This window comes from Nostoc sp. (genome assembly GCF_036917275.1).
Lineage (GTDB): Bacteria > Cyanobacteriota > Cyanobacteriia > Cyanobacteriales > Nostocaceae > Nostoc.
Map to the genome: position 1 here is coordinate 1 of NZ_JBALDF010000030.1, position 57,671 is coordinate 57,671.

Here is a 57,671-nt window from a genome sequence, read left to right on the forward strand (position 1 = left end):
TGAGGTACTCCAAAGTCGTTTTGAGGTACTCCAAAGTCGTTTTGAGGTACTTCAAAGTCGTTTTGAGGTACTCCAAAGTCGTTTTGAGGTACTCCTACCAAGAGGCTTTTGGTCAGTTTGATTTTGGTTATGCAGCAGCAGCCGCGACGGTGTTATTAGCAATGACGCTGGTACTAGTTTATTTGCAACTGCAAACTTGGGGAGAGGAGTAGAGGTTATCAACCTAATTCATAATTAAAAAAGATTTCTAATCAGTGCTACTGCAAGTATTTAGAGTTACAGTTGGGTTTTTGGCGTAAGCGCTCAGTCGAACGGTTTAAATCCCCTCACATAAGATAATTATGAATTTTTACTTCTTATATAGGCTGCGATATTCCCAAGGATTAACAAATTTAGTATCACTCCAAACGCCAAGCCGTTGCTGCTTCGCTTCAACTTCGGCTTGTTGAACTAAGTTTTTACTAGGACACTTGTTTAAATAGGGACGATACACTTTTGCTAACCCTTCTTGCAACAATACCTGTTGTACAAAAGTGCCATTTTTTAACCGGACTTCGGCAATTTTGCGTCCATAGCGATCACTATCTGTGATATTCAATGTCACGCGATCGCCTCCTTGTTGCACCAGTTGTTGCACTCGTTCTCGTGCTTTCACACCCCAAGTAAATTGATTGCGATCGCTAATGCGTTTACTCTGCTTTTCTTTGTTAGTATGAGCTATTTCTGGCGCATCTACACAAGCAAAACGCACGGTAATATTTTTGCCATCAGCATCTTTCACTACTATAGTATCGCCATCACTCACCCGCTCAACCGCATCTCCAGAAGTACTGACAAAGCGATCGCAGCCGATCAAACCCAAAAAGATGATAGTTGCACAAAGCCAAAATCGCACTGGTTTAATTAATTTATCCATTTAAACTTACCTGCATTACCTCTGTGGGATGATATTAGCAAAATCAAAAGATATATTTGTTAACTATAGGCAATTCAAAATCCCAAATGGTAAGACCCTCTGGCAGCAACCGAACAGAAAATGCGGATTAGTATAAGAATTGTAACCTTCCAATTGTCTGCGGGAATTCCTGATGAACTTCTTGACTCATATTCTGCATCTAGCTGGTTCAGGTGTCTTTGCTTATTACTCTGCTGCTCAAATTCGTGATTTGAAAACCCGCCCCAACATTCTTGCGGGGTTTCAGTTGGCGGAATCTGGCTCTGTGCCGTTTTTAACTGCACTTAGCGATCGCGCAGCTGCTGAGGGCGATACATGGCTAGCCCAAAAACTAACAAAACATGCATTAGATGAAACTAGGCATGGTAAAATTTTTGCCCACGCTTTACAACAGTTGGATAAACAAGTTATAGATTTCAAGCGTCAACCCCAAACTCCATCCACAAAGAAATCACAACAGCGTAGTCCTTTTTTCGCAGCATTCTTTGAGGGCTACTCTCAAGAACAGCTCAAACCTGCTGTGATTGATTGGGATGTGTTTATGGCTAGCACATACATTCTGGAGTTAGATGCTAGTAAAGACTTTGCGCGAATGGCGAAAGTATTACCTGATAACGAGTCAACCGCTCGGAACTTGAAGTTAGGAATGCTAAATATTGCCGAAGATGAAACTGGACATGCTGCTTATCTCTACGAAGCGATGATGCGACGGATGTCTGCAACTGAAGTACAAAAACTCGTAGATATGTGGCGAACCCGCAAGGTAAACGCCGTGTTGGCAATGGTTGGCGGTATCCTCCAGGGCAATGGTGAAACGCGATCGCTAGTCCAAGATAGTGCGCCATCGGAAATCGATTCTGAGTTGGTAGCTACGTAATTATAGATATCCTTGAGTATCTAATGTTAAAAAATTGAGAACATTTAACATTTAGCTTTCAAGGCAGGAGGTCTACCTCTTGCCTTCTTCAAATTAATTTCCCACTTTTTTCCTTGCCGATACAATTTCGTCATCAACGAGCCATCTGCCGATTCGTATCTAAACTTTGGGTATTTGAACATACTTTAGGTTGGTTAGGACGCTATTGACACCTGAATAAAGATTACGAACTATCTTAGGACTTACGCACACTTTACGAATTCTCGGCGCTCTTGGCACGGCAGTTGCTTCAAGTCGGCAGAGCCGCCCAACGCACTGCCTCGTCTTGGCGGTTCGATAAATTAAGCGAAGTTGGCAATTTTTGCGTAAGTCCTATATCTAATGCTTATGCAGAAGGTTACAACTTAACAATAGAATAGGGATTTATGGTTCGGTTGATTTCTACAAGCTAATAGCGATGTCTACGCCTAATTTATTATCAATAAGCGGTACTTAATGCTATTATTTGGATCTCTATTGAGATTATGCCTTTCTTACTGACAAGATGTGTCTGCCCTGAATCCCCACCTAAAAAATAAAGAATAAGTAAACCTGAGTCAGGTTCTTCCTACAAAAAAACTATGAAAGCTGAAGCAGAAAACCATCGCAGGCTGACTTGTGAAGTAGAAACTACCCTAAAGGTGATTGGCGGACGCTGGAAAGTTTTAATTATTAGAGAATTAATGACTGGCGTCAAACGGTTTGGTGAGTTGCAACGGGCTTTACCTGGAGTTACGCAAAAGGTGCTGACCCAGCAACTTAGAGAAATGGAGGAAGACGGCATTATTCATCGAGAAGTTTATCCTCAAATCCCACCCAAGGTAGAATATTCACTGACGCCTTTAGGAGAAACTTTACAACCAATTCTCTATGCTATGCATGAATGGGCTGTTCAACATTTAGCTAGAACAGATCACCATCAATATTGAGTATAGGTAATAAATAATAATTGCTAACTTATAATTTGAGCTAGCAGATTTATCAGTAGGGTTTTAAATTTTGACTTATTTATTAATTGCTTTTTAAATATTCAATCGCTGCCTCTAATTTTGAGGAATAACTTTCAGCAAATCTTTCAAACCACAGTCCTTCAGACGAAAGTGGATCTAGTTTGGCTAACCATTCTTTTGCCTGCACTTTCAAAACCTCTAGTTGTTTGGCTTTGAGTTGTTCTTGTCGAACCCTTTCCTGTTCTAATTCTTGCTGTCTTTTCAATTCACTAGCAGCATCCTGTTGGGCAAAATCAGCCTGAACTTCTGCCAAAAGGTTATCTATGAAAGATGCGGACTTTGGCGATGGTGGGATAAAGGATTTGGCTGTGGCTGATTTTGACTGCTGCTGTTGAGGTTGTACTTCTTTATATTCATTTTGCAGTTCAGCTAACAGCTTATCAATGGAATCCATTTTTGTAATTCCTAATAATATAGTATAGCTAGTCATTAATGGCATTGAGCAGCACTTCTGATAGACTCAAATCTTCCATATCTTCCATAGTAATTGTGTCACAGATATCAAACTTAGCACCAGCACTTTGGAGTTCATCGTCTAAGACTTTGAGAAAACGAGTAGCTTGTGGATCTGTGCCGACTTGAATGAAGGAAATTGCTAATTCTTCATCTCGATCGATACGGCGAGAAGCTTCAATAATTACTCTCATGACTGCTTTGCGATCGTCCGGTTCACCATCAGTAACCACTAAAATTGTTTCACCATTTGGCTTTGTTTGACCGGCTGCTTTCCGTTGTAAGTAATCATCAGTTGCGTGTTTTAACACACCTGCTAAATCAGTTGTACCAGAGGGATCATTTTCTCGAAAAATTTGCGCTACTATGTTGGATGTCACATTTTCGTATCGCTTAAATCTACCAGAAAATACATAGATAGTGATGCCGTCTGGGTCAAATTGCTCACACTTACTAGCTAAAGCTAAAGTAGATTCCTGTGCTGCAACCCATCTGCTTCTACCACCCTTTTGATCTTGGGTTGCCATGCTGCCGCTTTTGTCGATAATTAAGGTGTAGTCACGATTTTCTAGCATTATTCAATTCTCCAATTAAGAATCAATCAATTTTGTATTTTAGATTTTAGATTAACTGTTAACCTAAAAGTAGGGTCTTGGTAAAGAAATTTGGGATTTAGGATTTTTCCCTAGTTGAAACTAGTTGCTCTGAAACCAGGTTTTAATTTTGAATCCTTCAATCCAAAATTTAAAATTGCTTATTGCACTATGGATGAGCAACACATTAGTCAGTGATTGCGTTCGTCAACACATCTACAAGGCTCATTTCTTCTAAATCGTCTAAAGTGACGGTATCGCAAATATCAAATTTAGCGCCAACACTTTGTAACTGGTCATCCAAAGCTTTGAGGAACTTAGTTGCTTGGGCATCTGAACCTACTTGAATGATCGAAATTCCTAATTCTTCATCACGTTCCATCTGGCGAGTAGCATGAATGATGACTTCAAACACAGCTTTGCGATCGTCTGGTTCACCATCGGTAATGACTAAAATTGTCTCTCCGTTTGGCTTGCTTTTACCAGCAGCTTTGCGTTGAAAGTAGTTATTTAGGGCATCCTGAAGTACACCTGCTAAATTTGTTGTCCCAGAAGGGTCATTTTCGAGAAATATCTGTGCGACTTTGGCTGAGGTGACATCATCGTAGCGTTTAAATCTACCGGAAAACAAGTAAACAGTGATACCATCGGGGTCAAACTGTTCGGCCTTTCTTGCTAAAGCCAGAGTAGACTCTTGGGCTATCTCCCATCTACTTCTACCACCCACTTGGTCGGGTGTGGACATACTACCGCTTTTGTCAATGATTAATGTATAGTCGCGATCGCTCATCATAATATTCCGATGATTGTTACCCTGTGGTTCTAGTCTAACTCCGTTTTTTTACTAGTAAGCAAGGCTTTTAAGCTTTTGTATTAATTCTGCTACTTAAAAAAACCACGCCACAGATGATGAATGCGTTGGCGTAGCCCGCCGCAGGCATCGCTAATGTGTCTTTGTTCCTGGAGAGAATAAAATCTTCCTAGTCCTCAGCCCCCAATCCCCTGAAAACACCAAAAGTTAGACATTGCTTTGCTTGTTGCATCCATATTTAGTGTGGGAATAATAAATACTACTCATCTTGACACACGGAGCTAAATAAACGTGAGTTCGACAAACCTCTCCCTGCCTTGGATTTTCGTTCAAGTCTTTCCCTTTCCGACGGGCGAGAGGGGCGATTTTACGTAGTAAAACTAGAGAGAGGTTTCTTTATTGCTTAATTTTAGAGATAAATTCTGGTATGAACCATCCTAGATTTTTAGATAACCCCGCACAAAAACAAAACACGCAGCAGCAAAACTTTTCGCCGACATTTCTGCATCAGATGATCAATGGTATATCTGACCCAATTTTTGTCAAAGACCGTCAACATCGCTGGGTATTACTTAACGATACCTATTGTCATTTCGTAGGTCATAGCCGAGAAGAATTAATTGGTAAGTCAGACTATGATTTTTTTCCTCAAGCAGAAGCTGATGTGTTCCGGCAACAAGATGAACTGGTTTTCACGACAAATATTACTAATGAGAACCAGGATCTTTTTACCGATGCTCAGGGTATAACCCATCTCATCTCTACAAAAAAGTCTTGCTTTGAAGATGAGACTGGTAATAAATTTCTGGTGGGTTGTATTCGAGACATCATTTTACAGAATGAAGCCGGAAAAGTTCTGGGTGTAACTGGTACACTGCGCGATCGCCACCAAGCATCAGACCTACATCGCATTAATGCTGTGCTGCAAGCTCAACAAGAAGCTTCTATCGACGGAATTCTGATTATTGATGAAAATCGTAAAGTTGCATCATTCAATCAGAAATTCTCCAAGTTATGGCAAATTCCTGCGGCACTCCTCCAGACAGGCGACGATCGCCAACTCTTGGGATGGGTAGTAGACCAACTACTCAATCCAGACGAATTTCTGGCTAAGGTGGAGTATCTTTACCAGCATCCAGAGGAAAGCAGCCGTGATGAAATTTTCCTGAAGTTTGGAAAGATTTTTGACCGTTATTCTGCACCCGTGCGTAAACACCAAGGAGCTTGTGGTGAGACATCACCTTTAGAAGACTATTACGGTAGAATTTGGTATTTTCGCGACATTACCGAATATAAGCAAGCAGAGGCAGAACTCAAGGCTTCACAGCAAAGACTGGCGTTGCTGATTGAACAAACACCTTTAGCCATCATTGAATGGAATACCAACTTTGAGATTCAGACATGGAATCGGGCAGCAGAAAGAATCTTTGGGTACACCACAGAGGAAATGCTGGGGAAACATTTTGATATCGTAATACCTGAAAACGTCAAAAAACAAGTAAATGAAATTCTCACTGCCTTGTTAACACAACGAGGAGGAAGTTTTAGTGTCAACGATAACGTCACTAAAGATGGCAGGACGATAGTCTGTGAGTGGTATAACAACCCGTTAGTGACTACTGATGACCAGGTGATTGGCGTTGCCTCAATGGTGTTAGACATCACAGAACGCAAACGAGCAGAAGAGGAACAGCAAAAATTTGTAGCGTTGATTGAAAACAGCAGTGACTTTATTGGCATTGCTTCAATGGAAGGGCAAATTCTCTATGTGAACCCTGCCGGACTGAAGATGGTGGGACTTAGTAGCCTGGAAGCAGCCAAAACCAAATCCTTGGTTGATTGTTATTCACCAGAAGCTTTTGCAGAGTTTCAGCAAAAAATTACTCCTTTGATATTTCAACATGGTTTCTGGCAAGGGGAGTTTCGCTATAGGCATTTTCAAACGGGCATAGAAATTCCCACTGATTGCAGCCTGTTTCTGGTTAAACATCCTGAAACAGGAGAGCCTTTCTGTCGGGTAGCTGTTATTAGGGACATTACAGAACGTAAATAAGCCAAAGAAGCCCTGCTCAAGTCGGAAGCGCAACTACGACAACAAGCCGAAGAACTTAAAGTTGCACTCCGGGAACTTCAACATACTCAGACTCAGTTAATTCAAACTGAAAAGATGTCCAGTTTGGGTCAACTAGTCGCAGGAGTGGCACACGAAATCAATAACCCGGTCAATTTTATCTATGGCAACCTCAGCCCTGCCAAGGAATATACCCAAGATTTACTTTCACTTTTGCAACTCTACCAAAGTCATTATCCTCTACCTGTGCCAGAAATTGAGGATTTTGCAGAACTAATCGAACTGGACTTTTTGAAGTCAGATTTGCCACAAATAATCAACTCAATGAACATTGGGGCAGACCGCATTCGGGAGATTGTGCTTTCCTTACGAACTTTTTCACGCTTAGATGAAGCCGAAATGAAAGCCGTTGATATCCATGAGGGAATCGACAGTACTCTGATGATTTTGCAAAGCCGCTTCAAGACTAATGACCAACGTTCGACAATTGAAATAATCAAAGAATACGGCAAACTACCGCAGGTTCAATGTTACGCTGGGCAGCTAAACCAAGTATTCATGAATATTTTGACAAATGCGATCGATGCTTTAGAAGAGAGAGTGGGGAGTGGGGATGAGGGGGACAAGGGGACAAGGAGAATAGCCACGCCCAATTCCCAATGTCCAATTTCGATAATTCGCATTTGCACCCAACTACAAGAGCCAAATCAGGTAACAATTAGAATTATCGACAATGGATTGGGAATATCAGAAGATGTTAAAAAACAACTATTTGACCCCTTCTTTACTACCAAGCCCATCGGCAAAGGTACGGGGATGGGACTTGCCATTAGCTACCAGATCATTACAGAAAGACATGGCGGTTCTTTAGAATGTATTTCGCAGCCAGGACAAGGCGCTGAGTTTTTGATTAAGATTCCCATGATTCAGAATACGTCAACATAACTCGTAATTTTAAGAGCTTTTCTACAATACCGTGAGTAAAAAACAAAGTATTTCCGCTGCCAACACCACTTCCCTTCTGGAAGTAGTGATTACGAATTACGAATTAGTAATTATCTAAATACCTCCACTTCTTCAGGAACCTTGATTTGGTCGAGAATTCCCCAGATTTCCTGTAACATCGGCTCTAACCCAGTGCGAGTAACTGCTGAAATCACAAAAACTGGGGCGTAGGAGAGATGATTAAGTTGGGTAGCTAATGCCTCCAAATCGATAGTTTCCCGATCAACTGCATCAATTTTGTTCAGCGCCAAAATTTGTGGGCGTTCTGCTAAACCCCGTCCATAGGCTTGTAATTCTTGCTTAATTGTGTTAAAGTCTCGAACCACATCATCACTAGTAGCATCAATTAAGTGAAGTAACACCCGTGTGCGCTCAATATGGCGCAAGAAATCATGTCCCAGCCCTGCTCCTTGAGCTGCTCCCTCAATTAGTCCGGGAATGTCGGCGAAAACAGTACCATCGCCAGTAGGTTTTTGCACTACACCCAAATTTGGGATGAGGGTAGTGAAGGGGTAGTCTGCGATTTTTGGACGTGCAGCTGATAAAGATGAAATTAAAGTGGATTTACCAGCATTTGGTAAGCCAATAATCCCCACTTCAGCCAAAAGTTTTAACTCCAGACGCAGCTGCTTTATTTCCCCTGGTAATCCTGGGAGGGCGTATTCTGGGGCGCGGTTACGGTTACTCAAGAAATGCTGATTTCCCAAGCCGCCTTTACCACCTTGGGCAATCCGCAAAGTCTGCTTAGGCTCAGTTAAATCCCCCAGCAATTCGCTAGTTTCAGCATCATAAATGGTTGTACCACAGGGAACTTCGATGATCAAATCCTTTCCTGCTGCTCCAGTACAGTTATTTGGGCCACCACGAGTTCCTTTTTCTGCCTGAAAGCGATGGTTGTATCTGAAGTCTAGCAAGGTTTGTAGGTTTTCATCGGCAACGAAAAATACTGAGCCGCCTCGTCCCCCATTACCACCAGAGGGGCCACCAGTCGGCACGTACTTCTCACGCCGGAAGGCGACTATACCATCGCCGCCCTTACCAGCTTCAACTTCAATTTTTGCTTGGTCGATAAATTGCATACTTAAATAATAATGAGAAGTGAGGAGTTAGGAATTAGGAGTTAAAATTATAACTCCTCACTTCTCACTCTAACTAAATATATGGTGAAACATCTTCACCACATTTATCTGCCAGATAGGAGAGGGCGCGGAAACGTAAGCCCACCAGTTGCTCATATAACGGGTTAATTTTACACATTGGTGGGATGTGGACAATCTTACGTCTAAATAGGGTGACATCCCGCTCAAAGGGACACTGAGAGGGAATCATTTTACACAAAAAGCGGGCTACTCTTGGGTCTTGGATATCTAGCCGATCGAGCCAGTCGCGCAGGGGGTGTAGTGCATTAACTTGACGCTTTGTAAGTTTAGGGCTGGGGATTGTTAAGTTAATTTGCAGTGGCTGTTCTAGGGTGTGGCGAAGGGCTTCGAGTAAATTCTCTGGCTGTTCTAAGGATTGGCAGAACTGTTTCAAAACCTGATCTTCGCTGGGAGAATAAGTACCATCTGCGATCGCTACCATTATCGCTGTCCTTAAGAAATTTTCCGCTGCTGGTGTACCTTTACCCAACACTGGGGCTAATTCCTCTGGTGTAATTATCTCTAATGAATCCCATTTAATCCCAAGAGCTAATTCATCTTTGGTGATGCTGGCAATTAATTCCTGTTCTTGAGGATCAAAATTACCATCTGCCCAAGCAATGGTGAGCAGTCCACGCAACCAAGCGGCAATCTGTTCGCTGCTGTAGGGGGATTGAACGGTACTTGTCATAAACTTCACGTCTGGTAGCTTTCCTCAATCACTACTAAGCTAGCTTACCCAGTGACGATGAAGATGGTGAGGACAGCAGAGAAAAATCAAGAAAGTGCGATCGCACCACCAATACCAAGGGCAAACTCCTTGTGTATAAAGGTGTGTATAAAGACGTAAACCAGAGAAATTTCAAAATCGCAACAATCGATCTTAAGGTAAAATCCGTCTAAGAGTAATCTTGAGAATTTTTATAATTAAATTTATGAATCAAATTAAAGTGATTATCGGTATTATACAAGAATTGTGACTAATTCTCCTCTGAATAACAATGAGACAGACCCCATCGCATATATAATCCCTAATTTGAAGCAGCATTTGATGCTAGTAGGAGTAAAATCACTATTGCTAAATATTCGTATGTATTCTCTTGTTTATATCAATTGGCACTAGTTAGATTAGGTTGAGCAAATTTGAGATTTTGGATTTAAAATCCTGTTGGGTAAAAACGTTTTAGCAGCCCTTGCAGTTTTAACTATGGAAAAATCCCAAATTGAGTGAGTCCAAATCATTGTAATTAAGGTAAATTTATAATGTTTTTATTTGGCATTGAGCATGAAGTCGCTTTCCTAAACAAAGAAGGAAAGTTTGCTGATTTTTTCCACACAAAATTTGCTGATTTCAATCAAATTATTGAAAGGCTACCTACATACCCCAGCGACTATCCTCAACTACGCATTGGTGATGCTGGTATTAAGATAAAGAGATGGTACATTGAGGGATTTGAAAGATTTGCAGATTCAGACAAGGTGATAGACTGTCATGCTAAAGGTATCGAAATTAGAACAACTATACATTCTGATATTCAAGGCGCTATTACTGAATTATCAGAAAGTTTTGACTTGCTACGTGAAGTTGCTGCTAACTTCGGTTTCTCACCTGTTTTGGTCAGTTTTAATCCTTACAATCTGGTTTTTAAGCCTCAACCCCCATTAAACGATTATGAAATAAAACAGTTAGAGGCTTATCCTGACGAACAAACTGCTAATATTCACATGGTGACATACGGTCCAGATTTAAATATTTCAGTAGCAGATTTGTCTACTGAAGGTGTGATTGATATTGGCAAAAAGTTAACTTATTACAGTCCTTATATCGTCCCTTTTAGTTATAGTTCCCCTTTTTATAACGGAGGTTTATGGGATGGCTTATCGGTACGAACGTTTATCAGAACCGGAAAAAGACCAGCAACTCTGGTTTTTATTGAAAAACAGGAACAACTGATTAATAGCATACCTTCATTGACAAAAATCGCCCGTATTCCAGCTGAAGTGGGACGCATCGAATTTAAGGCTTGTGATAGTTGTGATGATTTTTTAATCTATGCAGCTTTGCTGACATTATTGAAAGGTTTGGTGTTAGATAAAACTTTGCTGGGTAGAGCAACTGTACCCGATGCAGCGTTACATCAACTTTCTGCAAAAGAAGCGTTTGACAACGAGGATATTTTTCAAAATGCGACAAAAGTTTTACAAGCAGCCGAAGTCGCTTTGGGAGATGATCCAGATGTTCATTATTTAATGCCGTTAAAAGTGCTACTGGCGAAGCGAAAAACAAGATCCCATGAATTAATAGAAATGTTCCATCACGTAAGTTCGATAGAAGAGGTAATAAAGCAGACTTATCAAATTTAGAGGAAATTAGGAATGGGGACTTTTAGAGCAATACAGTTCAGTTAAGGAGAATCGTAGGTTGGGTTGAGGAACGAAACCCAACATTTTCAGTGGTTTGTTGGGTTTTACTTCATTCAACCCAACCTACGCGGTTTATGGTTTTTAACGCTAACCCAAGCGTATTGACTCTTAAAAGATGTTTGAAAAGTTATTCAGGTTGTCGGTAATTGGTAAAAGTTGCGTCAAGCGCAGTGGCAATTTGTACAAAAACCTCGCAGGCGAAGTCCGATGGCTGATTGCAATAACCTGTTTAAGGAGTTGGACTACCTCTTGCTGATGGGGATTAGTATCTGGTTTTACTTGACTTCCAAATGTTGGAAGGGTGATTGGTGCTAAGACATGGTTAGAAGAAGCTTAATTATTAGAAATTTGCCAATTGCAGCATAATCGAAGCGATCGCTATCTTCTAAATTCTCTGCAAAATTTCTCTCACCCTCGCAACCTAGTGCAGTGAAGCAATCGCCAGATACTACGAAACGTTACGCGAACACTACGCACTCGTTCGCAATCACAAACATTTTCTGGCGAAATTGAGATGTTCTTTTCTAGGGGAGCATCCCAATTTTGCTTAACTCTTTTGCCTCACCCCCAGCCCCTCTCTGATGTTTGGGATTCGGGGTTAAGAGATGAGGGCTATCAAGGTTTTTGCACATTTGGGATGCCCCCTTTTCTACTGATTGCATAAAGTCAAGCTGACTGAACATAAATAGTAGAGCCATTCACCTGCCAAAACTAGATTAAGTCGATATACCTAGAGACTGATTCTATTGTAACTAAAGATATAGGAAATTTCATTCTAGAGATTGATGCAGGCGTTAGCGTTTTCAAAGTAAAAGTAAAAACAGAGAGCCTTCCGAGAAGAATGTCAATATAAAATGTAATGATTTTGCTAAAGAATTAAGGTGGTATTTGTTTATTATCCCTTACTAATTCCATGCATAAATACAAAGACAGTTTCTTCGTCAGGTTCGTTTTTAAAGAACTTCGGGATTGAAGCGTAGCTTGCTAGTTTTATTATTGCTCAAATTTGCCAAATAAGGTAATGAGCTTCCGCTCTTTCAGTAAAAGTTCTGCGTTTTTAAAGCTGTTATCGAGGATTTCAAATGAAGATTATTGCTCCTGTTTTATCTCTCTTAAGTCCAGTACGTTTTCTCGTTGTGGCTTTTACTTGCGCCTTACTATTGTTGTCTAGTGCTTTTCCTGCTTTTGCGATCGATAGCTACCAAAGTGACCCGACCGAAGCTACTACACAACTGCTTGACATTCAGCGCAAAACTGACGAAGCCGCTCAAGCACCACCAGCTGGATTAGAAAAGGTTCAAAAGGAGTCGAACAAAGGGCTAAATGAGGTTCAGGGAGATGCTGATATTGACAAACAAAAGCGTCCGGAAAATTCCCAGAGTTCAACCACAGCTGAAACAAATGTAAAGAATTTCTTGGATAAGATTACAGGTAAGTAACAGATTTAATACTTTCTTTTTTTGGTAATTTTTTGGTAGTAATGGGTGATTGCATAAAAGCAGTGACCCATTACTAAATAGTTATATAAAGCTGATAAGTTCAATTAAGTATAAAACTTCTGTTCAGCCTGAGTATTTTTGGGTAAAGGAGGTTTAGATAGTTTGGATTATAGATGTCTTGATTTATAATTATATTTAATTAATATTTTTCTGATTGTAGCTGCAAAAATCAATAAAGTTCACTAACTACTAAATATCGGCTTCATACTACCTATTTAGATATAAGTATAATTATCGATGTGATAACTAATTTGAATTCCTAATATTTCCTTTGGTTGATGTGGATCATCTCGAAAATTTGGTAAATTAATAGATAAGTTTGCTTAGGGATAGAAAATAATGCGTGCGATAAACATTGGTTTGACAGAAGAACAGCGTCAAGGTGTAATTAATCTGTTGAATCAAGATTTGGCAGATGCCTATCTACTATTGGTGAAAACCAAAAAGTACCACTGGGATGTCGTCGGTCCTCAGTTCCGCTCTTTGCACCAACTTTGGGAAGAACACTACCAAAAGCTAACTCTAAATATTGATGCCTTGGCAGAGCGGGTTCGTGCTTTGGGCGGTTTCCCAGTTGGCTCATTGGAGGGATTTCTCAAGATTGCTACCCTCAAGGAACATGCTGGTAGTGTTCCCACAGCAACAGGGATGGTAGCTAATCTGGTGGATGATCACGAGCAGGTTATTCGGAATTTAAGGGATCATTTGGATCAGTCTGGTGAAAAGTTCCACGATCAGGGAACTGCTGATTTTTTAACTGGACTGTTAGAACAGCATGAGGAAATAGCTTGGATGCTGCGTTCATTTATTGAAGGCGAAGCACTAGACGCAGATGGTAGACAGCCAGCAGCAGGGGCTAAGACTCCTGTTGGTGTGTAGCTCATAACGTCACCACTTGAAAATGGTTGTCTGTGAAACCCGTTAAGGGAGGAATGATTCCTCCCTTAATTGGTGTTAAAGGATTAATCTGGCTGCATTTACCAAACCCGTTTACAAGCTGGTGACTTCTTAGTGATGGCAGAAGTTGGGAGCGATCGCGCCAGCGAATTTCAACGGCGTAAATACAGCAACCATTTAAAATCCATAAAAAGCCCATTTCATAATACTTTTGACTTTTGACTTTTGATTTTTGACTTCCGCCTTGCGGTACTAGGGCAATTTATAGCTACCAACACGTAGGTTTAACTGACCTTGGCGCGGGTTCTGGCTGAACACAAATGCACCCTCTTCCCTTTCACCATTAGATAAAAAGTCGATCTGTTGCTCTCCTGTTTCTGTAACTTTGCCGTTAATCAGTAACTCAGCCATAATCTGAACTGACTCAGCTGTATCTCCTCCGGTGTTCACAACTTCAAAGGGAACATAAAATTGACCACCAATTTCCCGAATTGTTTCTTTTTTGGTAACAGAAAGGATGGGAGGTTGATTCTTTTCGTTCAGCCAAGTGTAGCCAACCAGGCTCACAATGATTACTAGGATAAGTGAAGCAACGCTGAATGTTACCCACTCTGCAATAGAGCGTGGTTCCTGTTCTGTTTTAGTCATATTGCTAACCTTCCGGCTGCACCGCCAATAGTTGCAGGTAATCCCAGCATCAATGTGTGATCTAACCACATTGTCCAAGGGTCGTTTAAAGTTAACTTTTGAAAGAACCACAGCATAAAAGCGCCTGCTAGCAGTGACACTAGGTAAGACATGATAGTTTCGCTTGATGGTCGTTGAAAAATTCCCTTTTGCTGTTTACGCTTTTGCTGGTTAGAAAAGCCTGCCTGAAATACAATGCCATAAGAAATCAGCAAAGATGTGGCGATCATTGCCAACTGCCAAGGTGGCGAGGCTGCGGCTGCTAGCATCGGAATTTCATCTGTTGGAGCAATGTTAAATGCAATTATAGTTGCACCAATCAGGGTTCCACCCACATCAGCGAAGGTGGCCTGTAATTCATCTTCTTTGTTCTTAGTTTTGCTGTTTCCCTGATCGGTTGCTTGTCCTTCTGGATTGCCATTTCTGGTATCCCCTAAAAGCTGGTTGGCTAATGCTACACCGAGAGCGAAGGGTACACTTTCAAAGATGATTTTCCCTAAAGATTCCTTTAAGGAAGTTTCTAGTGTTAATTCTCGCAATAGTAGCAGCACAAAGGCAGAGCAAGCTAGTCCGATCGCGATCGCTTCTACGGTATCCATTACGGCTTGATGATCTAGCCAGCTATATCTGCGTTTCCGAAAGCCTTCTGTCTGATTGAGCAAGTAAACCACAATAAACATCAATGCGATCGCCATCATCATCAGTTGTGGTTTTGCCAGTGATCCAATCCACCAAACCTCCATTGTGTACAGTAAAGGTATGCCAAATAAAAAACCTCCACAAGCACCCCGAATGATGTCGTTAATTGCACTCATCCAGATATTTTCCTGATGTTTTGTTGCCACTCCTTTACTTTCCTTTTATTAAAAATTTGTTTTTACTTAGGACTTACGCAAAAATTGCCAACTTCGCTTAATTTATCGAACCGCCAAGACGAGGCAGTGCGTTGGGCGGCTCTGCCGACTTGAAGCAACTGCCGTGCCAAGAGCGCCGAGAATTCGTAGAGTGTGCGTAAGTCCTATTACTTATACTAATTCTCTATGAACATGCATATAGCAGTCTTAAATCATTCGTAAAAATTTAAATCCCCGACAACTTTTACGAAGTCAGGGATCTGGACACCGCAAGTTTTCATCATATATATCTTATTTATGATATAGCAACACTCATGGTGGTTAGGACATTAACAGATGATAAAACTTAGACACAAAAAGGCTTTTCACTCAGTCCCCAGTCTCTTGCTATATATTCATTTTTTTTACGTTGCGTGCTTCTATGATCCTCCGTATCTGTCTTAAGATAATATAATCCCTCCAACTATTCTATCGGTTGATGGAAGTAAAAAATAATTCTCTATTGTTAGTTTATGTAATAGCTTAATCAACTACAAGCTGAAAATAAAAACCATGAGTACCGAAAAAAAAGTAGAAGCTACTGCAAAAAATATTGAAGGAAAAATCCAAGAGATTGTGGGTGAAGTAACCGGTAATCCACAAGATAAAGCTGAAGGACAAGCAAAGCAAGCTGAAGCCCAAGCTACTCACACTGTAGAAAACATTAAAGACGAACTTAAGAAAGCTATAGACTAATTTAGTTTGAACACTGCAAATAGCAATATTAGCGATGATTCATTGGTGATAGTCTAAGATTAATTACTCCACTAACTTTTAGGAAGTGGAGTTTTTTTGTTTGCGTAAAATCTGAAAAGGTGAATTAATGATTTTGCTGGTAATTCAACTATGGCGATCGCTCGTACCTTGCGGGTTCGCTCTTAGAGGATATTTGAAAAGTCCATAATGATGTTTGAAGAAGAATTCAGAAGTCAGAATTCAGAAGTAAGAATCAATCAGTGGGGGATTCAGACCCACCAATGTCTTGTTGACCACCAAATTTTCAATTTGGTGGGGGTTTTAAACCCGATTATTCATCCGCCAGTCGCACAAAATTCATTCTGAATTCTGGCTCCTGACTCCTGAATTCTTTTTTGATAAAATATTTTTTTACCCCTCCCTAACCCTCCCCTTATAAAGGGGAGGGAACCGGATTTTTCTTGTTTCCCCCCTTTATAAGGGGGGACTAAGGGGGGTAACAACGCAATTAAAATCACAGTTAACCAACCACTTTTCAAACAAGCTCTTAGCGTTCTCGCAGAGTAGCCGTTACGCATCTATGTATGCAATACACTTTTACCTCTCTCCTTTTAGGCAACGGTGTACACACAAGTATGACCTAGCATAGGTTTCAATTCTAGTAGTTTCTTTCGTAGGGTGCGTTAGGGACACGCCGAAATAACAAATGGGTACGCCGAAATAACAAATGAGTACGCCGAAATAACAAATGGGTACGCCGAAATAACAAATGAGTACGCCGAAATAACAAATGAGTACGCCGAAATAACAAATGAGTACGCCGAAATAACAAATGGGTTCGCCGAAATAACAAATGGGTTCGCCGAAATAACAAATGCGTACGCCGAAATAACAAATGCGTACGCCGAAATAACAAATGCGTACGCCGAAATAACAAATGCGTAGGCTAGCAAGAACCGCAGGCATCGCCATGATTGCAACAATTTAGCTTTGACGCGGGAGCGTAACGCACCCTTCTCCTATGCAAGATCCCAAAGGGTACGGGTGACGCTCCTGCGTCGCTCTAAGCGAACGCGAACAGCGTCTCTAAGAGTTGCCATGCCGCAGGCTTTACGCTGCGCTAGCGGCGTGGCTTCCTTTGAAGTACGTTTAAGATAGGAAAATATCAATAATTATTAGGAGGAATCAATCGTCATGACTGTTATTGTTGCTAAGTGGACGATTGACGAATATCACCGGATGATTGATGCTGGCATTTTGAGCGATCGCAAAGTTGAACTACTTAAGGGAGAAATTGTCGAAATGTCGCCGGAAGGAGAACCCCATGCTTATTGTAGTGATGAATCTGGTGAGTATCTAGCAAAGTTATTGGCTGAACGCGTCAAAATACGTCAAGCCAAGCCTATCACCTTACCCAACGACTCGGAACCAGAACCAGATATTGCCATTGTCCAACGTTTAGGACGCGAGTATCGAGAGCATCATCCCTATCCAGAAAATATTTTCTGGTTGATTGAGTATGCTAACTCCAGTTTAGAAAAAGATTTAGAGAGAAAAAGCAAAATCTACGCCGAAGCAGATATTTTAGAGTATTGGGTTGTTAATCTCAAAAAGCTACACTTAGTGGTGTTTCGAGAAATCTTAGACGGAGAGTATGCAACAAAACTAACATTAACTGCGGGAACAATCCAACCGCTAGCATTTCCAGATATTTCTGTTGCAGTGGAACAGATTATTAATAGTTAAAATAATTAAAATCACAAGTCAAAATATAATAAAAAATTGTAATCTAACGTGAGTTTGAGAAACATCTCCCTGCCTTTAACTTTCGTTCAAGTCTGTGCCTCTCCAAGGTATTCCATTTATCTGTGCAATTTTGTGCTTCTTCTAATCATTCATAGATTGCTTTCAATAAAGCTTATTTTTTCGTTGTGGTTTGCATTTTTATACTTATTGTAATATGTCACCGAAAATATTAAATTCCATGACTTTTCCCAATTACCCAATTACGCCGGAAAAACCGGGCTAAAGCTGATTCTTCTAAAGATAAATAAATTGGGCGTCCGTGGGGACAGGTGCGAGGATTGCGAGTGCGTTGCCAATTATCTAAAAGTGTCTGCATTTCTTGTTGATTCATAGGTGTACCGTTACGAATGGCACTGCGACAAGCGACAGCTACTTGGGCTGTTTGTAAGTCGCCTCCCCAACTAAGTTCTAAAATTGCTTCTGCACAGTCGTCTCGCTGCTGTAAAGGTGCAGGGATGTTACGGACAGCCCAAAGTTGTTCGCCAAAGGGTTCTATTTCTAAACCAATGCGTTGCAGTTGCGATACTTGCGCTGGCGACAATTGATAAAGAATGATTGCAGGTTCGACGGGCACAAGTTGCCAATTATCACACAACTGCTCATACAAAACTCGCTCATGGGCAATGTGCTGTTCTACTAACCACATACCACCTGGATGTTCCGCCACAATATAGGTGTTGCTAACTTGAGCGACAGCCTTCAAGGAGTTAGGGTTTTTGTAATCTTCCTTGGGATTTTGAGGATTGAAATTGTAGCCGCCTTTGGCTTCTGCGGCTTTGAGTAATTTACTAACTCGTGTTGTGTGAACAGCTTCTTTGAGATTGTTAGAAGAGATGCTGAGTGCTTGGTTAATTGCTTGGGTAATTTGTTCTTGCCAATAAATGATTTCGTTCAGGTAAATTTCTGTTTTTGCTGGATTGCGATTCCAGTTAATTTGATCGGGAGAAATGGCAAGATGTAAGAAACAAATTGGATAGCGATCGCGTGGTAATGTTCTGTGAAATGCTGATAAAATTGTTTGCTCTAGTTCTGGTGTCTTAACCATCCGTCCGTTAATGGCTACACGTACCCAATCTGGACGATGACGATGAGTGCGATCGGGTAATCCTACCACTAAGTTTAGTGAGGAGTTAGGAGAGACGCGATTAATCACGTCTGTATAGGAGTGAAGAGTTTGGAGTGAGGAGTTTGGCGGGTTGGGGAGTTCTAATTTCACTTCTTGCAAATCACCTTGGCGCACCTGCGGTAAAATCTGCGGTAGCAGTTGCCCAGTTGTAGCAGCCGGACAGATGGTGAACCATTGACGGTCATTTTGCGAAATCTGCCAGGTAACATGGGGATGACATAAGGCGATTTGGTGAATTGTAGCTTGCACGGCTTTCATTTGCTGTGCTGCTGTGGGCAATCCCTGACGACGAGATGAGCAATTACCGAAAAGATGAGAAACTGTAACCACTGTACCAGGTGCGATCGCAGTTACTTCAACTTGCACAACTTCCCCGCCATTGCCATAGCTAATCCGCCATCCTAATTTTCCACCCACAGTCCGACTCAAAATTTCTAAATTTGCCAGAGTTGTTAAACTGTGTAACGCCTCACCACGAAACCCTAAACTGTTAATTTTCCATAAATCGGCACTAGAGCGAATTTTACTGGTGCTGTGGGCTGTGGCTGCTTGTTGCAAATCATCTAGGTTCATTCCACAACCATTATCTGCCACACGAATTCGCCATTGCTGCGGCCAGAGAGAAACCACAATTCGGGTTGCACCTGCGTCTAGGGAATTTTCTACCAATTCCCGCACCACAGAAGCTAAAGAGTCGATTACCTCACCAGCTGTAATGAGATATACGACTTCTGTTGGTAGAGCTTGAATAGTAGATGCCATAAATTATAGTTTATAGCTTCTGGGTGCATGGGAAGTGGGGAGAAGATAAGGAAATTGAGAAAGATGAGATGAGGAGGCGAATCTACAAGAAATTTTGATTAATTGCTAAGAAAACTCAATTAAAAAAGGATTTTTGATAAATTGCTTCTGAGATTACAACCAAGAAAAGCTTACAAGTAATAATTTAGTTGCTGATGTCCATAATTTAAAGACCCGTTTGCAATGGGGTCAAATAGGTTTTACAAAAATTACTGGTTTTTTGTACTGTATATTATACTTCTGGCAAAAATCTGAATCAACAAAAAAGAAACCACAGATAAATACCGATAAATTATCTGTATCTACCTGTAGTTCAATCTTTCAAGCATTAACTTTTACAAGATATCTCTTATGCGTTACAGCTTTTTTTATGGCATCACGAAAAAACACTGTCTGCAACATTAATTAACATTAAATCACCTTACTTTATGCTTACTTCTAGGTGATTATTAATTAGTATCTCTCATAGCCAAAACTTTAGGTGGTTCAGGTTTGAGTAAACCGTTCAACAGGGATGCGGGACGTTGACTGTAAGGCCAAGCAAAGGCATGACGGAAAGCTGCATCTTGACAAGCTTGTAGTTGTTCAAAACTAATAATGTCGTAAGTCAAGAGATTTTCATATTCAAATGGCAAACGCATATTATGCAACCCAGCATTATCAGTACAGATAGCGATATCGACCCCAGCATCAAAACAACGGTCAAAAACTAATTTGAGTTGACGTATATCTTGCAAAGTACCAGTTTTCAGGTAAGTTGTGGGACAAACCTCTAAACATTGTCCACGTCTAGCTACATCATTAAGTAACTCTGGATACAGTAGGGGAATTTGGATGCCGTGACCGATTCGCATTAGATAGGGTAACAGTTCTGGGTAACAACCAGCAGTGGTTTCATATAGATGTCCCGTGGTGTTAACGCCCAGCGATCGCGCATAATCATATAAGCTAATCCATTCTTCTAAGTGATCGGCATAATAGCTATCACCCCCCGCTACATCTACTGCACAGACATACTGTTTATTTTGCGCCGCCAAATCAATAATCGCCTTGTTCACCTCATAGGGTAGGCGCGTGTGCATACAGAGAATTTGGCTAGTAACAATCGGATATTCTGGCTGGTGGCTAGCAAGTCCTACTACTTCCACGATTTCTGCCATCTTGTCAATTCTCTGTGATTGATTCAGATGCTCAGGTGTCCGCAAATAAGGAGTGTAGCGCAGTTCCAGATAAGCCAAATTTTCAAAAATGTAAGCACCCCGCACCAAACGATAGATAAAGTAAGGCAAAGTCTCCACAGTTTGCACACTTTCTACCAGGGTATGTAATTCTAGATACTCATCTAGGGTATTGCGTGGGCGAGTGTAAAAATCTTCAAATTCTGAATAGTCACTAAAGCGGGACATCAACTCCGAAGAATGTCGCTCGAAATATCCCCATAAAACTCGGGGTACAACCGAGCCGCCCAAGTGCCTATGTAATTCAGCATATAAAGCCATAGTGGTATTTTTAGGTATAAATTTCACTAATTGTAACAAAAACATAGAAACAAAAAATCTCTACTCGAAAAAATTTAGCTTTTTGAGCAATTTTTTGTCTTGTCGGTAATTGCCTGCAACTGCACTGTAGCTTCGGGAATTATTCAGCTGACTTAGATGGGGGTACAGGTTACTGCTGAAGAATGGTATCTAATGCCGCTACATAAACTCTGGACATCCTTGGACATCCAACATTATTTGACGTTTCATTGGGTGGAGTCGGTGTATCTGTTTTGTCAATTGAGAAAGTGCGACGCCAAACAGCCCGTCGTAGACATCGCCTGTAATATTGGTGATGATGGCACACCATCATCACCAACATTACAAATACTTCTGCAATAATAAGCCTAACTTTTCCTTCGTCGCTGCTGGTACTTTATCCAAGTGAGTAAAAATCGCATGTTGCAACGCCGAATGCGCCTCACTGGTTGGCGGATTTTCACTCAAGCGCCGCACAGTTTCTTGAATCACCCTTTGAGCATTCACAGAATTCCGCAGCAAATTGCCAATCACGATCTCCACCGTCACAGTGTCATGGTCTGGATACCAACAATCATAATCTGTCACCAGCGCTAAGGTTGCATAGGCAATTTCTGCTTCCCTGGCCAACTTCGCCTCTGGTAAATTCGTCATCCCAATGATTGTTGCACCCCAACTGCGGTAAAGATTCGATTCTGCCTTCGTGGAAAAAGCTGGCCCTTCCATGCACACATAAGTACCGCCGCGATGCAGAGTAACTTGTGGTAAATTCAGAGATGCGATCGCATCTGCCAACACAACAGCCAAGTTCTTACATATCGGGTCGCCAAAGGCAATGTGAGCAACAATTCCCTCACCGAAAAACGTTGAAATCCGATTTTTAGTTCTGTCAATAAACTGATCTGGCACCACCATATCCAGTGGTTTCGCCTCTTCCTTCAAGGAACCTACAGCACTAGCTGAGATTAAATACTCCACGCCCAATTGCTTCATTGCATAGATATTAGCACGAAACGGTAACTCAGACGGTAAAAGCGTGTGATTGCGACCATGACGCGCCAAAAAAGCTACTCGTGTACCATCCAAAGTCCCCAAAATCAAAGCATCAGATGGTGAACCAAAAGGAGTCTCGACTCGCACCTCTTCTAAATCTTTGAGCGCATCCATTTTATACAGACCGCTACCACCAATAATCCCAATACTAGCGTGAGGCATGATTCTGAACCTGTTCCTTGGTGAGTTGCTAAGTTATTTTATCGAAAACGGGAGTAGTAGAGAAACCAAGAAACTAAACGATTACATTTTGTGCCGCTAACACTATTGAATTATTACCTTCAGTTAATTATCACCATAGGGTCTAACCGATGCTTAATGTATACAAATATTAAATAGACGCACTCTTGAGCAGGGAGAGAAAGTAAGGGTTATACTTTTGGGAAAAGGCTTATTTTAACCCCTGTTTTTAACATTTTCATAAATCAATGGCTCTCAATTTTCGCTTTGCAGTAGTCAGCGACTTACACCTGGCACTTCCCCACACAATCTGGGATCATCCCAGCCGATTTCATCTGGTAGAAGTAAGTATCTCGGCGTTTGAAAGTGTATTAGAACATTTAACACAACTAGATTTAGATTTTCTCTTATTGCCAGGAGATTTAACCCAGCACGGCGAACCAGAAAACCACGCTTGGTTGCAACAACGGTTAGCCCAACTACCTTTTCCCGTCTATGTTGTTCCTGGTAATCATGACGTTCCTGTGCTGTTGGCTAATCAGCAATCAATCGCTTTTGCTGATTTTCCCTACTATTATACGAAGTTTGGCTATGACGATCCACAGCAGATTTACTACATTCGTCAGTTGTTGCCTGGAGTTAAGCTGATTGGACTCAATTCTAACTCCTTTAATGACCAGGGGGAGCAGGTGGGGTGTTTAGATACCAAACAGCTACGGTGGTTAGAAGAGGTGCTGGCGGCGTCTGGTGATGAATTAGTTCTGGTGATGGTGCATCATAATGTGGTCGAGCATTTGCCCAATCAATCGAGCCACCCACTGGCAAATCGCTATATGTTAGCGAATTCAGCAGAACTGTTGCAGTTGCTAAGGCGCTACGGAGTCAAGCTAGTATTTACCGGGCATTTGCACGTTCAGGATATTGCTTACTCAGATGGAGTATATGATATTACCACTGGCTCTTTAGTTAGCTATCCTCACCCTTACCGAGTGCTAGAGTTTCATCGGGATCACCAAGGTAAAGAATCGTTGCAAATTTTATCCCATCGCGTAGAGTCAGTGCCTGAGTTCCCCGACTTGCAACAGTCATCGCGGCAGTGGATGGGCGATCGCTCTTTCCCCTTCTTAATCAAGCTACTAACTCACTCTCCATTAAACTTACCATTATCACAGGCAAAAGAATTAGCTCCTAGTTTGCGAGACTTCTGGTCAACTATTGCTGATGGGGATGCAGTATTAGATTACCCTGATTTTCCGCTAGAAGTGCGGCGCTATATTCAGACCTATAATGCATCACAGCCCAATCCAGGTATGGCTACTAGTGGAATTCCCCTGATTGATAATAACAGCACACTTTTGCTGGGTTAGAGGTGATGAGTAGCCTCTTTCTATCAGCCCCCGTACCATCACGCTGACTGGACTTTGTTTGACAAATCGTTCAAAGATTGCACCCAGTATTTATCCTATTCTTGTGTGTTCCTTTTGAGATAGCGATCGCTCCTGCCATAATTCTCCGATCAAAAGTCACCTTGGCAGGGCTACTCCTAACTCCTGTACAGACAAAGATTTTTCGCGTCTCTAATTACCGATATCTTCATTCCAAAGTTCCGGGTTAGTTTGAATAAACTCACTCATCATTTGTTCGCATTCGTCAAGATTAAGATCAATTACTTCCACACCGTGAGATACCATAAATTCTTTTGCACCAGGAAAAGTACTGGATTCTCCAGCAATGACTTTTTTAATGCCAAATTGTACCACTGCCCCAGCGCACAGATAACACGGCATTAAAGTTGAATAGAGTGTAGTACCTCTGTAGCTGCCAACTCTCCCAGCATTGCGGAGACAATCGATTTCGGCGTGAGTGACAGGATCGGCGTCTTGCACGCGTTTATTGTGTCCTCTGCCGAGAATTTTGCCATCCTTAACCAGAACCGAACCAATGGGAATTCCACCTTCTAGTCTGCCTTGTTTTGCTTCTTGAATTGCTGCTTCCATAAACTCATTCATATTAATTATCCTTTTATGTCAAAACAACTAGTATTAATGGAGGCGATCGCAGCTTGTAGATGCTGGTTTATCATTGTTCGTTGTTAGACAAATATATCTCTCCGTATTATCTCGTAATCTTTTTCAAAAATAAAATCGAAATTCTTATATCCCTTGCTGACATTCAGAAAAATTAAATTATAGGTATTAAATGTATCATAATACTAACGGAAACTATCTGAAGATTATTCTATCGCTGTTTTATTACTTTCGTTAGAGAATATTATCAGCCTCGTTTTTCCATACTTGGTTACGAGCAAAGATTTTTTTTGGTTGATAAAACAAGCCTTTAAATAAGATTCAATGTCAGCATATTTTTTTTATTGCCAGAGACATAAAAGAGCGCTATGCAAAATGTCCGATAAATTTGCTCTAACAGCTTCAGGATGCAATTCACTTCAAGCATTTTTATTAAAAAACAGAAGAAAGCTACACTGATTATTAATTAAGTGAGAAAATTTAAACCTAAGAAAAGAGCCGCTACAGTTCCCGCTACAGAAATTTCTCCTTGAATAATTTTTTTTAAAACTGATTCGACAGGAATGAAGACGACTTCAATTTCTTCTGTAATATCTAAGTTTTGCTCTCCAACTTTACTCACATTCTCTGCTAGAAATAAATGTATTTGATTGGTATCTTTACTCGGCTTATCGTATAGAGTTCCTATTTTCCTAAATTCTTGGGGAATATAACCAGTTTCTTCTGTCAGTTCTCTAATTGCTGCTACTTCAGCACTCTCTTTTGTGGGGTCAAAATTCCCTGCTGGGAGTTCTAAGAAAAATTCACCTATTGCATGTCTGTATTGCCGCACAAAAATTATCTCTTTGCTACTAGTAATAGGTAAAACCATCGCAACGTCTGGTTTAATACTGACAAAATAATCATCGATAATTTTCCCATTGGGCAATTCTATTTCATCTTGCCTTACCTGACACCAGTAATTATCTAAAACTATTTTTGATTTTAAAGTCTTCCATTTTTTTAAGTTGGTCATAAATTAAAGAAAAAATAGTATGTATAAAAACTTTGTAGTGAATGTAAAAAAGTATAACAAATGCATCCCATAATCTAAACTTTGAACTTACACTGGCTTTCTTGATAACATAATATGCAGCACAAGTATGCAAATAAATGTAAATTTATTTACAGTAAACAAGAGATTTCCGTTGACCATTAGTCGGGGTACAACGGCACAGACAACTAATGTATGGGTGAGCATCTTACATGATGGGATCGAAGGCTGGGGGGAAGCATCGCCATTTGGTGTGGGTAATCATCGGCAATCAACTGATACAATCAAAGACGCCCTACAGCAAGTTGTGCCACTGTTGCAAGCATTCAGCCCCTTACAGCGGCAGCAAATTGAGCAAGTGTTTATACAAACTCAAGTTCCTTCTGCTGCAAGAGCTGCCTTGGATATGGCAATGCACGACTGGTTGGGTAAGCGCGTAGGATTACCTTTGTGGCAAATTTGGGGACTTGATCGCAACACCATAGTACCGACTTCAGTCACAATTGGGATTAATTCGCCTGAAGGTGCCAGGGCTAGAGCGCGAGACTGGTTACAATTTACTAATGTTTGCCTTTTCAAGGTGAAGCTAGGTAGTCCAGATGGCATAGATGCAGATAAAAAAATGCTACTAGCAGTGCGAGAAGAAGCATCTAAACCAGAATTATTTGTTGATGCCAACGGGGGTTGGAGTTTAGAAGATGCGATCGCTATGTGCAATTGGCTGGCTAATTTAGGTATAAAATATGTAGAACAGCCATTGCTACGCGGACAGGAAAAAAGTTTAGCAAAACTCAAACAACACTCTCCCATGCCCATCTTTGTCGATGAAAGTTGCTTCACAAGCTCCGATATTCCTAATTTGGCAAACTACGTGGATGGCATTAATATCAAACTGATGAAATCAGGGGGACTAACCGAGGCAATGCGAATGGTACATACAGCGCGAGCCTATGGGTTGCAAGTAATGTTTGGTTGCTACTCTGACAGTTCGTTAGCTAATACAGCAGCAGTACAGCTAGCGCCACTAGCTGATTATCTAGATTTAGACAGTCATCTCAACTTAATCGATGATCCCTTTACGGGTGCATTGCTAAAAGAAGGGAGAGTTTTGCCAAACGATTTACCAGGTTTGGGGGTACAACACAGTGCGATTACCACTTAATCAACGAGTAGCTATCTTGCTCCATGAGGGAATTAGCGGGTATCACGGCAAAACAGGGCTAGCAATTTTACGTTACAGTGAAGCTCCAATCGTAGCCGTAATCGATCGCGAATGTGCTGGCAAATCCCTACCAGAATTAACAGGTATCAAACGTGATGTACCAATTGTGGCATCTGTAGCCGCAGCCCTTGAATACAAGCCAGAAGTCTTGGTAATAGGCATTGCTCCAGGAGGTGGCGCTGTACCAGATGATTATTGGGTGGAAATCAAAGACGCTTTAGAAGCTGGAATGTCGCTGGTGAATGGTTTACATACATTAATGGCAAATATACCAGAGTTAAATGCACTACTCAAACCTGGGCAACTAATTTGGGATGTACGAAAAGAACCGCCTAATATAAGTGTTGCTAGTGGAATGGCCCGCACCCTTCCCTGTCGGCGGGTGTTGACAGTGGGAACCGACATGGCAATCGGTAAAATGTCAACTAGCCTAGAGTTACATTGGGCATCAAAACAACGGGGCTGGAGTTCTAAATTCCTCGCCACCGGTCAAACTGGGGTGATGTTAGAAGGGGACGGCGTGGCTTTAGATGCCGTACGGGTAGACTTTGCCGCTGGTGCTGTGGAACAGATAGTCATGCGCTATGGTAAAAACCACGACATCCTACACATTGAAGGACAAGGTTCACTGCTACACCCTGGTTCAACAGCAACTCTACCCCTGATTCGTGGTTCGCAACCAACTCAACTGGTATTAGTACATCGGGCGGGACAAGTTCATGTACGTAATCATCCCCATGTAGTAATTCCACCTTTACCAGAGGTAATTCAGCTTTATGAAACTGTCGCTAGTGCCGGTGGTGCTTTTGGAAGTGTTCCTGTAGTGGGTATAGCGCTTAATACAGCCCATCTAGATGAGTCTGCGGCACAGGAAAGCATCGCTCAAACAATAGCAGAAACTGGGCTACCTTGCACTGATGTAGTCCGTTTTGATGCCAATGTGCTTTTGGATGCAGTGATCAAAAATTAGATGTAAATTTTATTTCATCCAAAAATGATTGCAACAGATGGAGCGCTGCGATTACCACTAGAAACCCAAAATCGCCGCACTAACGTGTCTCTACTCTTTTATACCATTTTGAATTTAATAGCGATTCCAAAAATGCTTGCGATAGATTACCCTACCCTAACCCTCCCCTTAGAAAGGGGAGGGAACCGGATTTCTGATCTCCCCTCTTAACAAGGGGGCATTAAGGGGGGTGATATCTGGATAAGCGGAGGGTTTTGTGTATGTGTCGCATTCTTTTTTCAAATTGGAATTTAGATTTTGCAATTTAAAAAATTGCGTAAAGGCATAGCGGTGAGTCAAGAGACATCTCGCTTTCCCCGCCTGGGGCAGCTTCGCCTAAATCCCCCGTCCATGATAAGTCAATTTTATAGTAACTATCAGCCTTTTATTGTCAAGTCATATTGACACTTTGTAACAATATTGTTAAATTTAGTTACATAAGTAAACAAAGAAGAGAAAAAACTATGTACACCACCACTAACGAAGACGGCATTCTCAATAACTATGCAGCTGAACCCAAGATACACTACGCCGAATACCCGGCAATTTGGGAACAACGTAAATACGTTTTACAGGGTCTTTTTGCGACTTTAATTGTCACTACCTTAGTTTTGGTTGGTTTTAGCGTTAGTTAAGATTTTTCGATTTCGGTATCGCTGTATCTCATCGTCATTCGTACTTCTCTCTCAAACCTTGGCTAGTTTCGCCGGGGTTTTTTGTGTTTTAATGCTGTGCGATCGCAGTTTGGGATGCGATCGCCCATAAAATAAAGACAAATCAATAAAAAGGGGTGTTTATGGCAACCCAACTTGGTGAAGCTAAATCTTCAACAGAACTGATAATATCTTGGGAAGCGTTGCCGGCAGATTTTCAGTTAGAGGATGAACCGGTGGAAAATACAGGTCAGCCACTATTAGCTGGTGCTTTGCGCGAAAGCCTTGAGATAAGTGGTTTCATCCAACCCCAGATGTTAATCGCCTCAAATTTTGGACTTTGTGCGACGATAAACGGTCAGTTTGTGGCGAAAGCACCTGACTGGGTTTATGTTCCAGTGGTGAATGAAGTTTTAGGAGAACGCAAAAGCTACACACCTAATTTAGAGGGTGATATTCCGGCGGTCGTGATGGAATTCCTATCTGACACTGAGGGTGGAGAGTACTCTTTTAAGCGAATCTATCCACCAGGAAAATGGTTTTTTTACGAGCAGATTCTTCAAGTCCCAATTTACGTGATTTTTGACCCAAATGGCGGTTTATTAGAATTTTATCAACTCGAAAACAGGCGCTATGAGTTGCAGCAACCTGACGAAAATGGCCGTCATTGGATTGATTCAATGAGCTTATTTTTGGGAACTTGGCAAGGAACAAAAGAAGCCAGAACGGGTTATTGGTTGCGCTGGTGGGATGAGGTAGGTAATTTGTTACTTTGGGCAGTAGAACAAATTGAACAGGAACGTCAACGCGCCGAGCAGGAACGTCAGCAAAAAGAACGGCTAATTGCCTATTTACAATCTCAAGGTATCGATCCAAATAATTTGTCCTAGCATATATAGACAAAGTTTTCAAGTAGCTGGGTTACTCAGTTTAAGTAAATAAGTGCTAAGGTGCGATCGCTTTATCTGTATTTTGCTAATTTCTTTTACTGCCGACTGCGAAAACCCTGTCTTCCATTAACTTGGTCAAAGAGGACATCGTATTTATCAAAAAATGCAATGCCACTATTTACAAATGTAGCAAGTTCTGCCTGTGGCGAGATACTCAAATTCCAGCGATTAAATCCGTCGCGGGTTCCTGGTGTCAAGCTGTAATCAAAAATGCTATTAATTGCTAGCTTCAGAGAATTTGCTGAACGTAATACTCCTGGTTTGAGTTTACCTGCTGTGGAAGCTGACTTGAATTCAGTCCAACCATTAATAGTTCCGCTATCAGTAATCATTTTGCCATTACAAAGATTTTTAGCAGAACTCCCAGCAATAGTTAAACAAACTTTGCTCAATTGAGAGTCCCATCTGTTACCGGGTACACCATTAATTTCGCTTTGTTTACTCCAAGCAGCCATTTTGAAACCTGCTTGATTATTGGTATTCAAACCGATAATTAAACTGCCATTGTTGTTACTACCACCATTTCCAATCACAATAAATCCGTTACTCAGATTGCCTGGTAATTTTCTCAACGGATTATAGGGAAGTGACTTTTCAAAATAGTTGACACCGATAATACCAGAAAATGGCACACCATTCTTTGCTGAACAATTAGGCTTTTGGGCAGTACATTGGCGACTAGTAACAATCTGTACCGGAACGGGTTCTGCTGCGGGAAGCAACCCAAACCGGACACTAGTATAAACTAATTCTCCCTCAAGGATAGTACCATCACTTAATACCTCCTTGATATTTTGTCCGGTTCTACGGATTGGAGCATTACCTAAAAACTCTTTGGGAACTCGCAGTCCTGCCGAACCTGTATCTAATAAGATACGCTTTGGCTGACCATTTGCGATCGCCATTTCCAGAAAATAGCCGCGAACACGTTGACCAAGGGAAGGTTTTAGATATAAAGGTAGGGATATGGTATCAAAAGTTGGCTTTCGGGGTGTATTTTGAGAGATGTCGCGCAACGCTGGATTTGGGAAAAGAGCCGCAAATGCTGACTGGCGTTGCGCTACTGGTTCAGATGCGATATCCCAAAGGCTTTCATAGTAGAAGAAGCCGATACCTAAACCGCGTTGTTGCACTGCTTCTACCTGGGATTGAATTTGTGATATGGAAACTGGGCGATTTCGTAACCCCGCCATAATACCGATACCAGTTGGGATGACTTGTTTTGTTTCTAAAATTTCTGGGCGGGTAATTTGAGCAATAAAACTTTCCAAATCATTACGGTACACCTGCATAATTAACTCATCGACAATACCCAACCGTACCCAGTTAAGCCAGTCTTGCAGTTGCAGCTTGTAGGCGAAATCATAATAATTAGGAGCAACTGAGAAGATAGCATTCGGTTTTCTGGCTTTCACGGTTTGCTGGAGGTCTACCATGAATGCCGTCATTTTATCTGCCCGCCATTTTATCCATGCTTGGGCTTGGGGATTAGGTGGAGGAGGCTTGCCAGTTTCTTGAGTATATAGACTAATTGTGTACTTATCGTAACCAAAATCCACAGGTAAACTCGTATTATCGTCAAATTGAACGCCATCAGCATCGTATTGAGTAATGACTTCCATCACGAGTTCGGTGAAAAACTTTTGCACTTCCGGGTGAAACGGATTCAACCACGCTACTTCACCCGCAGCACTAATTGAAGTTTGAGTCCCATCCGGCTTTTGTGTCAGCCAATCTGGATGCTGGGATGCGAGTTCCGAACTTAGGGGAACCATGAAACCAAATTCAAACCAGGGTATTGCTAGTAACCCTTCTCTGTGGGCTTGGCTGATAATGTCTGCAATCACATCTTGTCCATCTGTTCCCTTGAAGAAGAAGGGGATACCCATTTTTTGCATGATGGCACTGGGGTATTGCGTATAACCATCGTTCCACACTATCGGATAAACAGTGTTAAAGTTTAACTGCCGCAGTTGGCTCATAGCTGCTTGCACCTGTGAGCGATTTCGGAAAATGTTAAAATCATTACCACTCAGCCACACCCCCCGAATTTCCTGACGAGGTTGAGAAGGTAGTTGGGCAACAGCAGGAGCAAAGCTGTTGAGTAGCAATACGGCAACGAACGATATCAGACAGAATAATGGCAGCAGACGCTTCCTTAAAAGCCACCAACCTTGACGAATGAAAGGCGATATTTGGTGACAAGTTGCAACTCTACCAGACGCTTTGTGTAGCTTACTCCTATGTCGAAGTAAGCGTCTACGCACGGGATTAAATAGTAAGTTAGTTAGAGTAGGATTAATTTCTATGCTTTTTTCCCAAAACTGAGTTGTCATTACTGCTGCTTACTAAATGAGGTTAATTGGTTATAAGCTGTTCCATATCAACGTTAAATTGGTGCACCAGGAAAACTGATACAGTAATTTAGCTGCAAGATAGTTGACGCAGTTATAGAGTTAGTAGTGCCAAATATAAATGTTTCAAATGTAACCTCTAATAAATTCTCGTTGCTCTTTAAAACTTGAGCAAAATTAACGCTTGTAAAAATAATGATAAAAATCAAAAAATCAAGCTCAACCAGCAGGCAACTTCCGAATAGTGATTTTCAGAAATCAACACGTTTATTATCTGTTGCCCTAACTACACTACATGGTTAGCATTTTGTCAAGATAATTTAGTCGTCCTAATGCCAAAGACGACTACTTCCTCAACATGGCTTGTGATGTGAAAAAGAACTGACAAAGCTATCAATTGCAGCGTAATTTTAGTAATGCGTAGACGCAAAGCGCCATCACACTTCTAATTTTTCCTCTAAGGAATTTTATATATTCTCTAATACTTTGTCAAGCTAGCTTTTAGGGTTCGTAGTAAGCACTTTAACGCTTAGAAAATAATGACTAAAGTCCTTACTAGGAACTTGCTTAACCATCAATTTCAAATTAACAGACTACTATAAACTAGGCACAATTTTGATTACTTTGTGCCTAGCTCTTGCATTTATTAATGGCGCATGAGCATACTATTTAGTCAGTTCAAAAACTGTCGCCTACACGGGTATAGCGTGAGGGCACTTTTCCCAAAAATCATCCAGCCACAACTAACGGATTTCTATGTGCGATAGCACCTTTAATAAGAATAGTATCCAATTCGAGGCTGGACAAGAGCTAAAGATATTTTTGAGATTGAATGTTTTCTTGATTTTTAATTTACCAAATCAACTAAAGCGTTGCTCCGAAAGCGGACTATAGATGAAACTGAGCAGCCGCGATAATTCTCAGAAGTAAATACTGATAGTGTGATATTGGCTTCACCGGGATCTAATATGCGTTTTACCTTGCAGGTTTGCATTTTGTTGTTGCAGTAAGCAATAATGCGATCGCCAGCCTTGACATCCAACGCTTGAATTTTCAATTAATACCAACCTCGCCAAGAATTTGTTTAGCTAAAGGAAAAATATATTACTACATTTTCCTTGCTCAACAATTGCAATGTTTATTTAGTATACCACAAAAATCAAGGCCATTAATATTATCAATTTTATCTTGATAATGTCAAGTTGATTTATGCTCAAAACTCTATTAAATGCTGGATTTTCAGGAAATAACGATATAATCCCAACCATCGCACAGCGTCTAGTACAGCACGGCATAAATCCAGCTACCATCTCAATGAACAAGACTTGGGGCAAAATCCCTTGTTAAAGGTAGGTCGGAAGCCTCATCTTCAAAATCCAGATGCGATAAAGCTTTGCTTTAACTTCTTTGCAGAAGAAAGGAAACGTCTTTGCTCTAAAAACCAAGCAAAGCCTGCATAGGCAGACTTTGCTTGAGTAGCCCCAGACTTTAGTCTGTGGGTGCTTTCATATTTTTGCAGGAGATTGAATAACTAATTTCAATCAACGTTTTTAACTGTTCTCTTCACTGCGTTGCCTGCATCTTCAGCCCCACGCTGAACATTTTTACCAGCATCTTCAGCCCCACGCTGAACATTTTTTGTTACGTCTTCGGCAGCATTCTGGGTATTACCCTTAATATTTTCAATTCCTCGCTGAGTTCCCTTAACAACACCTTTGCGAACTTCTTCAGCTGAATTGCCGATATCTTCACCCAGGTTCTTTACTCTTTCACCAAAGGGCGTACCTTCCTTGTAATTTTGGCCATATTCCCCTGGACTGTTAACCCCTTTCTCGTCAATATTCCTTTGAGCATTTTTTGCCATCGCATCCCCTCTGTCATTCGCTGCCTTTTCATCTTTCGCTCTAGGATCTACATCACTAAAGTTATTTATTCCACCAGCAGGAGAAGAGAGAGGATAATCTTTTGTGGGATCATATCGCTTGGAATAAGGTGATTGAGCCTCAGGCTTTGGTGGCTGTGTTGCTGTTCCTGGATCACCACAAGCTTGTGTCAAAAATAAGAACATTCCTGCTAAAAAAACAGTTAGAACTTTTAAGGGACGAATGTTTTTCAGCCAATTCATTGCTTTTTTCATGCTTCTAACTCCTGGGATTTTTGTGACTAAGTTAAACTTCAACCAAGATAATTTAGATTGATTTCAAATGCCAACCATTAAGAGAAAATAAGGGTTTTATCTGCCTAATGCTGGATTTTTCTGTAATTCAGGTCTTGTACCCGCTTCATCTGCCTTGTTTTTCAAAAAGCCAGAAGCTTCTTCAACAGCCTCTTTTACAGTCTCAAGACGATCTTTAACCCGTTCGCCTACATTTGCTTCATTCTGAATCAAACCACCTGGTTCAGGTTGTTGGAAGTCCTGATCTGTGATAATTGGTAGTTTTGCTTCTTTGTTGACTCGATCTGCTGGTGTCTCACCACTAGGATAAAGTATCTCGGATTCTCTATTTGTAGCAATTAACAATTGTGAACTTGGTTGTAAGCTAGCTTCGTCACGTCCCTGATTGGCTTTTGGGTTTGTTATTTTTGGAGCGGTGGACATTCGGTTGTTGGTATAATTGTCTCCACCATTCTTATAAGGATTGTTTGCTCCGCCAGCTTGCACAGCAGGATTTTGTGGATTTGCACCTTGAGCATTTGCCCCACTACAAGCAGTGCTAACTATTAACAATACTCCAGCGAAAAAGATAGTTAATATCTGGCGCAATCTTACTTTTTTCAAGAATACTCTCACAGTGTTCATGTAATTCTCCTTACCAAAATATTAATCAGCTAATAGTTTACTGAACCATTGGATTGGTCAGCAAATTGTGCTTGTCTTGGTTTGCTCACTTTCGATAACCTCTATTAAGGATATGAATAATAAAATTAACTTTACCTCTAGCGCAGGCCACATTTTAATTAGTAATAATAGAATATTTTTATCTAACTCTAGAGAGATATAAAATAAAGTAATATGTTTTCTGAAAAAGAACTACATCAACCTGTTTAATCCTTCAAAAGCTTTGGATAGGTAGCTGATGTACTGTAATAGTTGAGGTATTCAGCCCTTGTTGCTCTAACTGTTAAATTACTAAATTCATGAAGCAATTTTTACGCTGGATAATTTTGGGCGGAACGCTGTTTTTTTTAGGTAAAGCTCTGAAGGATAATTGGATTGAAGTGACTGCTATCCGCATTGATGGGGTAGGATGGGCAATTATGGCGATCGCAACAGGCGTCACTTTACTGGCACATACTTGGGCAGGCTGGATCTGGACTTGGATTCTGCAAGAGTTAAATCAACCCATATCATCTCCCCAGTTCATCCAAGTGTACCTAAAAACGAACATAGCTAAATATTTGCCAGGTAATATCTGGCATCATTACGGGCGAATTATGGCAGCAAAAAATGCCAATATTTCTGCTGGTGCAGCTACCTTAAGTGTTTTGCTGGAACCGCTACTGATGCTAGCGGCTGCTTTAATCATCATTGTCCTATGTAGTAGACAATTTGCAGCAGCTAATACTACCCTTGTTCTGCAAATATTACAATTGCTGAGTTTAACTGTAGTCCTTTGTGCGATTCATCCTTGGTTTTTAAACCCAGTTATTCGCTTTTTATACAGATTGAAAGCAAAAAAGTCTGCTGTCACCACTGAGGTAACTGTTCCATTCAGTCTTAAAAGCTACCCTTTACGACCTTTGTTAGGAGAATTGGGCTTTATGGGACTACGTGGAACTGGGTTTATATTAACTATGTTCGCCCTGGATTCATTGAATGTGAATCAAATTCCTTTGTTGTTAGGGGCTTTCAGTTGCGCTTGGTTGTTAGGGTTTATCATTCCGGGAGCGCCTGGTGGGTTAGGTGTGTTTGAAGCGACTGCATATGAACTTTTACGACACCACTTTCCAGCCGCCTTAGTATTTAGTGCGATCGCTTTATATCGCCTCATTAGTATTCTAGCTGAAACTGCCGGTGCTGCTTTGGCTTGGTTAGACGAACGCCTTGCTAAATCATGAATCAGGCGACACTCATTTTTGTCTATCTACCTTCATCTGTGAAAATACACGATAATCATCCAGATTCAACTGGAGATTACTACTTTTATCTTCTTCTTTCATCTTAATCAAGTTGTATTCTACGTTTTCTGCATAAATTGCAAACGTAATATTAAAAATCTCGATAAAATTGATTATCCACTTGCATTCATCTTCAGGATATTTTTCGTAATAACGAATCAGATGAGCAATCCTAAGTTCTAAATGCCTGCGGGAATTTCTACAAATCAAAATAGTCTTTAGTAGTAAAATCACCAATGTTAGAGAGTGGCCTGGAGAAACCAATAATATAAATAATGACGAAGGTTCTTTCCCATTTTCTGTTGTCAAACAATCAATCACTCGATTACAGGTTCTCAGGAATAATTCTTTAGTGATAATTTCTTGATTATAATTTTCCTTCCATAAGGATAACTTCTCTGCAAACTGCTGCCGCAAATTTCCGACTAATTCTTGATTATCTACAGAAAAAAAGAGATATTTATCTATACTTTTTTTAAATTCTTCAAGAGTTTGATTTTGAGTTTGTTTGATAAATATATTGGCAATATTTTCATGGCTAAATATACCCTTTTTTAAAACAATTGTTTTTATCAAATGCAGAACATTATCTCCCAAAATACTGGGATTATTGTAGCGGTTTGTGCTTGGGACAGCAGATTGAGAACGAGCAATATACATTGCTAGTTCAAACTTATATTTGTCTTTTATCTGTCTATAAAGCCTTCTAGCAGCCTCTTGTTGCTCTCGGCAATTATTCTCATTAACAGATTGATCAATTAATAAATAAGAAGTGTAGCGATTAGCCCAATGACCTTTAGATAATTCGTCATGTTTATTAGCAAATAATTTTATTTCTTGGTAATCTTTGCTGGATATAAAATTTTCTAGCCAGCTTTCACGAATATTTATCTCTAAAAAATCATTGGTATCTAATTTCCGACTTTCATCAACAAATAAATTAACTAATTTTTGGATATATTTGTCTTTTCTGTTAGTTTTCCAATTATTAATTATTATGTAGATACACCGCTTAAGTGTATTACAGTACTCTTTTTCATTATCATCTAAAAAAATGCTGTATATCCCAGGTATAGAATGGGAATACTGTGAATCCAGACCGTCTATAAATAAACCTTTGAATTCCCGCAAAACATCATCTGGCGGCAATTTTTTGACAATTTTGACGAAGAAGCTATAAACCTCCTCTTGTGCAATTTGCACATTTCGTTGTCTAGAGTTAGACGTAACATAATCGGGATCTTGCTGACTAATTGATAAACTATTAGCGCTCATTCCAGTTATCAGGACAAAAAGGCTTCCTGTTCATATTATTACCAGCTTAACCTTGGTGAACACTAGCATCAATCTATTCTTTAGAGATTCAGTAATCTTTTTACACAAATTTGATAAACTCTGACTATAAATAAAGTATTAAACACAAATTGTTTAATAATTCATCAAATGTTTAAGTTAAATTACTTAGTCATAACAATCAAAGCCAATACAAGACTATATGGACGAGTTGATCTACCATTAGATACAACGCGCCCATACCTTATATAGGAGTCTTTTCGCATTTTAAATTTTTAATGGGGGTGGAGGGACTTGAACCCACACGACCTTTTACGGTCAACGGATTTTCATTCTCCCGCAGTTTTCACTGCTACCTGATGACAATAGCCAGCTCAGATTTTGAGAATTGGACTCTCCCTTTACCCTCGACTTAACGTTAGGGTAGCTCCCGTCGGGTCTCTGCACCTTCCCTCAATTTTGGATTTTAGATTGAAGATTAATCGCAAATCTCAAATCGCAAATCTCAAATTTTTGGGCTTGGCTCAGGATTGCCATGTCTGTAACCAGATTTAGGTTTCCCTGAGTTTGAGAGCTTCCACTTGAGGGATTTCTCCTTCAAGGCTCAGTTATCTAAGTCCGTAGCGTCTACCATTCCGCCACACCCCCGCAGGTGTTTGGCAACTAGTATAACTAGTTATTTCGTGGAGGCAGTAAATACCTCCTCATCTATTCCACCATCAATTGTGTCTTTTGTCCAACTAGATTGAAAATATTTTTTCCAGATAGGGCGATTGCGTTCCAGAGTTGGAAATCTTTCTTGTTTGCTGGTAATCAATCTGGATGAATTTTCTTTCTTGTCTGACTAGAGCATTTGTTAGAAGAGTGGATTTACGATTACAGCATAATACTACCTTTTATCAGTCTAATCTGGACATAGACGAGGAATTCTGGCGTAGTCATGTTGAAAGCGTCATGATTATACTTTCCTCAGTCTGACTCTTCAGCCTATGATGGAAAACAGAAGCTTAAGACTTGAAAGTTATGATTGTCGCCCTGCTGTATCTGATTTTGGCTGGAGCTTACCTTCTGGTAATCCCGATTGCTATCTTGCTGTACCTGAAGCAGCGTTGGTATGTAGCTACCTCCATTGAGCGTACCTTTATGTACTTTTTGGTGTTTTTCTTCTTTCCGGGTTTGTTAGTTCTATCGCCGTTTGTAAATTTTCGACCCCGACGGCGACAAATTGAAGTTTAACAAGATTGGTAGGTCATAACTCTCATGCGACGGATTGACGCTATTGGAATTGGCTTGGGTGTTTTTATTGCCGGCGGCTTGGCATATGTAGGATTGCAGCTAGTCGGTTTCGATAATCAGAAAGCTGGTATATGGAGCCAAGTCTTACTAGTCAGTGGGTTAGTTGGCTGGTTAGCCAGCTATTTTTTCCGTGCGGTGGGACAAAAAATGACCTACCACCAACAGCGGGAACAGTATGAGCAAGACTTTCTCCAAAAGCGACTAGATGAGCTGACTCCTGAAGAACTAGCACGAATTCAAGCTGAAATAGAACAAGAAGAGCAATCTCAGGTGTAAAGTTATCATTGATGAGTCCAGAGTCCAAAGTCCCAATTTTGACTCTTGACTCTTGACCTTTGACTCTCGACACTTAAATGACTGCGATTTCTCATTGCTTTGAAACCCTTAGACGGAATCGTGAGTGCGCTCTGATTCCGTTTATTACTGCTGGCGATCCAGATTTAGAAACAACAGCAAAAGCGCTGCAGGTTCTAGATCGCAGTGGAGCCGACATTATAGAACTAGGCATACCCTACTCCGATCCTCTGGCGGATGGCCCAGTAATTCAAGCTGCTGCTAGCCGCGCCCTGCAAAGGGGAACGAAATTAGAGCAGGTGCTGGAAATGTTGCAAGGGATTACTCCTAAACTGCGATCGCCCATTATTTTATTTACCTATTACAACCCAATTCTGCACCGGGGAATTGAAAAATTTCTCTCTTCAGTCGCTGCTGCTGGGGTAGCAGGATTGGTAATACCTGATTTGCCCTTAGAGGAAGCAGCAGGCTTGCTCCAAGCAGCTAGTGAGATGGGAATTGACGTAATCTTGTTGATCGCTCCCACCAGTTCTGCCCAACGGATCGAAGCGATCGCTCGTTCATCCCTTGGATTTATTTATTTAGTCAGCGTCACAGGGGTAACAGGGGTGCGATCGCAACTGGAAAACCGCGTGTCTGATTTACTCAAACAAATTCGTAGTGTTACTGATAAACCTATCGCTGTAGGCTTTGGGATCTCCGAACCTGCCCAAGCCCGACAGGTAAGGGAATGGGGCGCAGATGGTGCGATCGTGGGCAGCGCTTTTGTGAAAAAGTTGGCCCAAGGCACACCAGAGCAGGGACTAAATGCGATCGCCGAATTTTGCCAAAGTCTCAAAGCAGCTATCAAGACCACTAACAACAGTACAAATACTCCTCTTGATTAGACGGGGAAAGTAGATTAAAAAGTATAACAACGCTGTTTTTCTCTTCTTATTTAGTAGACAATTTGACCGTTATGGTTTTGAATATTAACATCAGATATCATGCTCTAAAAAAACTAGCTGATCCGGTCGCTTATAGTTTGAGTATTATGTGAAGTCGAGTAGGTATAAATTATGTGTGTGAGAGGGAGTCAGTCACAAATGGTTATAGTTGCGTCGCAATTGAGGGACAAAGGCGATGAGTGAGAGTATGGCGTTTATCGGCGGGGTAGCTGTAGCTGGGCTGGCGGCTCTGGTATTGCTCAAAGGGACAAGTACATCCCTACAACCTAATTTTGCCGTTGCTTCGCAAATGCCAGGGACTGTAGTAGCGCCGGGAGTACAGCCACAAATGTATCCTTACGGCCCTTATGGGCAACCAATGTATCCCAGTCAGCCACCGACTGCTCCTACTTCTGATCAGCGCCAAGAGATGGAGAAGCTGAACACGCAAATGCAGTTGGAGCGTTTAAAAAACGACAATGAACAGTTGAAGTTGCAAAATCAACAACTTCAAGGCCAAGTTCAAAATTTCAATACTCAGCAACAGTGGCAATTAGCCCAGCAGAATAATCAACAAAAAGCAGCAGCATTCCAGCCGCAAAATCCTTGGTGGTCTTCACCCATGCTCTGGGCTGTGGGAGGTGCGGCTCTGACTATTGGTGGTGGTGTTGTCGTCGCTGGAGTATTGGCTTTATTCTCACCACGGCAGCGTCCAGCCCGTACTGTACAAGTTATTCACCCTTACCAAGGAAATACGCCGCCCTTGGTTCCAGTCCGTCGTGCTGAGTTTCTACCTGCCTCGCGGATGGAAGCAAGACGAGTTGAAGCCCCAGAATACGACGAAATGCACTAGGGAAAATAAATCACAGAGAAACACCGATTTAAAATCTCGTTTCCAGGTAGAACCTGGAAACGTTTTTCATTGGGCTGCTGCCGCGAATTTAGGAGGCGGAGCCTGCTTTTAGACATTCCCAATGAGGTAAACAGTATTTAGTGATAACTATTAAAAGCCGCTTTTAGGAGTTTCTATGGTATTAGGACTCTCTTTAGTGGCAGGTTGGTTAGTATTGAGAAGTTGATGTTGGGTAGTCTTCTGATTACCTTGATTTTCTAGTTTACTTAATGCCTGTTTTGCTAGATTTTCGGCTGCTTGTTTAAATAATGGTTCTATTCTATTTCGCCAATATTGAGTATTAGGCAACTTTTCTGGATGATTTCTATAATCTAAAACTTTATCCCACTTACCATCATCTATTGCTTTATTTATCTCATTAGATAACGCCTCTGCTTTGGCCCAATCTTCCTGCCACTGGACAATCATTTTGCGTGTCTCTTGGATACTAGAAGCAGCATTTGCCGGAATTGATCTCAAAAGTGCGATCGCTCCCACTATATCCCCTGAATTATACTTCTGCTTTGCTTGTTCTATAATATTGGCATTGTTATCACTAGGCTGCGATTGATCTGATTTCCCAGTGTCGTCAGTTAACGCTTTCGGCTTTTCTGGTAATGGAGTTGCTACATCCCTCGATTTTGCTTTTGGCTTAGGAGTCGGTCGAGTCGCAATCAGGGGACTATCATCTACAATCTTAGTTGCAATGCCTTTTTCGCGCAGGCAAGAACCCCATTCTTGATTATTAGTTATCACGTCCGAGTGGGCCCAAGCCAAACGACCAGATTTAAGTTTAACTTCTATCCAACCCCGTTTTGTGCGCTTGCCAGTCACCTCGAAATTGGTGTTATCGGTAACTGTTTGCAAAACATTATCAGAATTTATCGAACTAGGTTCAGAACGGATATTAGAATTTCCGACGACAACAGCCGAGCATTTATTTGCTAAGGCGGTATCGTTACCTGTAAGATTAGAAGCTAAATTTTTTACATTTGGATATACATTTGTTACCAAAGCAGCCGCACCACCCGCTAATAATATGCCAATTAATATCGGCCATGGATCTGATTTGCTAGAGTCTTGACGGGCAGGTTTGACAGGATTTGCTGGTGCAACTGCAACAGTTTGCAGCCGAGATACTTGACGCTGAGATTTGGCTGCTTGGTAACTGGAATTTTTGGCAGATTCTTGAGATGTGGAAAGTGCAGGTACAGGATTAATCGCGTCTTTACATACTTGCAGTGCTTCCGTGGCGTTTTGGTAGCGGTCTTTGAAGTGATAATTTATCATCTTGGACAACACTGCCGCCAGTCGGTAGTTCACAATTATAGATTGCTGCCAAATGATTTCGCCCGTTTCTGGGTCTTCTTGCAGTTCTGTTGCGGATAATCCTGTTAGTGCTTGAATAGCGATGATGCCAAGGGAATAAATATCACTGTTGGGGCGCGGTTTACCTTGCCCTTGTTCTGTGGGCATATAGCCAGGAGTGCCAATAACTACTGTGGGAGAGGGTTGTCCGCCCACTGTCACCAATTGTGTACGCAGTTGTTTCACTGCCCCAAAGTCCACTAAAACTAACTTATTGTCTGAGGTGCGACGGATGATATTATCTGGCTTGATGTCGCGGTGAATCACACCTTGGCGGTGGACAAATTCGAGAATTTCCAAAACTTCTTGTAAGAGTTGAACTACTTGGCTTTCACTCCAACGCTTATCAGGTATAAGTTCCTCAGCTAGGGTATGTCCTTCAATATATTCTTGTACTAAATAAAATTCTTGGTTTTCGTCAAAGTATGCTAGCAGCCTGGGTATTTGGTCATGGTTGCCTAGTTTTTCTAAGGTTTCGGCTTCGCTGTGGAACAGGCGTTTAGCAGTATCAAAAACTCTGGGGTCATTTCCGGGTTTGAGGTGCTTGACGACGCAGATGGGATTGCCAGGCCGTCTAGTATCTTGGGCAATATAGGTTTGACCAAATCCTCCCATCGCGAGGACTCGAATTACTTGGTAACGATGGTCTAGTAGCTTGCCGATCATATTCCCTCCCCAGAGTTATTACCTAATTTTTCAGCTGGTAATAAATATCTCCAAATTTTCTTCAATGAAATCCGCTATCTTGAGAAAAGATTTAGATTAAAAACGCAGCTTTTTAATAAACGCAGACTGTTTTTTTTTCTTTTAGTGCCCCTGTTTACTACCAATGCCACCTAAAATAACAAACTCAGTTGCATGGCAGCAGGCTGAAATTCTCATGCAACCTGCTTTCATTCGCGTTATCGACAATATCCGCAAGTTGCTTGATGAATCTTCCTGGACGGGAACTTATAACGATGTCCTGATTTGGCCGCCTAGCACCACTGATGAAATCAAAGCATTGGTGACTGAGTTGTTGCAAGCAATGGAAACTGCAACGCCCCAAGAAGCAGATGGAATCAGAGAGACTCTTACTCGTCTGCCGATGCCCCATCCAGGATATCATCTACGTTTGCAGCGTCAACAGCAAGAAGCGAGTATCGATTTGTGGGAACTATGTTATCAAGTGTGTTTTCTGGAATACAGCCCAGAGAAGGAGACTGCTGATATTGATACTAATTTAATTGATGAACTGGGGGAAGTGGATTGGCTACGTTTGGATGCTAAAGCAAAAGAGTTAGTTGAGCAGGCGTTTGCTAAATTGCCAGAAGGGTAACAAATAAAATGGTTAATATTCAGTTCTACTTTCAATATCTCTCTCAAAAAATTAGATAGTTCATTTGATATATGTTGGATTTCGGCTTGTATTTTTATTACTAGTTATTCCCGAATAGGAGTACCGTCCCTGACAAACTGATCTTGTGTATCTAGCCAAAAAGGGGAAATTTTTCTGCCCGCTTACTTACTTTGGTGACGAGCGATCGCTCGAATTTTCGCATTTCTAGACCAAGATTTATACATTTAATCAACAACGCTAATCTTTTTTATTAGAGGAAATTTAATAAATGGGATAAATAAAGGCGATGCCTGCGGCGGCAAGCTACGCACTGGATCGCCTTTAACTCTGAGACATTCGCACAGCAGTATATAGAAACTTGAACGCCAACAGTTAACTGACCTCTTGCAAAAGTCAAAAAATCAGGAATGTCATTTTGAGCGGAACGCAATGAAGAGAAAAATCTCACTACTCTGTTAGCTCCGCTCGATATAACAATTTAAGCATTTATGCAAGAGGTCTAATGATGTAGGTAAGCATACCTATTGCCTTAATATCTAATTTTCTGGTTGCAACGACGGCTATTTAATTACCTTAAAATTCTCAATTGTGAGATATTTTTCTTCATCAGCTATCTGACTGTCGTAATCGATATTAATTTTGGTTGGATAGCCGAATCTAGCACTATATTCCACATTCAAGCTGAAGGCTTTACGGCTGATAGCATCTTGAATTACATCAAACAGCTTAGGAATTGTGTTGTAGCTTTGAAAGAATTCTGGATTAACTGGTTTACCTGTAGCTACAGAAGTGACGGAAATTGTTTGACCATTACGTACTTTAATCACTACTGGTCCCCTAGCATCGGCTATACAAAAGCAACTATTGCTCAATGTATATTCATAGTTGGAAATATTTTGCCCACTCCAGAAACGGCGATTAAATTCTAATCGCCTTTGCGATCGCCTTAAATTCCAGTTATTACTCGCTGGCGATTGTGCTTGTGCTATCTCTACGGGAGATTTGGACATTACTGGTAGGTTCAGTCCGAAAGATAACAATAACCCCGCACTGATAATGATAGGTAAACGCATATCAATCTATTGAATTTCAGAAGTATTATATATGTATCATATATTAATTCATCTACTTATTATTTAAGTACACTTTATATTTTTATTAAAATTCTTTAGTGGGTAGCCAAGGGCAAATAGCAAATTTCTGACTGTAAGTAACTGGTTGTAAGTGTAGTCTATAGCTAAATCAGATCCGACACAATCCCATACACGGGAGAATATTTTCTATATGCTTTAGAATCCTTACTGTAAAAAACAAAGTTTTTATTTCAAGTATGAATGATTCACAAACTTGGTATATTGTCAAACGCTCTGCTGGTAATTGCGAAATTCTCCCCAGCGATAAACTTGGCGACGATAATCTAGAGATTATAGAACAGTGGGGGCCTTTTAATTCGCAAGAAGAAGCGATCGCTCGGCGTGTCGGACTTATTAGGGCTGGGAAGTGCCAACCAGTTTAAGTTAAAAGTTAGGAGTTTAGAGTTAGAAGTTATGAATTGACAATCATGGTTTTTATTCCTAACTCCTCACAATTGACTCCTAACTTTATTTCTAACTCTTCATTTTTCTACTGAAGCTGTGCTTTTAGCAGCAATTTTTTTACCTATCACTTCCACTGCTTTAGCGAATTGGGGATCTGCTAGGGTAGCGAGTTTGTCACGTTCATGGAGCCACAACTCCTCCATCTGCTGTTTGGTCAAATCTACCTTCACATCTGGAGCAATACCTTTATGGTTAATATCTGTACCGTTGGGCGTATAGTAATGAGCAATTGTTACCGCTAATCCTGAGCCATCTTCCAAGGGACGTACCGATTGCACTAGTCCCTTACCAAAGGTTTGAGTACCAACCAAAGTAGCACGCTTGTTGTCCTGCAAAGCCCCTGAGAGGATTTCACTTGCACTAGCTGAACCTTTATCTACCAGAACCACCAACGGTTTATTTGTCAAGGCGCGTCCGTTTGCCTCTTCTTTTGATGCCTCTCCTTGGCGTTCAACGGTGGAAACAATCTTACCTTTATTTATCCACATCCGGGCAATGTCTACACTGGAGAAGAGTAAGCCACCTGGATTACCACGTAGATCCAGAATATATCCAGCTACCTGCTTGCTTTCTAAATCTTTGATAGCGATTTGCATTTCTTCACCAGCATTGGCGCTGAACTGATTCAAGCGAATGTACCCAAGGTTACCTGCTGGAGTTTTCTTTTGGGAATACTTAACTGAATCGATTTTAATATCCGCGCGCTTGATGTCAAATTCTTTTGTCTGAGCGTCGCGCTGAATCGTTAGGCTGACTTGCGTTCCTGCTGCACCTCGAATCAGGGATACTGCCTGATTAATATCCATCCCCTTGGTATTTTTGCCGTCGATTTTGAGGATGACATCTTTTGCCAAAATACCAGCTTTAAAGGCTGGTGTATCTTCAATTGGCGCAATTACAACCAGTTGCTTCGTTTTTTCATCCTGACTGATTGTGATCCCAATCCCTGTGAGTTTTCCAGAGGTCTCCACTTGCATACTCTTGAATTCCTCTGGATTCATAAATCGGGTGTAGGGATCTTCTAGCTTTTTCAGCATTTCCCGAATGGACTTATACGCTTCCTGCGGATTACTGTAGGACTTGCTCAAGTACTCCTTACGAACAGCCTGCCAATCTACCTGATTAAAAGTACCATCTACATATTGGCGCTGAACAATTTGCCAAACTTCATCTACCAATTCTTTGGGACTTGCTTTAAATAAAGCCTCACCTCGCGAGTGAATGCCAAGGCTAGTAACAGCGATCGTGGAGAGTGTCACTACCGTAGCACCCAAAACAAGCCTACTTTTTGTAATCACCATAATGACAGCTGCGTCAGAGGGAAAATATATAGTCAGTATGCTCAATCTAACACAGGCTACCACTGTACAGATGGAGGATGTATTCCTAATTTCAACAAAATACTTGACAATCCGGTGACCTTGGTAGTTTAAAGATACAAAATTTTTGGGCATGGGGCAAAACAGTTTCTCTTTTCTGAGTTCTGAGTAAAGAAATAAAATTCTTCACTCAGCACTCAGCACTCCCCACTTCCCTTACGGCTCTACCCAGCGATTATCTGCTTTAATAAGGTTAATTAATTCCTCTACACCTTTATCTTCTGAGACTTTTTTAATTTCTTCTCGACCACGATACAAAGAAATGTAACCAGGTGTTTTGCCAACATAGCCATAGTCAGCATCTGCCATCTCTCCGGGACCATTGACAATGCAACCCATAACTGCCACATCTAACCCAGTTAAGTGTTTAGTGGCTTCCCGAACTTTGTGCAGCACTTCCTCTAGGTTAAACAAAGTGCGTCCACAGGAAGGACAAGCGACATATTCCACCATCGTTTTTCGCAATCCCAAAGCTTGGAGAATGCTGTAGCAAACGGGAATTTCTTTTTCTGGTGCTTCTGTAAGTGAGACGCGAATTGTATCGCCAATGCCATCAGCAAGTAAGGTAGCAATACCAGCCGTGGATTTAATGCGTCCGTATTCGCCATCACCGGCTTCCGTAACGCCTAAATGTAGCGGATAATCCATACCCAGTTGATCCATGCGCTTGGCCATAAGGCGATAGGCGGCTAACATCACAGGTACTCGTGAGGCTTTCATGGAAATTACCAAGTTGCGAAAATCCAAAGATTCACAGATGCGGATAAATTCTATGGCAGATTCCACCATGCCTTCTGGGGTGTCACCGTAGGTAAATAGCATCCTTTCAGCGAGGGAACCGTGATTTACCCCAATTCGCATGGATTTACCTTGATCCCGCAAAGAAACTACCAGAGGTTCTAAGGTTTCGCGGATTTTATCGCCAATTTCGTCAAATTCGGTTTTAGTATACTCAGTTCGATTAAGGTTTGGCTTTTCAAACACATACAAGCCCGGATTAATCCGTACTTTCTCTATGTGCTTGGAGACTTCCAGAGCGATTTTTAGCCCATTATGATGGACATCTGCCACAACTGGTATGTCTTGGTAAGTTTTAATTAATTTTTGTTTAATTTCTGCTAAAGCTTTAGCATGAGCCATACTCGGAACTGTGACACGGACAATTTCACAGCCAATTTCGTGCAGACGACGAATACCAGCTACCGAACCATCAATATCAAGAGTGTCTTCGTTAATCATTGACTGCACCACAACGGGGTAGCCGCCCCCAATGGTGACATTTCCCACTTTTACGGGACGGGTTTTACGCCGCTTGATAGTTGTATCAAAAGTGGGTTGATCTACTGTGGTATCGGAAGTTGTAAGAGTTGGCATTTGCATAACCCTATCAGGTAAATTTCCTGTAGCTAAAATATCAGATTTGATAAATCTCTGTTTCCCAGATTGCCATAGGTAGTGGCTTTTTTGGATGATTAGGTAGAAAAAAATGGAGAATCAGAATCAGACAGGCAAAGAAATAAAGAGCAATTAAAAAACTCTTCTAACTGAGTAGGGTTAGCGATCGCACAGCGTTCCTTAGGAAAGCCTAACGAAGTCATCAGTTTATTACTGAGTTATAAATAGCATCAATACAATAATCTTTCTATGATCCAACCTGCAATACCTGTAATTCACCAATTCCTGATAGTGCGGCTTTAATGACCACTGTACTCTGTGAGTATCCAATTCCCAAATCTCATAGCTGTAAATTATACAAACGAGGTTTAAACGATATTTACTTAGTGACAACCGAGAGAGAAAACTATATTTTGCGGGTTTATCGGCGTGGGTGGAGGAATAAAGAAGAAATTGGTTTTGAACTGGAATTACTAGCATTTTTGCATGAGCAAAACCAGCCAGTTGCATACCCTATTGCTAGAAATGAGGGTACTTTTACCACAGAAATTTTAGCACCGGAAGGTATGCGTTATGCAGCTATATTTACCTACGCACCTGGATACGCAGTTAATGATAACCTTAATAGGAAACAAAGTTATATTTTAGGAGAACAACTTGCTGAAGATCCGTTTTACCCTAGCTTGCGTACTCATAAACTTAAAGGGGATTTATTGGGTACATGAGCTTGTTCCATAGACTACAACAATCGTATTCTATTTGAGTTTGTTCCTCATCCCGATTCTGGGGAATTAATAATTTCTTTGTTGACCTTAAGTTCTCATGATGATGTTTACTAAAGTAACACTATACTTGAGAAAATTTGGGGATTGAGATTATAGATGTTATTACAGAATAAAAGCGACTGTAATTATGAACACCCAAATAACAACCCAATTACCCATTCCCCCACATTTTAACCTTCAAGAAGTGGGCGAAGTCTGGCGCGTACCTTACCAAGAACGTGCCACAGATGCGGAAATCTGGGCAAAACAACATGATATCAAACCTGCATCTTTAGATAAAACTCGCATTTGCTTACTATTAATTGATGTCCAAAACACCTTCTGCATCCCCGGCTTTGAATTATTTGTAGGTGGAAAATTTGGGAATGGGGCGGTGGATGATAATGTCAGATTATGTGAGTTTATTTATCGCAACTTGGGAGTAATTACCAAAATTGTACCCACCTTAGACACCCACACAGCAACACAAATTTTTCATCCCATCTTTTGGGTGAACGCCGCCGGAGAACATCCCACTCCAGCAGCAACTAGCATCACTCCTGGAGATATCGAACAAGGGATCTGGAAAGTTAACCCAGCAGTTGCTAACAGTCTTACTAATGGGGATTATAAATTATTAGAAAAACACGCTTACCATTACCTTAAGCAACTTAGTCAAGATGGGAAATATCCCCTCACTGTTTGGCCTTATCATTCTATGTTGGGCGGTATCGGCCATGCTTTAGTCTCATCGGTAGAAGAAGCGATATTTTTCCACGGCATTGCGCGTCAGAGTCAAACACAATTTGAAATCAAAGGTGAAAATCCTTTAACAGAAAACTATTCCATCTTACGCCCAGAAGTATTAGAAGATTTTAAGCAGCGTCCACTTGCTCAAAAGAACACGCACCTGATCAAGCAACTTTTAGAATTTGATGCAGTAATTATTGGTGGTCAAGCCAAAAGTCATTGCGTCGCCTGGACAATTGACGATTTATTAACAGAAATTAAACAGGTAGATGCTAGCCTTGCTCAAAAAATCTATCTCTTAGAAGATTGCACTTCTCCTGTTGTTGTTCCCGGTATTGTAGACTACACAGAACAGGCAGATGCCGCATTTACAAGGTTTGCAGAGGCAGGAATGCATATCGTCAAATCTAGCGAAAATATAGCATCCTTTTTTTAACGCAAAGGATCGCAAAGGTTCCGCAGAGGAACACAGAGATTTCCTTTGCGAAACCTTTGCGCTTCCCTCAGCGTTCCTCTGCGTTTAAAAACAAACCTCATTTCTTCAAATAACCCTTCGGATCTTCTGCTACCCAACCCAAAGATGAGCTAGAACGCACTTCAAAATGGAGATGCGGCCGGTTGGAACTTGGTTGTCCACTAGTGCCTACTGTTCCCAGTAAGTCTCCTTTTTTCACTTGCTGACCGACAGTAACTTTGATACTGTCAAGCTGGGCATAGCGGCTTTGGAGTCCGCCACTGTGGTTAATAATGACCAACTTACCATAAGTACCTTGATCATTAGCAAAGGCTACGGTTCCAGGAGCGATCGCCAGCACATTAGTACCCATTGCTGCTAATAAGTCAACACCACTATGAAAGAAAACTTGACCTGTCGCAGGATTGATTTGCCACCCATAAGCTAATGCTACAGTTGCCACTTGTGCCAAAGGATATCCAGACAGAGATGCACGGTTTGGCGTTCCTGTATCAGTAGGTAAAGGGGACTTAGTTACAACACCATTGGGCGACCAATTTACCCCCGGAACAAACACAATTCTGGGGTCTTCTTGGCAACCATTCACTTCAAAAAGGCTATCAGCACGAACTTTGTATTTTGCCGCTATTTGTCGCCAAGTTTCACCGCGAGGCACTTCGACTACAACCCCATTGTAGGGAGGAATTTGAAGTACACTACCAACGACTGCAATCGCACCGTTCTGCAAAGCTGGATTCATGCCGATAATAGTTGTGGGAATGAGATTGTAGCGCTGCGCTATGCTCTCCAAAGTTTCGCCACGAACAACTTTATGGCGTTGGAAGCGAGATAACGCTGGAGTTGGGCAACCACCTACAGCAGCATTAGCACTGTTAGTGTTTGGCACTATGGATACTAGGCTCAAGGCGCTAACTAAGCTACAGAGAAACAGTTGACGAAAGGGTAAAGTCATGTACACAGGTCAAAAGCGCATTAACTTTAGATTTTAGATGGGAAGAGTGGGGAGTGGGGAGATGAGGAGGACAATACAGACAGGAAGAATAACTAATACCCTATGCCCAATTCTTTATAAATTGATCTGTCCACTTGCCGTTAGCTTGACTACACTTAGAAATTAGCAACTGCATTGCTGTCTTTAAGCAGAATGATTATGAAGTTATCTTTAAAGCAACTGGGCGTTTATGTATTTTTACTGGTGTTCGGCTGTGGTGCAGGTTTGTTTGGGAGTCGCTATCTCTTGCTACAAAATCCCTCGTTCCAACAGTTAAGAAATGTGACAATGGCTTTGCCTCCAGAATCCATAGTTCCAAATTCTCCTAACGCAGCTATTGGGGCTACTGGGGGCGAGAATGTGAATTTTATTGCGACGGCAGTACAAAAAGTTGGCCCGGCTGTGGTGCGAATTAATGCTACCCGCAAAGTAGCCAATCCGATCTCTGACGCTTTGAAAAATCCCCTCTTGCGGCGATTCTTTGGAGAGGATGAACAACCAATACCTCAAGAGCGTATTGAGCGTGGTACAGGATCAGGATTTATTTTGAGCGAAGATGGAGAATTACTCACCAACGCTCATGTAGTAGCAGATACAGATACAGTATTAGTAACCCTCAAAGATGGTCGGAGTCTAGAGGGGAAGGTGGTAGGAGTTGATTCTGTGACAGATGTCGCAGTGGTGAAAATAAAAGCGAATCATTTACCGACAGTGAAACTGGGCAATTCGCAAAACTTAATACCAGGAGAATGGGCGATCGCTATTGGCAATCCTCTGGGTTTAGATAATACTGTTACTATTGGCATCATCAGCGCTACAGATCGCACCAGCACTCAGGTAGGTATCCCAGATAAGCGAGTCAGCTTTATCCAAACTGATGCCGCAATTAACCCTGGTAATTCTGGTGGCCCCTTGTTAAACGCCCAAGGCGAAGTGATTGGTGTTAACACTGCCATCCGCGCTGATGCTCAAGGACTCGGTTTCGCCATTCCCATTGAAACCGCCGCCCGCATCGCCAATGAACTTTTTACCAAAGGGCGTGTGGAACATCCCTTCTTGGGTATTGAAATGGCAGACCTTTCTGCGATCAAAAAACAGCAGATTAATCAAGAAAATCAATTAAACATTCAGCAGGACGCTGGAATTGTGATTAGAGGAGTCACAGACGATTCCCCAGCCAAGCGCGGAGGACTGTTTCCTGGAGACGTGATTCAAAAAGTTAACGGTAAACCAGTCAAAACCTCAGCCCAAGTTCAGAAGTTAGTAGAGGCCAGCAAAGTTGGGGACATTTTAGTGATCGAAGTCAACCGCAGCGGTAAAATTCAAACCTTTAAAGTGCAATCAGGTGCTTATCCTGAAAGGAAGTAGTCAAGCTAATTCGTAATTGATAATAACGCTCGTTCCAACGCTCAATTACTCGCTCTAAGCGAACGCGAACAGCTTCTCCCCTTATGATAAGAGAAGGCTTTACGCTGCGTTATTGTTACCGCAATGCTTTCGTAATTCGTAGTTGTGATCAGTACTTGCTTTGTACCCTAACTGTCTTCTTGACCACCAAATTAGAAATTTTGGTGGTAGCTCTGTACCCTCTTAATTACGAATTACGAATTAGTAATTATTTGGTCAATAGTCTCAGAATGTTTGACTACTGACTATTGATTATTGACCATTAGACAAATGCTCTAACTGCATTCTTTGTTCCATCTGGCGCAGAAAATACCCTGTCATCATGGCCGACGCTAAAAGCCCAGCTAAGTTCTCCCGATCTGTAGTGATTTGTACGTTGAAATTTTCTACAGGGAGCATTCCCACTAGCCCTTGGACATTTTGGGAGATAATTTGTTTAATTTCGGGGCTGGCGGACTGAGCAATCCTCGCTAAAACATCAGGAGACTGATGCTGTAGATATTTGAGTAACTGATTGGGGTATTCCTCAGAGTGGTCGGAAAGAAGTTGATTAGGGTGTTCCTCAGAGTTGTCATTCAAGAAGTCAGGATTAAACACCATTGGCAGTTTTATTTAGCTTAATTGCTAACTCTACTTTAAACCATTGTACAAGGCTAGCGCATTCACTACGGGTATAAGCCTTTAAAAGCAGAGGGCATTGGGGATTGGGAATGGGGCATATTGGTTATTCTCCTCATCCCCCTTATCCCTCTACTCCCTTCAGTTCTAGTTCTAGTTCTAATTGTTCTTCTTTCTGGCTGGTGGAAAGTATTTGCGGGAGTTGTTCGATTTGGAAATACTGGTGAAATTTCGGCGTTACTTGGAGCGAGTAGGAGCGAGAATCGCTGTCTCGGCGCTTTCGGATGAAACCAAGCTCGACGAGTTCTGGAACGTGCTGATATACTCCTGAACCGCGTAGGTTAATCAAGTCGCTCTGGAGTATGGGACTATTGAGGGCGATCGCTGCCAAAGTCCGCAATGCACCTACTCCCAATTCTACTGGTATCATCGTTTGCACTAAATCATGAAAGTCAGACCGTAGTTGCAAACTGTAACCATCTGGGGTTTCTATTACCTCTAAAGCGCTATCTCGGTGGGCATAGTTGTCCATTAGTTCAATTATGCCTTCTTTGACAGTGGCGCGATCGCACGCGGCATACTCGGCGATTTCGCCGAGCGACAAGGGTTTACCCTTTAAATAGAGAATTGCTTCTATCTTCGTCGCTGTGGCTATAATCATTTAATCATCAGTCATTGGTCATTAGTTACTAGTCATTAGTTACTAGTCATTAGCAGATGACAACTAACAATCAACAAGTGTGTGGAATTATATCCTAAATTGCCAAAATTATTGTTTGAAACGGGCATGAGAAAAAACCTAGAGAAAGTTTCCCCTCTACCTGTTCATTTTCATCAAAAGCCTCTACTTGTGAGAATAAATTCTGCGATCGCTAAATCTTGTCGAGTGGTCACTTTTAAATTTGTCTCCTCTCCCTCGACAATTCGGACTTCAATACCGCACCTTTCAAACAAAGCGGCATCGTCAGTTACTTCCCAACCTTGACGAACACCTTCAGCATGGCACTGTTTCAACAACTTGACATCAAATCCTTGGGGAGTTTGTGCCGCCCACAATTGTCGTCTGTCGGGTGTTTCTTGAATTATGCCTTGTTGATCGACAACTTTGATGGTGTCTTTGACGGGTACACCAGCAATTAAACCGGGACAGTGGCGAATCGCCTCGGCACAAGAGTTAAATAAATCTGATGTGACAAGGCATCTGGCCCCATCATGAATCAACACTTGTTCTGCGGCTACTGGGAGGGACAGCAAGCCATTGTAAACAGATTCTTGGCGCGTGGAGCCACCTTGAATCAATTCCACTGGTTTAGTCAGCTTCAAATCGGCGATAATTGCTTTCAAGTCAGACCAGTCATCAGGCTGGGAAATAATCCCAATCCAATTGATTGTACTTGCGGCTTCTGCGGCTAATAGAGTCCAAGCAATAATTGGTTGCGATCGCACAAGCAGTAGGAGTTTATTGCGGTTACTCCCCATTCTTTTTCCGATTCCCGCAGCTGGAATTAGTAAATACACAGAATTCCTCAATCTTTAAGCTATATATTTTCCCCTAAAATAGGGAGCGAGTAAGCGTCAATAAATATTATGCGAGTAGTAGCCCTTGTACCTGGCGGAATTGGCGACCAAATTCTCTTCTTTCCGACTCTAGATGACCTGAAGCGCCATTACCCTAACGCTCAGATAGATGTCGTTGTTGAACCCCGGTCAAAGGCTGCCTACCGAGTGAGCAAGTCGGTTCACGAGGTGCTGAACTTTGATTTTCAAGACCGTAACAGTCTGGCAGATTGGGGTAACTTAGTAGGCGTAATTCGCGATCGCGAATACGATGTTGTCATTGCTGTGAAGCAAAGTTGGTTGCTGGGTCTTTTGCTCTGGTTGACAGGAATTCCCATACGTATTGGCTACCAAGGCAAAGGTTCGGTTTTTCTAAGCCACACTGTGCCATTCAAACCATCCCAGTATGCGGCGGCATTGTATCATGATTTGCTCCAACCATTGGAAATAAATAGCCCTGTCCCAGAGTTAGCAGTAAATGTGCCAAAACCAGATATTGAGTGGGCACAAAACGAACAAAAACGCTTAGGGGTGCATGAAACAGGCTATATCTTGATTCATGGCGGTTCTGGCCAGTTATCCCAGGCTAAAGAACCGGATAAAATCTACCCTGTCGAGAAGTGGCATCAAATTATTCAAGCCTTCCAACATAAGCAGCCGGATCTGCCTGTGGTGGTGATTAAGGGACTTGATGATCAGCAGTTTATGCGATCGCTTCTGGAGTCTTCTCCAGATATCAAGGTGACTGCCCCAGATGATATTGGCAAGTTAACTGCTATAATCGCCGGGGCTAATTTGATGTTGTCTACTGATAGTGCGGCATTACAACTGAGCGTTGCAGTCCAAACCTATACCATCGCCCTATTTGGGCCTAGCGATCCAGCTAAGTTGTTGCCGAAAAACGATAAATTTCTGGCCATTGAATCCCCCACGGGAAAAACGGCGGATGTTTCACCAAACGCAGTTTTGGAGAAAATTTTGGGTGGCTAAACCAGCAGTTTGTCCCAATTTCTGCAATCAGTCTATTGGATATCCAATATAGTTATGCGTTTGTTAAATGACCGCAAAACCTGGACATGATGACTAGATTTTGCGGTCATTCAGTATTAAAAAATACGCTAGAAAACTAGATTTTTCTCTGCATTTATGTCCCATCAGTAGTTTGTAAAGAAATAATTGATGGTTAAAGATTGTTCGTAGTTTGCGCTTTAGCGAAGACAGCGCAAACTACTAATTTATCAAATCAAAGTTGACTGTGCCAATTTGAGATTTTATAGCTGTAGGCATATTAGTTAGGACGCTGCTTGCTTGAGAACGGTTTCTATAGCATCACCTAAATTAATAGAGAGGCCAAATTCGCCTGCGCCGAGGACGAGGATGGAGGTCATGATTAATCAATACGAAGGTAACGTTTTATTTCAAGCAATCCACGATTTAAATACAGTAGTCGTTGCACTTAGCGATTTAAAATATCTCAAAAAAAGCATCCTCTAATTCATAACCCAGCATTTGGGCCATAGACTTCAGCCGCGATAGGCTGGGAATACCCTGTTGTTTGAGCCAATCACCTAAAATAAAGATTTTATGCATCAAAAATATTTCTAAGGCTTCAGGATTGTACTGAATGCCTTCTTGAGAACTGAACTGGTGTGGTACAAGCATGGCAGCATACCGAACAAACTCTCCAGCTTTCCAATCTAGTAAAAATGGTAACCAGGGGTATTTGGCATCTAGGCGCACAAACCACAGCCGCACCTCTGCAATTTCTGAGAGTTCCCGTGGATCGCCAGGTTCGAGATCGTAATTGATATCAAAACGTAGCTGCTGTTCATGGGATGCTACCCCATCTTGCAGTAGTTGTTCAATCACCGTTGACGCAGGCGACAGATCCAGATTGTTAATAAAGTCATTATTGAGTGCGATCGCGATTGTCATTGATTCAGCAGTCACTTTCTTGATGCTCAACTGTAAGATCGACAATCTACAGTAGCAGCTTTCAGGGATTGACGCTAGATTGACCTTCACTCCTTTGACTTTGTTCTTTAAGTATAGGACTTACGCACACTCTACGAATTCTCGGCGCTCTTGGCACGGCAGTTGCTTCAAGTCGGCAGAGCCGCCCAACGCACTGCCTCGTCTTGGCGGTTCGATAAATTAAGCGAAGTTGGCAATTTTTGCGTAAGTCCTAAAGTAGTTAAATTTGCAATCAAGGATGTGATGACTCAATATCAGTAGATCACAAACTTTCGGAAACTGACGCAATCATGAGGGTTTCAGGCATCGTGAATTTGGGGGAAACAGCGTTAGTTTCAGGGCGATCGCTTTGTATTAACTCAGGGTGTCGCCTAAAACGCTGATTAATCGGTTATTTTCTCTAGTCTTGCTATTTTGTTGAAATCCCCATGTGGTACGGGTTATAAAAAATTTTGTGATCTACTGACTTTTGCTTAGTTTTCGCTCGTTACAACAAATATACATCTAGTTGCAAGCCTTGATATGATCCGCTGGCAATGCCTGCGGCGGGCTACGCTTACGCAATTCCCGTATATCGGTGGCTACATTTAATTATTACAATAATTACTTGTATTTAAATGAAAATTGCTACACCATTAACATAGTATGTGATTAGAATTAGCCTACTTGGAAAAGGTAACGCCTGCCCCAAGGTGGACATTTACAGCAATTTTAAGTTAAAGTTGTAATGAGTTTGTTTTAGATAAAGGTCTGACAAAGTAGCCGTCAACAACCAAAAAAATCATTATCACCACCTGTCACTTCCGCAGCATCAAAAGCCAAAATACAAGTACAGGTCAAAAAGCACTGTGCAATATGATTGCATATATTAAATAACCAATAAACGTTGAAATGGGAAAATTTTCTTAACAGTTCACAAGCTGTAATATGCAAAAACAAACAATTCCTACAAAACCAATTCGTTCCCTAGAAGATGCCCTTGAGCAGTGTCAAATCCTGGGTATGCGCGTTAGTCGTCAGCGTCGCTTTATTCTGGAATTACTTTGGCAAGCAAATGAACATCTTTCTGCTAGAGAGATTTATGATCGCTTGAACCAACAAGGCAAAGAAATCGGTCATACATCTGTTTATCAAAATTTAGAAGCATTATCTAGTCAGAGCATCATTGAGTGTATTGAACGCTGTGATGGGCGTTTATACGGTAATATAAGTGACTCTCACAGTCATGTCAACTGTATAGATACAAATCAAATTCTTGATGTTCATGTAGAACTGCCAGAAGATTTTATCCGCAAAATTGAAGAACAAACAGGAGTGCGGATTACTAACTACAGTATTAACTTTTTTGGCTACCGCAACCCGCAAGAAAGCTGATGAGAGTTAGAAAGTGATAGACGCGATTAATCGCGTCTATACAGGAGTTAAAAGTCTAGATTCTAGCTTTCCTAGCTAATAA

At 41.4% G+C, this 57,671-nt stretch carries 54 protein-coding genes and 2 pseudogenes; 28 read left to right on the forward strand and 28 right to left on the reverse strand.

The annotated features are described in order from the left end of the window. Positions 1–89: 89 nt before the first annotated feature. Positions 90–212 (forward strand): annotated as a pseudogene (locus V7K35_RS10285) (carbohydrate ABC transporter permease); the annotation flags it as partial. A gap of 137 nt (positions 213–349) precedes the next feature. Here V7K35_RS10285 and V7K35_RS10290 read toward each other — a convergent pair. Continuing rightward, positions 350–916 carry a thermonuclease family protein gene (locus V7K35_RS10290; protein WP_335078612.1) on the reverse strand — a complete coding sequence of 189 codons (567 nt, stop codon included), beginning with the start codon at positions 914–916 and terminating at the stop codon, positions 350–352. Between the two features lie 172 nt (positions 917–1,088). On the opposite strand from V7K35_RS10290, the gene V7K35_RS10295 reads away from it, so the two are divergent. Beyond that, positions 1,089–1,832: a ferritin-like domain-containing protein gene (locus tag V7K35_RS10295; RefSeq protein WP_335078614.1), complete on the forward strand. Its 744-nt coding sequence runs from the start codon at positions 1,089–1,091 to the stop codon at positions 1,830–1,832. Positions 1,833–2,452: 620 nt separating this feature from the next. Then, a complete protein-coding gene (locus V7K35_RS10300) occupies positions 2,453–2,800 on the forward strand; it encodes a winged helix-turn-helix transcriptional regulator (protein WP_335078616.1) in 348 nt (115 codons plus the stop codon). Between the two features lie 82 nt (positions 2,801–2,882). Here the strand turns inward: V7K35_RS10300 and V7K35_RS10305 are convergent, their stop codons facing one another. The 3 genes from V7K35_RS10305 to V7K35_RS10315 form a co-directional block, all read right to left on the reverse strand. Next, the gene (locus tag V7K35_RS10305; protein ID WP_334792632.1) at positions 2,883–3,275 is read right to left on the reverse strand and encodes a salt stress protein, Slr1339 family; all 393 of its coding nucleotides are present in this window, start codon (positions 3,273–3,275) and stop codon (positions 2,883–2,885) included. A 28-nt stretch (positions 3,276–3,303) separates the two neighbouring features. Continuing rightward, positions 3,304–3,909, reverse strand: a complete 606-nt coding sequence (locus V7K35_RS10310) for a vWA domain-containing protein (protein ID WP_335078618.1) — start codon at positions 3,907–3,909, stop codon at positions 3,304–3,306. 205 nt (positions 3,910–4,114) lie between these two features. Continuing rightward, positions 4,115–4,720, reverse strand: coding sequence for a vWA domain-containing protein (locus V7K35_RS10315; protein ID WP_273764635.1), 606 nt, complete (start codon positions 4,718–4,720; stop codon positions 4,115–4,117). Between the two features lie 445 nt (positions 4,721–5,165). On the opposite strand from V7K35_RS10315, the gene V7K35_RS10320 reads away from it, so the two are divergent. Continuing rightward, the gene (locus V7K35_RS10320; RefSeq protein WP_335078620.1) at positions 5,166–6,791 is read left to right on the forward strand and encodes a PAS domain S-box protein; all 1,626 of its coding nucleotides are present in this window, start codon (positions 5,166–5,168) and stop codon (positions 6,789–6,791) included. Positions 6,792–6,815: 24 nt separating this feature from the next. Next, positions 6,816–7,754 (forward strand): annotated as a pseudogene (locus V7K35_RS10325) (sensor histidine kinase); the annotation flags it as partial. 110 nt (positions 7,755–7,864) lie between these two features. Here V7K35_RS10325 and obgE read toward each other — a convergent pair. Beyond that, the gene (obgE, locus tag V7K35_RS10330; RefSeq protein ID WP_335078624.1) at positions 7,865–8,893 is read right to left on the reverse strand and encodes a GTPase ObgE; all 1,029 of its coding nucleotides are present in this window, start codon (positions 8,891–8,893) and stop codon (positions 7,865–7,867) included. A 73-nt stretch (positions 8,894–8,966) separates the two neighbouring features. Continuing rightward, a complete protein-coding gene (locus V7K35_RS10335) occupies positions 8,967–9,644 on the reverse strand; it encodes a Mo-dependent nitrogenase C-terminal domain-containing protein (RefSeq protein WP_335078626.1) in 678 nt (225 codons plus the stop codon). A gap of 572 nt (positions 9,645–10,216) precedes the next feature. On the opposite strand from V7K35_RS10335, the gene V7K35_RS10340 reads away from it, so the two are divergent. The 3 genes from V7K35_RS10340 to V7K35_RS10350 all read left to right on the forward strand — a co-directional run bounded on the left by V7K35_RS10340 (position 10,217) and on the right by V7K35_RS10350 (position 13,755). Further along, the gene (locus V7K35_RS10340) at positions 10,217–11,317 is read left to right on the forward strand and encodes a glutamate-cysteine ligase family protein (RefSeq protein ID WP_335078628.1); all 1,101 of its coding nucleotides are present in this window, start codon (positions 10,217–10,219) and stop codon (positions 11,315–11,317) included. Positions 11,318–12,459: 1,142 nt separating this feature from the next. Next, the gene (locus V7K35_RS10345) at positions 12,460–12,816 is read left to right on the forward strand and encodes a hypothetical protein (RefSeq protein WP_334796055.1); all 357 of its coding nucleotides are present in this window, start codon (positions 12,460–12,462) and stop codon (positions 12,814–12,816) included. Positions 12,817–13,215: 399 nt separating this feature from the next. Beyond that, positions 13,216–13,755, forward strand: coding sequence for a Dps family protein (locus V7K35_RS10350; RefSeq protein WP_273764622.1), 540 nt, complete (start codon positions 13,216–13,218; stop codon positions 13,753–13,755). Position 13,756: 1 nt separating this feature from the next. Here the strand turns inward: V7K35_RS10350 and V7K35_RS10355 are convergent, their stop codons facing one another. Genes V7K35_RS10355 through V7K35_RS10365 form a run of 3 tightly spaced genes read right to left on the reverse strand, consistent with a single transcriptional unit; the run spans position 13,757 to position 15,275 of the window. Continuing rightward, complete coding sequence (locus V7K35_RS10355; protein ID WP_335078630.1) at positions 13,757–13,972, reverse strand: hypothetical protein; 216 nt, start codon at positions 13,970–13,972, stop codon at positions 13,757–13,759. Between the two features lie 53 nt (positions 13,973–14,025). Continuing rightward, positions 14,026–14,421, reverse strand: coding sequence for a TIGR02588 family protein (locus tag V7K35_RS10360; RefSeq protein ID WP_335078632.1), 396 nt, complete (start codon positions 14,419–14,421; stop codon positions 14,026–14,028). Beyond that, a complete protein-coding gene (locus tag V7K35_RS10365) occupies positions 14,418–15,275 on the reverse strand; it encodes a TIGR02587 family membrane protein (RefSeq protein ID WP_442939712.1) in 858 nt (285 codons plus the stop codon). The genes V7K35_RS10360 and V7K35_RS10365 overlap by 4 nt, the downstream gene beginning before the upstream one ends. A 591-nt stretch (positions 15,276–15,866) precedes the next feature. On the opposite strand from V7K35_RS10365, the gene V7K35_RS10370 reads away from it, so the two are divergent. Together V7K35_RS10370 and V7K35_RS10375 are read left to right on the forward strand one after the other, a co-directional pair. Then, positions 15,867–16,049, forward strand: coding sequence for a CsbD family protein (locus V7K35_RS10370; RefSeq protein WP_335078636.1), 183 nt, complete (start codon positions 15,867–15,869; stop codon positions 16,047–16,049). Positions 16,050–17,243: 1,194 nt separating this feature from the next. After that, a complete protein-coding gene (locus tag V7K35_RS10375) occupies positions 17,244–17,795 on the forward strand; it encodes a Uma2 family endonuclease (protein WP_335078638.1) in 552 nt (183 codons plus the stop codon). Positions 17,796–18,024: 229 nt separating this feature from the next. On the opposite strand, the gene mutL is transcribed toward V7K35_RS10375, so the two are convergent. After that, entirely contained in the window at positions 18,025–19,743 is a 1,719-nt protein-coding gene (gene mutL / locus V7K35_RS10380; protein ID WP_335078640.1) for a DNA mismatch repair endonuclease MutL, read from the reverse strand. A 488-nt stretch (positions 19,744–20,231) separates the two neighbouring features. After that, positions 20,232–21,281, reverse strand: coding sequence for an adenosine deaminase (locus V7K35_RS10385; RefSeq protein ID WP_335078642.1), 1,050 nt, complete (start codon positions 21,279–21,281; stop codon positions 20,232–20,234). Between the two features lie 156 nt (positions 21,282–21,437). On the opposite strand from V7K35_RS10385, the gene V7K35_RS10390 reads away from it, so the two are divergent. Beyond that, the gene (locus V7K35_RS10390) at positions 21,438–21,662 is read left to right on the forward strand and encodes a hypothetical protein (RefSeq protein ID WP_335078644.1); all 225 of its coding nucleotides are present in this window, start codon (positions 21,438–21,440) and stop codon (positions 21,660–21,662) included. Here V7K35_RS10390 and V7K35_RS10395 read toward each other — a convergent pair. Then, positions 21,642–22,514: an S-methyl-5'-thioadenosine phosphorylase gene (locus V7K35_RS10395; protein WP_335078646.1), complete on the reverse strand. Its 873-nt coding sequence runs from the start codon at positions 22,512–22,514 to the stop codon at positions 21,642–21,644. The genes V7K35_RS10390 and V7K35_RS10395 overlap by 21 nt on opposite strands. Positions 22,515–22,780: 266 nt before the next feature. Here V7K35_RS10395 and V7K35_RS10400 point away from each other — a divergent pair, with 266 nt between their 5' ends. After that, positions 22,781–23,899: a metallophosphoesterase family protein gene (locus V7K35_RS10400; protein ID WP_335078648.1), complete on the forward strand. Its 1,119-nt coding sequence runs from the start codon at positions 22,781–22,783 to the stop codon at positions 23,897–23,899. Between the two features lie 210 nt (positions 23,900–24,109). On the opposite strand, the gene V7K35_RS10405 is transcribed toward V7K35_RS10400, so the two are convergent. Together V7K35_RS10405 and V7K35_RS10410 are read right to left on the reverse strand one after the other, a co-directional pair. Beyond that, on the reverse strand, positions 24,110–24,541 hold the full coding sequence (locus V7K35_RS10405; protein WP_335078650.1) for a nucleoside deaminase: 432 nt from the start codon (positions 24,539–24,541) through the stop codon (positions 24,110–24,112). A gap of 484 nt (positions 24,542–25,025) precedes the next feature. Beyond that, positions 25,026–25,574: an NUDIX hydrolase gene (locus tag V7K35_RS10410; RefSeq protein ID WP_335078652.1), complete on the reverse strand. Its 549-nt coding sequence runs from the start codon at positions 25,572–25,574 to the stop codon at positions 25,026–25,028. 127 nt (positions 25,575–25,701) lie between these two features. Between V7K35_RS10410 and V7K35_RS10415 the strand changes: the two genes are divergently transcribed. The 4 genes from V7K35_RS10415 to V7K35_RS10430 all read left to right on the forward strand — a co-directional run bounded on the left by V7K35_RS10415 (position 25,702) and on the right by V7K35_RS10430 (position 29,366). Then, a complete protein-coding gene (locus tag V7K35_RS10415; protein WP_335078654.1) occupies positions 25,702–26,754 on the forward strand; it encodes a dipeptide epimerase in 1,053 nt (350 codons plus the stop codon). Continuing rightward, complete coding sequence (locus tag V7K35_RS10420) at positions 26,738–27,784, forward strand: DUF1611 domain-containing protein (protein WP_335078656.1); 1,047 nt, start codon at positions 26,738–26,740, stop codon at positions 27,782–27,784. Before V7K35_RS10415 ends, V7K35_RS10420 begins: the two co-directional genes overlap by 17 nt. A gap of 503 nt (positions 27,785–28,287) precedes the next feature. After that, positions 28,288–28,458, forward strand: coding sequence for a photosystem II assembly protein Psb34 (psb34, locus tag V7K35_RS10425; RefSeq protein ID WP_334966525.1), 171 nt, complete (start codon positions 28,288–28,290; stop codon positions 28,456–28,458). Between the two features lie 161 nt (positions 28,459–28,619). Continuing rightward, a complete protein-coding gene (locus V7K35_RS10430; RefSeq protein WP_335078658.1) occupies positions 28,620–29,366 on the forward strand; it encodes a Uma2 family endonuclease in 747 nt (248 codons plus the stop codon). 95 nt (positions 29,367–29,461) lie between these two features. Here the strand turns inward: V7K35_RS10430 and V7K35_RS10435 are convergent, their stop codons facing one another. From V7K35_RS10435 to V7K35_RS10450, 4 genes are all read right to left on the reverse strand, one after another. Then, a complete protein-coding gene (locus V7K35_RS10435) occupies positions 29,462–31,762 on the reverse strand; it encodes a glycoside hydrolase family 10 protein (RefSeq protein ID WP_335078660.1) in 2,301 nt (766 codons plus the stop codon). A gap of 865 nt (positions 31,763–32,627) precedes the next feature. Then, positions 32,628–32,837, reverse strand: coding sequence for a hypothetical protein (locus tag V7K35_RS10440; protein WP_335078662.1), 210 nt, complete (start codon positions 32,835–32,837; stop codon positions 32,628–32,630). 480 nt (positions 32,838–33,317) lie between these two features. Continuing rightward, positions 33,318–33,917 (reverse strand): hypothetical protein, encoded by a 600-nt coding sequence (locus tag V7K35_RS10445; protein WP_335078664.1) that lies wholly within the window; start codon positions 33,915–33,917, stop codon positions 33,318–33,320. A 96-nt stretch (positions 33,918–34,013) separates the two neighbouring features. Continuing rightward, the gene (locus tag V7K35_RS10450) at positions 34,014–34,580 is read right to left on the reverse strand and encodes a DUF6658 family protein (RefSeq protein WP_335078666.1); all 567 of its coding nucleotides are present in this window, start codon (positions 34,578–34,580) and stop codon (positions 34,014–34,016) included. A 338-nt stretch (positions 34,581–34,918) separates the two neighbouring features. Between V7K35_RS10450 and V7K35_RS10455 the strand changes: the two genes are divergently transcribed. Continuing rightward, positions 34,919–35,839 (forward strand): YbhN family protein, encoded by a 921-nt coding sequence (locus V7K35_RS10455; protein WP_335078668.1) that lies wholly within the window; start codon positions 34,919–34,921, stop codon positions 35,837–35,839. Positions 35,840–35,851: 12 nt separating this feature from the next. Here the strand turns inward: V7K35_RS10455 and V7K35_RS10460 are convergent, their stop codons facing one another. Continuing rightward, positions 35,852–37,174, reverse strand: coding sequence for a hypothetical protein (locus V7K35_RS10460; protein WP_335078670.1), 1,323 nt, complete (start codon positions 37,172–37,174; stop codon positions 35,852–35,854). 1,041 nt (positions 37,175–38,215) lie between these two features. On the opposite strand from V7K35_RS10460, the gene ndhL reads away from it, so the two are divergent. The 4 genes from ndhL to V7K35_RS10480 all read left to right on the forward strand — a co-directional run bounded on the left by ndhL (position 38,216) and on the right by V7K35_RS10480 (position 40,561). Continuing rightward, positions 38,216–38,428, forward strand: a complete 213-nt coding sequence (gene ndhL / locus V7K35_RS10465) for an NAD(P)H-quinone oxidoreductase subunit L (RefSeq protein WP_334795670.1) — start codon at positions 38,216–38,218, stop codon at positions 38,426–38,428. A 24-nt stretch (positions 38,429–38,452) separates the two neighbouring features. Continuing rightward, positions 38,453–38,764 carry a DUF3007 family protein gene (locus V7K35_RS10470; RefSeq protein ID WP_335078672.1) on the forward strand — a complete coding sequence of 104 codons (312 nt, stop codon included), beginning with the start codon at positions 38,453–38,455 and terminating at the stop codon, positions 38,762–38,764. A gap of 77 nt (positions 38,765–38,841) precedes the next feature. Further along, positions 38,842–39,669: a tryptophan synthase subunit alpha gene (trpA, locus tag V7K35_RS10475; protein ID WP_335078674.1), complete on the forward strand. Its 828-nt coding sequence runs from the start codon at positions 38,842–38,844 to the stop codon at positions 39,667–39,669. Between the two features lie 235 nt (positions 39,670–39,904). Beyond that, complete coding sequence (locus tag V7K35_RS10480) at positions 39,905–40,561, forward strand: heterocyst differentiation related protein (RefSeq protein WP_335078676.1); 657 nt, start codon at positions 39,905–39,907, stop codon at positions 40,559–40,561. A 150-nt stretch (positions 40,562–40,711) separates the two neighbouring features. Here the strand turns inward: V7K35_RS10480 and V7K35_RS10485 are convergent, their stop codons facing one another. Then, positions 40,712–42,634 carry a protein kinase domain-containing protein gene (locus V7K35_RS10485; protein ID WP_335078678.1) on the reverse strand — a complete coding sequence of 641 codons (1,923 nt, stop codon included), beginning with the start codon at positions 42,632–42,634 and terminating at the stop codon, positions 40,712–40,714. Between the two features lie 163 nt (positions 42,635–42,797). Here V7K35_RS10485 and V7K35_RS10490 point away from each other — a divergent pair, with 163 nt between their 5' ends. Continuing rightward, on the forward strand, positions 42,798–43,286 hold the full coding sequence (locus V7K35_RS10490; protein WP_335078681.1) for a hypothetical protein: 489 nt from the start codon (positions 42,798–42,800) through the stop codon (positions 43,284–43,286). 581 nt (positions 43,287–43,867) lie between these two features. On the opposite strand, the gene V7K35_RS10495 is transcribed toward V7K35_RS10490, so the two are convergent. Beyond that, entirely contained in the window at positions 43,868–44,380 is a 513-nt protein-coding gene (locus V7K35_RS10495) for a DUF6174 domain-containing protein (protein ID WP_335078683.1), read from the reverse strand. A gap of 257 nt (positions 44,381–44,637) precedes the next feature. Between V7K35_RS10495 and V7K35_RS10500 the strand changes: the two genes are divergently transcribed. Beyond that, the gene (locus V7K35_RS10500) at positions 44,638–44,823 is read left to right on the forward strand and encodes a DDE transposase family protein (protein WP_335078685.1); all 186 of its coding nucleotides are present in this window, start codon (positions 44,638–44,640) and stop codon (positions 44,821–44,823) included. Positions 44,824–44,922: 99 nt separating this feature from the next. Here V7K35_RS10500 and ctpC read toward each other — a convergent pair whose 3' ends face one another. Then, on the reverse strand, positions 44,923–46,206 hold the full coding sequence (gene ctpC / locus V7K35_RS10505) for a carboxyl-terminal processing protease CtpC (RefSeq protein ID WP_335078687.1): 1,284 nt from the start codon (positions 46,204–46,206) through the stop codon (positions 44,923–44,925). 234 nt (positions 46,207–46,440) lie between these two features. Continuing rightward, on the reverse strand, positions 46,441–47,664 hold the full coding sequence (gene ispG, locus V7K35_RS10510) for a (E)-4-hydroxy-3-methylbut-2-enyl-diphosphate synthase (RefSeq protein ID WP_335078689.1): 1,224 nt from the start codon (positions 47,662–47,664) through the stop codon (positions 46,441–46,443). A gap of 317 nt (positions 47,665–47,981) precedes the next feature. Between ispG and V7K35_RS10515 the strand changes: the two genes are divergently transcribed. Both V7K35_RS10515 and V7K35_RS10520 read left to right on the forward strand, forming a co-directional pair. Continuing rightward, positions 47,982–48,404: a phosphotransferase gene (locus V7K35_RS10515; RefSeq protein WP_335078691.1), complete on the forward strand. Its 423-nt coding sequence runs from the start codon at positions 47,982–47,984 to the stop codon at positions 48,402–48,404. 187 nt (positions 48,405–48,591) lie between these two features. Next, positions 48,592–49,629, forward strand: coding sequence for an isochorismatase (locus V7K35_RS10520; RefSeq protein WP_335078693.1), 1,038 nt, complete (start codon positions 48,592–48,594; stop codon positions 49,627–49,629). Between the two features lie 97 nt (positions 49,630–49,726). On the opposite strand, the gene V7K35_RS10525 is transcribed toward V7K35_RS10520, so the two are convergent. Then, positions 49,727–50,620 (reverse strand): LysM peptidoglycan-binding domain-containing M23 family metallopeptidase, encoded by an 894-nt coding sequence (locus V7K35_RS10525; protein WP_335078695.1) that lies wholly within the window; start codon positions 50,618–50,620, stop codon positions 49,727–49,729. Between the two features lie 198 nt (positions 50,621–50,818). On the opposite strand from V7K35_RS10525, the gene V7K35_RS10530 reads away from it, so the two are divergent. Next, positions 50,819–52,027, forward strand: a complete 1,209-nt coding sequence (locus tag V7K35_RS10530) for an HhoA/HhoB/HtrA family serine endopeptidase (protein ID WP_335078697.1) — start codon at positions 50,819–50,821, stop codon at positions 52,025–52,027. A 291-nt stretch (positions 52,028–52,318) separates the two neighbouring features. Here the strand turns inward: V7K35_RS10530 and V7K35_RS10535 are convergent, their stop codons facing one another. The 3 genes from V7K35_RS10535 to ispD form a co-directional block, all read right to left on the reverse strand. Next, a complete protein-coding gene (locus V7K35_RS10535) occupies positions 52,319–52,666 on the reverse strand; it encodes a DUF760 domain-containing protein (RefSeq protein WP_273764562.1) in 348 nt (115 codons plus the stop codon). Between the two features lie 142 nt (positions 52,667–52,808). Then, positions 52,809–53,345, reverse strand: a complete 537-nt coding sequence (gene scpB / locus V7K35_RS10540; RefSeq protein WP_335078699.1) for an SMC-Scp complex subunit ScpB — start codon at positions 53,343–53,345, stop codon at positions 52,809–52,811. Positions 53,346–53,518: 173 nt separating this feature from the next. Further along, a complete protein-coding gene (ispD, locus tag V7K35_RS10545) occupies positions 53,519–54,202 on the reverse strand; it encodes a 2-C-methyl-D-erythritol 4-phosphate cytidylyltransferase (protein WP_335078701.1) in 684 nt (227 codons plus the stop codon). Between the two features lie 69 nt (positions 54,203–54,271). On the opposite strand from ispD, the gene V7K35_RS10550 reads away from it, so the two are divergent. Further along, complete coding sequence (locus tag V7K35_RS10550; protein ID WP_335078703.1) at positions 54,272–55,231, forward strand: glycosyltransferase family 9 protein; 960 nt, start codon at positions 54,272–54,274, stop codon at positions 55,229–55,231. 474 nt (positions 55,232–55,705) lie between these two features. Here the strand turns inward: V7K35_RS10550 and V7K35_RS10555 are convergent, their stop codons facing one another. Further along, positions 55,706–56,176, reverse strand: a complete 471-nt coding sequence (locus tag V7K35_RS10555; protein ID WP_334795695.1) for a CRR6 family NdhI maturation factor — start codon at positions 56,174–56,176, stop codon at positions 55,706–55,708. A 966-nt stretch (positions 56,177–57,142) separates the two neighbouring features. On the opposite strand from V7K35_RS10555, the gene V7K35_RS10560 reads away from it, so the two are divergent. Then, on the forward strand, positions 57,143–57,589 hold the full coding sequence (locus V7K35_RS10560) for a Fur family transcriptional regulator (RefSeq protein ID WP_334795691.1): 447 nt from the start codon (positions 57,143–57,145) through the stop codon (positions 57,587–57,589). Positions 57,590–57,671: the final 82 nt, after the last annotated feature.

Coding starts and splice junctions, on each gene's coding strand:
- V7K35_RS10290 (WP_335078612.1), bottom strand. CDS start 916: ATGGATAAATTAATTAAACCAGTGCGATTTTGGCTTTGTGCAACTATC.
- V7K35_RS10295 (WP_335078614.1), top strand. CDS start 1,089: ATGAACTTCTTGACTCATATTCTGCATCTAGCTGGTTCAGGTGTCTTT.
- V7K35_RS10300 (WP_335078616.1), top strand. CDS start 2,453: ATGAAAGCTGAAGCAGAAAACCATCGCAGGCTGACTTGTGAAGTAGAA.
- V7K35_RS10305 (WP_334792632.1), bottom strand. CDS start 3,275: ATGGATTCCATTGATAAGCTGTTAGCTGAACTGCAAAATGAATATAAA.
- V7K35_RS10310 (WP_335078618.1), bottom strand. CDS start 3,909: ATGCTAGAAAATCGTGACTACACCTTAATTATCGACAAAAGCGGCAGC.
- V7K35_RS10315 (WP_273764635.1), bottom strand. CDS start 4,720: ATGATGAGCGATCGCGACTATACATTAATCATTGACAAAAGCGGTAGT.
- V7K35_RS10320 (WP_335078620.1), top strand. CDS start 5,166: ATGAACCATCCTAGATTTTTAGATAACCCCGCACAAAAACAAAACACG.
- obgE (WP_335078624.1), bottom strand. CDS start 8,893: ATGCAATTTATCGACCAAGCAAAAATTGAAGTTGAAGCTGGTAAGGGC.
- V7K35_RS10335 (WP_335078626.1), bottom strand. CDS start 9,644: ATGACAAGTACCGTTCAATCCCCCTACAGCAGCGAACAGATTGCCGCT.
- V7K35_RS10340 (WP_335078628.1), top strand. CDS start 10,217: ATGTTTTTATTTGGCATTGAGCATGAAGTCGCTTTCCTAAACAAAGAA.
- V7K35_RS10345 (WP_334796055.1), top strand. CDS start 12,460: ATGAAGATTATTGCTCCTGTTTTATCTCTCTTAAGTCCAGTACGTTTT.
- V7K35_RS10350 (WP_273764622.1), top strand. CDS start 13,216: ATGCGTGCGATAAACATTGGTTTGACAGAAGAACAGCGTCAAGGTGTA.
- V7K35_RS10355 (WP_335078630.1), bottom strand. CDS start 13,972: ATGGGCTTTTTATGGATTTTAAATGGTTGCTGTATTTACGCCGTTGAA.
- V7K35_RS10360 (WP_335078632.1), bottom strand. CDS start 14,421: ATGACTAAAACAGAACAGGAACCACGCTCTATTGCAGAGTGGGTAACA.
- V7K35_RS10365 (WP_442939712.1), bottom strand. CDS start 15,275: ATGAGTGCAATTAACGACATCATTCGGGGTGCTTGTGGAGGTTTTTTA.
- V7K35_RS10370 (WP_335078636.1), top strand. CDS start 15,867: ATGAGTACCGAAAAAAAAGTAGAAGCTACTGCAAAAAATATTGAAGGA.
- V7K35_RS10375 (WP_335078638.1), top strand. CDS start 17,244: ATGACTGTTATTGTTGCTAAGTGGACGATTGACGAATATCACCGGATG.
- mutL (WP_335078640.1), bottom strand. CDS start 19,743: ATGGCATCTACTATTCAAGCTCTACCAACAGAAGTCGTATATCTCATT.
- V7K35_RS10385 (WP_335078642.1), bottom strand. CDS start 21,281: ATGGCTTTATATGCTGAATTACATAGGCACTTGGGCGGCTCGGTTGTA.
- V7K35_RS10390 (WP_335078644.1), top strand. CDS start 21,438: ATGGGGGTACAGGTTACTGCTGAAGAATGGTATCTAATGCCGCTACAT.
- V7K35_RS10395 (WP_335078646.1), bottom strand. CDS start 22,514: ATGCCTCACGCTAGTATTGGGATTATTGGTGGTAGCGGTCTGTATAAA.
- V7K35_RS10400 (WP_335078648.1), top strand. CDS start 22,781: ATGGCTCTCAATTTTCGCTTTGCAGTAGTCAGCGACTTACACCTGGCA.
- V7K35_RS10405 (WP_335078650.1), bottom strand. CDS start 24,541: ATGAATGAGTTTATGGAAGCAGCAATTCAAGAAGCAAAACAAGGCAGA.
- V7K35_RS10410 (WP_335078652.1), bottom strand. CDS start 25,574: ATGACCAACTTAAAAAAATGGAAGACTTTAAAATCAAAAATAGTTTTA.
- V7K35_RS10415 (WP_335078654.1), top strand. CDS start 25,702: ATGCAAATAAATGTAAATTTATTTACAGTAAACAAGAGATTTCCGTTG.
- psb34 (WP_334966525.1), top strand. CDS start 28,288: ATGTACACCACCACTAACGAAGACGGCATTCTCAATAACTATGCAGCT.
- V7K35_RS10430 (WP_335078658.1), top strand. CDS start 28,620: ATGGCAACCCAACTTGGTGAAGCTAAATCTTCAACAGAACTGATAATA.
- V7K35_RS10435 (WP_335078660.1), bottom strand. CDS start 31,762: ATGACAACTCAGTTTTGGGAAAAAAGCATAGAAATTAATCCTACTCTA.
- V7K35_RS10445 (WP_335078664.1), bottom strand. CDS start 33,917: ATGAAAAAAGCAATGAATTGGCTGAAAAACATTCGTCCCTTAAAAGTT.
- V7K35_RS10450 (WP_335078666.1), bottom strand. CDS start 34,580: ATGAACACTGTGAGAGTATTCTTGAAAAAAGTAAGATTGCGCCAGATA.
- V7K35_RS10455 (WP_335078668.1), top strand. CDS start 34,919: ATGAAGCAATTTTTACGCTGGATAATTTTGGGCGGAACGCTGTTTTTT.
- V7K35_RS10460 (WP_335078670.1), bottom strand. CDS start 37,174: ATGAGCGCTAATAGTTTATCAATTAGTCAGCAAGATCCCGATTATGTT.
- ndhL (WP_334795670.1), top strand. CDS start 38,216: ATGATTGTCGCCCTGCTGTATCTGATTTTGGCTGGAGCTTACCTTCTG.
- V7K35_RS10470 (WP_335078672.1), top strand. CDS start 38,453: ATGCGACGGATTGACGCTATTGGAATTGGCTTGGGTGTTTTTATTGCC.
- trpA (WP_335078674.1), top strand. CDS start 38,842: ATGACTGCGATTTCTCATTGCTTTGAAACCCTTAGACGGAATCGTGAG.
- V7K35_RS10480 (WP_335078676.1), top strand. CDS start 39,905: ATGAGTGAGAGTATGGCGTTTATCGGCGGGGTAGCTGTAGCTGGGCTG.
- V7K35_RS10485 (WP_335078678.1), bottom strand. CDS start 42,634: ATGATCGGCAAGCTACTAGACCATCGTTACCAAGTAATTCGAGTCCTC.
- V7K35_RS10490 (WP_335078681.1), top strand. CDS start 42,798: ATGCCACCTAAAATAACAAACTCAGTTGCATGGCAGCAGGCTGAAATT.
- V7K35_RS10495 (WP_335078683.1), bottom strand. CDS start 44,380: ATGCGTTTACCTATCATTATCAGTGCGGGGTTATTGTTATCTTTCGGA.
- V7K35_RS10500 (WP_335078685.1), top strand. CDS start 44,638: ATGAATGATTCACAAACTTGGTATATTGTCAAACGCTCTGCTGGTAAT.
- ctpC (WP_335078687.1), bottom strand. CDS start 46,206: ATGGTGATTACAAAAAGTAGGCTTGTTTTGGGTGCTACGGTAGTGACA.
- ispG (WP_335078689.1), bottom strand. CDS start 47,664: ATGCAAATGCCAACTCTTACAACTTCCGATACCACAGTAGATCAACCC.
- V7K35_RS10515 (WP_335078691.1), top strand. CDS start 47,982: ATGACCACTGTACTCTGTGAGTATCCAATTCCCAAATCTCATAGCTGT.
- V7K35_RS10520 (WP_335078693.1), top strand. CDS start 48,592: ATGAACACCCAAATAACAACCCAATTACCCATTCCCCCACATTTTAAC.
- V7K35_RS10525 (WP_335078695.1), bottom strand. CDS start 50,620: ATGACTTTACCCTTTCGTCAACTGTTTCTCTGTAGCTTAGTTAGCGCC.
- V7K35_RS10530 (WP_335078697.1), top strand. CDS start 50,819: ATGAAGTTATCTTTAAAGCAACTGGGCGTTTATGTATTTTTACTGGTG.
- V7K35_RS10535 (WP_273764562.1), bottom strand. CDS start 52,666: ATGGTGTTTAATCCTGACTTCTTGAATGACAACTCTGAGGAACACCCT.
- scpB (WP_335078699.1), bottom strand. CDS start 53,345: ATGATTATAGCCACAGCGACGAAGATAGAAGCAATTCTCTATTTAAAG.
- V7K35_RS10550 (WP_335078703.1), top strand. CDS start 54,272: ATGCGAGTAGTAGCCCTTGTACCTGGCGGAATTGGCGACCAAATTCTC.
- V7K35_RS10555 (WP_334795695.1), bottom strand. CDS start 56,176: ATGACAATCGCGATCGCACTCAATAATGACTTTATTAACAATCTGGAT.
- V7K35_RS10560 (WP_334795691.1), top strand. CDS start 57,143: ATGCAAAAACAAACAATTCCTACAAAACCAATTCGTTCCCTAGAAGAT.